The 55,347-nt window shown below is 69.2% G+C and carries 54 protein-coding genes (2 of these 54 running past the window's edge); 34 read left to right on the top strand and 20 right to left on the bottom strand.

Going from position 1 to position 55,347, the window contains the following annotated elements; all coding sequences use genetic code 11:
- Nucleotides 1-462: the 3' portion of a hypothetical protein gene (locus AB0B61_RS41750; RefSeq protein WP_358444559.1), read on the top strand. 63 nt of this gene lie to the left of the window's left edge; 462 of the gene's 525 nt are visible here — the last part of the coding sequence; its start codon lies beyond the left edge, outside the window; it ends in the stop codon at nucleotides 460-462.
- Here AB0B61_RS41750 and AB0B61_RS41745 read toward each other — a convergent pair.
- Entirely contained in the window at nucleotides 446-1,903 is a 1,458-nt protein-coding gene (locus tag AB0B61_RS41745) for an MFS transporter (RefSeq protein WP_358444556.1), read from the bottom strand. The genes AB0B61_RS41750 and AB0B61_RS41745 overlap by 17 nt on opposite strands.
- A gap of 91 nt (nucleotides 1,904-1,994) precedes the next feature.
- Between AB0B61_RS41745 and AB0B61_RS41740 the strand changes: the two genes are divergently transcribed.
- Complete coding sequence (locus tag AB0B61_RS41740) at nucleotides 1,995-2,435, top strand: MarR family winged helix-turn-helix transcriptional regulator (protein WP_358179136.1); 441 nt, start codon at nucleotides 1,995-1,997, stop codon at nucleotides 2,433-2,435.
- A gap of 209 nt (nucleotides 2,436-2,644) precedes the next feature.
- On the opposite strand, the gene AB0B61_RS41735 is transcribed toward AB0B61_RS41740, so the two are convergent.
- Complete coding sequence (locus AB0B61_RS41735; RefSeq protein WP_358444554.1) at nucleotides 2,645-4,141, bottom strand: serine/threonine-protein kinase; 1,497 nt, start codon at nucleotides 4,139-4,141, stop codon at nucleotides 2,645-2,647.
- A gap of 161 nt (nucleotides 4,142-4,302) precedes the next feature.
- Here AB0B61_RS41735 and AB0B61_RS41730 point away from each other — a divergent pair, with 161 nt between their 5' ends.
- Nucleotides 4,303-5,463 (top strand): SMI1/KNR4 family protein, encoded by a 1,161-nt coding sequence (locus AB0B61_RS41730; RefSeq protein WP_358444551.1) that lies wholly within the window; start codon nucleotides 4,303-4,305, stop codon nucleotides 5,461-5,463.
- Between the two features lie 67 nt (nucleotides 5,464-5,530).
- Entirely contained in the window at nucleotides 5,531-5,923 is a 393-nt protein-coding gene (locus AB0B61_RS41725) for a hypothetical protein (RefSeq protein WP_358444549.1), read from the top strand.
- Here the strand turns inward: AB0B61_RS41725 and AB0B61_RS41720 are convergent.
- Complete coding sequence (locus tag AB0B61_RS41720; RefSeq protein WP_358444546.1) at nucleotides 5,889-6,725, bottom strand: hypothetical protein; 837 nt, start codon at nucleotides 6,723-6,725, stop codon at nucleotides 5,889-5,891. The two genes, AB0B61_RS41725 and AB0B61_RS41720, sit on opposite strands and share 35 nt — an antisense overlap.
- Before the next feature lie 134 nt (nucleotides 6,726-6,859).
- Here AB0B61_RS41720 and AB0B61_RS41715 point away from each other — a divergent pair, with 134 nt between their 5' ends.
- The 13 genes from AB0B61_RS41715 (at nucleotide 6,860) to AB0B61_RS41655 (ending at nucleotide 14,178) form a co-directional block, all read left to right on the top strand.
- Nucleotides 6,860-7,243 (top strand): hypothetical protein, encoded by a 384-nt coding sequence (locus AB0B61_RS41715; RefSeq protein ID WP_358444543.1) that lies wholly within the window; start codon nucleotides 6,860-6,862, stop codon nucleotides 7,241-7,243.
- Between the two features lie 120 nt (nucleotides 7,244-7,363).
- Nucleotides 7,364-7,972: a dihydrofolate reductase family protein gene (locus AB0B61_RS41710; protein ID WP_358444540.1), complete on the top strand. Its 609-nt coding sequence runs from the start codon at nucleotides 7,364-7,366 to the stop codon at nucleotides 7,970-7,972.
- Nucleotides 7,973-8,179: 207 nt separating this feature from the next.
- Nucleotides 8,180-8,695 carry a hypothetical protein gene (locus tag AB0B61_RS41705; RefSeq protein WP_358444538.1) on the top strand — a complete coding sequence of 172 codons (516 nt, stop codon included), beginning with the start codon at nucleotides 8,180-8,182 and terminating at the stop codon, nucleotides 8,693-8,695.
- A 213-nt stretch (nucleotides 8,696-8,908) separates the two neighbouring features.
- Complete coding sequence (locus tag AB0B61_RS41700) at nucleotides 8,909-9,388, top strand: hypothetical protein (protein WP_358444535.1); 480 nt, start codon at nucleotides 8,909-8,911, stop codon at nucleotides 9,386-9,388.
- Complete coding sequence (locus tag AB0B61_RS41695) at nucleotides 9,388-10,533, top strand: SRPBCC family protein (RefSeq protein ID WP_358444532.1); 1,146 nt, start codon at nucleotides 9,388-9,390, stop codon at nucleotides 10,531-10,533. Before AB0B61_RS41700 ends, AB0B61_RS41695 begins: the two co-directional genes overlap by 1 nt.
- 59 nt (nucleotides 10,534-10,592) lie before the next feature.
- The gene (gene gvpJ / locus AB0B61_RS41690) at nucleotides 10,593-10,997 is read left to right on the top strand and encodes a gas vesicle protein GvpJ (protein ID WP_358444529.1); all 405 of its coding nucleotides are present in this window, start codon (nucleotides 10,593-10,595) and stop codon (nucleotides 10,995-10,997) included.
- A gap of 1 nt (nucleotide 10,998) precedes the next feature.
- On the top strand, nucleotides 10,999-11,808 hold the full coding sequence (locus AB0B61_RS41685; protein ID WP_358444526.1) for a GvpL/GvpF family gas vesicle protein: 810 nt from the start codon (nucleotides 10,999-11,001) through the stop codon (nucleotides 11,806-11,808).
- 6 nt (nucleotides 11,809-11,814) lie between these two features.
- Nucleotides 11,815-12,087: a gas vesicle protein GvpG gene (locus AB0B61_RS41680; RefSeq protein WP_358444524.1), complete on the top strand. Its 273-nt coding sequence runs from the start codon at nucleotides 11,815-11,817 to the stop codon at nucleotides 12,085-12,087.
- Between the two features lie 4 nt (nucleotides 12,088-12,091).
- Nucleotides 12,092-12,481 carry a gas vesicle protein GvpO gene (gvpO, locus tag AB0B61_RS41675; RefSeq protein WP_358444521.1) on the top strand — a complete coding sequence of 130 codons (390 nt, stop codon included), beginning with the start codon at nucleotides 12,092-12,094 and terminating at the stop codon, nucleotides 12,479-12,481.
- A 17-nt stretch (nucleotides 12,482-12,498) separates the two neighbouring features.
- The gene (gene gvpJ, locus AB0B61_RS41670) at nucleotides 12,499-12,876 is read left to right on the top strand and encodes a gas vesicle protein GvpJ (protein WP_358444694.1); all 378 of its coding nucleotides are present in this window, start codon (nucleotides 12,499-12,501) and stop codon (nucleotides 12,874-12,876) included.
- Nucleotides 12,866-13,666 carry a GvpL/GvpF family gas vesicle protein gene (locus AB0B61_RS41665; RefSeq protein WP_358444518.1) on the top strand — a complete coding sequence of 267 codons (801 nt, stop codon included), beginning with the start codon at nucleotides 12,866-12,868 and terminating at the stop codon, nucleotides 13,664-13,666. Before gvpJ (AB0B61_RS41670) ends, AB0B61_RS41665 begins: the two co-directional genes overlap by 11 nt.
- Nucleotides 13,656-13,865 carry a gas vesicle protein gene (locus AB0B61_RS41660; RefSeq protein WP_225296244.1) on the top strand — a complete coding sequence of 70 codons (210 nt, stop codon included), beginning with the start codon at nucleotides 13,656-13,658 and terminating at the stop codon, nucleotides 13,863-13,865. Before AB0B61_RS41665 ends, AB0B61_RS41660 begins: the two co-directional genes overlap by 11 nt.
- A 19-nt stretch (nucleotides 13,866-13,884) precedes the next feature.
- Nucleotides 13,885-14,178, top strand: a complete 294-nt coding sequence (locus AB0B61_RS41655) for a gas vesicle protein K (RefSeq protein ID WP_358444515.1) — start codon at nucleotides 13,885-13,887, stop codon at nucleotides 14,176-14,178.
- Here AB0B61_RS41655 and AB0B61_RS41650 read toward each other — a convergent pair.
- From AB0B61_RS41650 to AB0B61_RS41635, 4 genes are all read right to left on the bottom strand, one after another.
- Entirely contained in the window at nucleotides 14,175-14,810 is a 636-nt protein-coding gene (locus AB0B61_RS41650) for an aminoglycoside phosphotransferase family protein (protein WP_358444513.1), read from the bottom strand. The genes AB0B61_RS41655 and AB0B61_RS41650 overlap by 4 nt on opposite strands.
- Nucleotides 14,811-15,165: 355 nt before the next feature.
- The gene (locus AB0B61_RS41645; RefSeq protein WP_358444510.1) at nucleotides 15,166-16,623 is read right to left on the bottom strand and encodes a DHA2 family efflux MFS transporter permease subunit; all 1,458 of its coding nucleotides are present in this window, start codon (nucleotides 16,621-16,623) and stop codon (nucleotides 15,166-15,168) included.
- 78 nt (nucleotides 16,624-16,701) lie between these two features.
- A complete protein-coding gene (locus AB0B61_RS41640) occupies nucleotides 16,702-17,187 on the bottom strand; it encodes a MarR family winged helix-turn-helix transcriptional regulator (RefSeq protein WP_358444508.1) in 486 nt (161 codons plus the stop codon).
- Between the two features lie 26 nt (nucleotides 17,188-17,213).
- The gene (locus tag AB0B61_RS41635) at nucleotides 17,214-18,017 is read right to left on the bottom strand and encodes an AfsR/SARP family transcriptional regulator (RefSeq protein WP_358444505.1); all 804 of its coding nucleotides are present in this window, start codon (nucleotides 18,015-18,017) and stop codon (nucleotides 17,214-17,216) included.
- 231 nt (nucleotides 18,018-18,248) lie between these two features.
- Between AB0B61_RS41635 and AB0B61_RS41630 the strand changes: the two genes are divergently transcribed.
- A complete protein-coding gene (locus tag AB0B61_RS41630) occupies nucleotides 18,249-18,464 on the top strand; it encodes a DUF397 domain-containing protein (RefSeq protein ID WP_358444502.1) in 216 nt (71 codons plus the stop codon).
- 103 nt (nucleotides 18,465-18,567) lie between these two features.
- Here the strand turns inward: AB0B61_RS41630 and AB0B61_RS41625 are convergent, their stop codons facing one another.
- Entirely contained in the window at nucleotides 18,568-19,440 is an 873-nt protein-coding gene (locus tag AB0B61_RS41625) for a helix-turn-helix transcriptional regulator (RefSeq protein WP_358444499.1), read from the bottom strand.
- 372 nt (nucleotides 19,441-19,812) lie between these two features.
- The gene (locus AB0B61_RS41620) at nucleotides 19,813-20,601 is read right to left on the bottom strand and encodes an MBL fold metallo-hydrolase (protein ID WP_358444496.1); all 789 of its coding nucleotides are present in this window, start codon (nucleotides 20,599-20,601) and stop codon (nucleotides 19,813-19,815) included.
- A 53-nt stretch (nucleotides 20,602-20,654) separates the two neighbouring features.
- On the opposite strand from AB0B61_RS41620, the gene AB0B61_RS41615 reads away from it, so the two are divergent.
- Nucleotides 20,655-21,053: a MerR family transcriptional regulator gene (locus AB0B61_RS41615; protein ID WP_357653741.1), complete on the top strand. Its 399-nt coding sequence runs from the start codon at nucleotides 20,655-20,657 to the stop codon at nucleotides 21,051-21,053.
- A gap of 93 nt (nucleotides 21,054-21,146) precedes the next feature.
- Here the strand turns inward: AB0B61_RS41615 and AB0B61_RS41610 are convergent, their stop codons facing one another.
- Together AB0B61_RS41610 and AB0B61_RS41605 are read right to left on the bottom strand one after the other, a co-directional pair.
- Nucleotides 21,147-22,331, bottom strand: a complete 1,185-nt coding sequence (locus AB0B61_RS41610; protein WP_358444493.1) for a hypothetical protein — start codon at nucleotides 22,329-22,331, stop codon at nucleotides 21,147-21,149.
- Nucleotides 22,332-22,444: 113 nt separating this feature from the next.
- Nucleotides 22,445-23,980 carry a phospholipid carrier-dependent glycosyltransferase gene (locus tag AB0B61_RS41605; protein ID WP_358444490.1) on the bottom strand — a complete coding sequence of 512 codons (1,536 nt, stop codon included), beginning with the start codon at nucleotides 23,978-23,980 and terminating at the stop codon, nucleotides 22,445-22,447.
- 189 nt (nucleotides 23,981-24,169) lie between these two features.
- Between AB0B61_RS41605 and rsmI the strand changes: the two genes are divergently transcribed.
- Both rsmI and AB0B61_RS41595 read left to right on the top strand, forming a co-directional pair.
- The gene (gene rsmI / locus AB0B61_RS41600; RefSeq protein WP_358444487.1) at nucleotides 24,170-25,018 is read left to right on the top strand and encodes a 16S rRNA (cytidine(1402)-2'-O)-methyltransferase; all 849 of its coding nucleotides are present in this window, start codon (nucleotides 24,170-24,172) and stop codon (nucleotides 25,016-25,018) included.
- A 10-nt stretch (nucleotides 25,019-25,028) separates the two neighbouring features.
- Nucleotides 25,029-26,615: a phospholipid carrier-dependent glycosyltransferase gene (locus tag AB0B61_RS41595; RefSeq protein ID WP_358444484.1), complete on the top strand. Its 1,587-nt coding sequence runs from the start codon at nucleotides 25,029-25,031 to the stop codon at nucleotides 26,613-26,615.
- On the opposite strand, the gene AB0B61_RS41590 is transcribed toward AB0B61_RS41595, so the two are convergent.
- Nucleotides 26,551-28,095, bottom strand: coding sequence for a hypothetical protein (locus AB0B61_RS41590; RefSeq protein WP_358444481.1), 1,545 nt, complete (start codon nucleotides 28,093-28,095; stop codon nucleotides 26,551-26,553). The two genes, AB0B61_RS41595 and AB0B61_RS41590, sit on opposite strands and share 65 nt — an antisense overlap.
- Nucleotides 28,096-28,194: 99 nt before the next feature.
- On the opposite strand from AB0B61_RS41590, the gene AB0B61_RS41585 reads away from it, so the two are divergent.
- Both AB0B61_RS41585 and metG read left to right on the top strand, forming a co-directional pair.
- On the top strand, nucleotides 28,195-29,418 hold the full coding sequence (locus AB0B61_RS41585; protein WP_358444478.1) for a glycosyltransferase family 2 protein: 1,224 nt from the start codon (nucleotides 28,195-28,197) through the stop codon (nucleotides 29,416-29,418).
- Nucleotides 29,419-29,480: 62 nt separating this feature from the next.
- On the top strand, nucleotides 29,481-31,262 hold the full coding sequence (gene metG, locus AB0B61_RS41580; protein ID WP_358444476.1) for a methionine--tRNA ligase: 1,782 nt from the start codon (nucleotides 29,481-29,483) through the stop codon (nucleotides 31,260-31,262).
- Here the strand turns inward: metG and AB0B61_RS41575 are convergent.
- The gene (locus AB0B61_RS41575) at nucleotides 31,207-32,430 is read right to left on the bottom strand and encodes an FAD-dependent monooxygenase (protein ID WP_358444473.1); all 1,224 of its coding nucleotides are present in this window, start codon (nucleotides 32,428-32,430) and stop codon (nucleotides 31,207-31,209) included. The genes metG and AB0B61_RS41575 overlap by 56 nt on opposite strands.
- A gap of 24 nt (nucleotides 32,431-32,454) precedes the next feature.
- Nucleotides 32,455-35,817, bottom strand: a complete 3,363-nt coding sequence (locus tag AB0B61_RS41570; RefSeq protein ID WP_358444470.1) for a BTAD domain-containing putative transcriptional regulator — start codon at nucleotides 35,815-35,817, stop codon at nucleotides 32,455-32,457.
- A 19-nt stretch (nucleotides 35,818-35,836) separates the two neighbouring features.
- Between AB0B61_RS41570 and AB0B61_RS41565 the strand changes: the two genes are divergently transcribed.
- Together AB0B61_RS41565 and AB0B61_RS41560 are read left to right on the top strand one after the other, a co-directional pair.
- On the top strand, nucleotides 35,837-36,691 hold the full coding sequence (locus AB0B61_RS41565) for a TatD family hydrolase (RefSeq protein WP_358444467.1): 855 nt from the start codon (nucleotides 35,837-35,839) through the stop codon (nucleotides 36,689-36,691).
- A 142-nt stretch (nucleotides 36,692-36,833) separates the two neighbouring features.
- Entirely contained in the window at nucleotides 36,834-37,691 is an 858-nt protein-coding gene (locus AB0B61_RS41560; RefSeq protein ID WP_358444464.1) for a ubiquitin-like domain-containing protein, read from the top strand.
- A gap of 19 nt (nucleotides 37,692-37,710) precedes the next feature.
- On the opposite strand, the gene AB0B61_RS41555 is transcribed toward AB0B61_RS41560, so the two are convergent.
- Both AB0B61_RS41555 and AB0B61_RS41550 read right to left on the bottom strand, forming a co-directional pair.
- A complete protein-coding gene (locus AB0B61_RS41555) occupies nucleotides 37,711-38,910 on the bottom strand; it encodes a hypothetical protein (RefSeq protein WP_358444461.1) in 1,200 nt (399 codons plus the stop codon).
- A complete protein-coding gene (locus AB0B61_RS41550) occupies nucleotides 38,907-40,952 on the bottom strand; it encodes a protein kinase (RefSeq protein WP_358444692.1) in 2,046 nt (681 codons plus the stop codon). The genes AB0B61_RS41555 and AB0B61_RS41550 overlap by 4 nt, the downstream gene beginning before the upstream one ends.
- A 71-nt stretch (nucleotides 40,953-41,023) precedes the next feature.
- On the opposite strand from AB0B61_RS41550, the gene rsmA reads away from it, so the two are divergent.
- Both rsmA and AB0B61_RS41540 read left to right on the top strand, forming a co-directional pair.
- Nucleotides 41,024-41,887, top strand: coding sequence for a 16S rRNA (adenine(1518)-N(6)/adenine(1519)-N(6))-dimethyltransferase RsmA (rsmA, locus tag AB0B61_RS41545; protein WP_358444690.1), 864 nt, complete (start codon nucleotides 41,024-41,026; stop codon nucleotides 41,885-41,887).
- A 969-nt stretch (nucleotides 41,888-42,856) separates the two neighbouring features.
- Complete coding sequence (locus AB0B61_RS41540) at nucleotides 42,857-43,483, top strand: NlpC/P60 family protein (protein ID WP_358444459.1); 627 nt, start codon at nucleotides 42,857-42,859, stop codon at nucleotides 43,481-43,483.
- Between the two features lie 230 nt (nucleotides 43,484-43,713).
- Here the strand turns inward: AB0B61_RS41540 and AB0B61_RS41535 are convergent, their stop codons facing one another.
- The gene (locus tag AB0B61_RS41535) at nucleotides 43,714-44,568 is read right to left on the bottom strand and encodes an arginase family protein (protein ID WP_358444688.1); all 855 of its coding nucleotides are present in this window, start codon (nucleotides 44,566-44,568) and stop codon (nucleotides 43,714-43,716) included.
- A gap of 192 nt (nucleotides 44,569-44,760) precedes the next feature.
- On the opposite strand from AB0B61_RS41535, the gene AB0B61_RS41530 reads away from it, so the two are divergent.
- Nucleotides 44,761-45,078 carry a hypothetical protein gene (locus AB0B61_RS41530; RefSeq protein ID WP_358444456.1) on the top strand — a complete coding sequence of 106 codons (318 nt, stop codon included), beginning with the start codon at nucleotides 44,761-44,763 and terminating at the stop codon, nucleotides 45,076-45,078.
- Nucleotides 45,079-45,195: 117 nt separating this feature from the next.
- On the opposite strand, the gene AB0B61_RS41525 is transcribed toward AB0B61_RS41530, so the two are convergent.
- Complete coding sequence (locus AB0B61_RS41525) at nucleotides 45,196-45,555, bottom strand: hypothetical protein (protein WP_358444453.1); 360 nt, start codon at nucleotides 45,553-45,555, stop codon at nucleotides 45,196-45,198.
- Between the two features lie 624 nt (nucleotides 45,556-46,179).
- Complete coding sequence (locus AB0B61_RS41520) at nucleotides 46,180-47,331, bottom strand: NAD(P)/FAD-dependent oxidoreductase (RefSeq protein ID WP_358444450.1); 1,152 nt, start codon at nucleotides 47,329-47,331, stop codon at nucleotides 46,180-46,182.
- A gap of 622 nt (nucleotides 47,332-47,953) precedes the next feature.
- On the opposite strand from AB0B61_RS41520, the gene AB0B61_RS41515 reads away from it, so the two are divergent.
- Entirely contained in the window at nucleotides 47,954-48,856 is a 903-nt protein-coding gene (locus AB0B61_RS41515) for a 4-(cytidine 5'-diphospho)-2-C-methyl-D-erythritol kinase (RefSeq protein WP_358444447.1), read from the top strand.
- 949 nt (nucleotides 48,857-49,805) lie between these two features.
- Nucleotides 49,806-51,605 (top strand): ABC-F family ATP-binding cassette domain-containing protein, encoded by a 1,800-nt coding sequence (locus tag AB0B61_RS41510; protein WP_358444445.1) that lies wholly within the window; start codon nucleotides 49,806-49,808, stop codon nucleotides 51,603-51,605.
- Between the two features lie 22 nt (nucleotides 51,606-51,627).
- Here AB0B61_RS41510 and AB0B61_RS41505 read toward each other — a convergent pair whose 3' ends face one another.
- Nucleotides 51,628-52,128, bottom strand: a complete 501-nt coding sequence (locus tag AB0B61_RS41505) for a MarR family transcriptional regulator (RefSeq protein WP_358444442.1) — start codon at nucleotides 52,126-52,128, stop codon at nucleotides 51,628-51,630.
- Between the two features lie 108 nt (nucleotides 52,129-52,236).
- Between AB0B61_RS41505 and AB0B61_RS41500 the strand changes: the two genes are divergently transcribed.
- The 4 genes in view from AB0B61_RS41500 to AB0B61_RS41485 are tightly spaced (at most 53 nt apart) and all read left to right on the top strand, a layout consistent with a single transcriptional unit that may run on beyond the window.
- Entirely contained in the window at nucleotides 52,237-53,007 is a 771-nt protein-coding gene (locus AB0B61_RS41500) for a trans-aconitate 2-methyltransferase (RefSeq protein WP_358444439.1), read from the top strand.
- Nucleotides 53,008-53,028: 21 nt separating this feature from the next.
- Nucleotides 53,029-53,364 (top strand): glyoxalase, encoded by a 336-nt coding sequence (locus tag AB0B61_RS41495; protein WP_358444436.1) that lies wholly within the window; start codon nucleotides 53,029-53,031, stop codon nucleotides 53,362-53,364.
- Between the two features lie 53 nt (nucleotides 53,365-53,417).
- Nucleotides 53,418-54,908, top strand: a complete 1,491-nt coding sequence (locus tag AB0B61_RS41490; RefSeq protein WP_358444433.1) for a CYTH and CHAD domain-containing protein — start codon at nucleotides 53,418-53,420, stop codon at nucleotides 54,906-54,908.
- A protein-coding gene (locus tag AB0B61_RS41485) for a cytochrome P450 (protein ID WP_358444430.1) crosses the window boundary here: on the top strand, nucleotides 54,905-55,347 show its start. 733 nt of this gene lie beyond the right edge of the window; only the first 443 of its 1,176 coding nucleotides appear in the window; it begins with the start codon at nucleotides 54,905-54,907; its stop codon lies beyond the right edge, outside the window. The genes AB0B61_RS41490 and AB0B61_RS41485 overlap by 4 nt, the downstream gene beginning before the upstream one ends.

The following is a 55,347-nucleotide window of genomic DNA, read 5'->3' as shown; positions in this document are numbered from 1 at the left end:
CACGTTCCGGCGGGGGCGCCCCTGGGTCTCGACGCGGCCGGGATCGTCCTGGAGGGGCCGCGGACGGCTCCGGCCCCGCGGTCGGGGCCCGCGTCGTGCTCTTCGCGTGGGGCGCCTTCGCGGAACGGGTCGCCGTCGATGTGCCGGCGGTGGCCGAGGTGCCGGACGGTGTCGGGCTCGCCGCCTGGGGGCTCCTCGCTCCCGGGTGGCAGCCTCCAGTCCGTCGGGTGGACCTCGGCGGAGCCGGCCGTCTTTCCGCCGTACGCGACCGTCGGCCCGGCCAAGACGCTCCAACGAGTTCGCCGCCGCCGACGATCTGGCCGAGCTGGTACGGCTGACGGCGCCCTGGTGCCCGAGATCGGCTGGCGCGGCTCCTGGGAGCGCTTCGCCGAGGCGGCCGACGCGTTGCGCAGTCGCCGGGTGCTGGGGAAAGCGGTCTTCGACCTCAAGCCCCACGTGTGAGCCCACGACGATCCTTCCTGCCGGTGATGAGGAAGACCGCCAGCGCGGCCAGGCAGAGGAAGGCGGCGGCCGACAGGCTCGCCACGGTGAACCCGTGCACGATCGCCTCGGCGACGGCGCTGGGATGGGCCGCCAGGTAGCCGGCCGTGGCCGTGCCGGCGATGGTGCTGAGCAGCGCGGTGCCGAGAGAGGCGCCCATCTGCTGGGCGGTCATGACGGCGGCGCCGGCGACGGAGGTGTCGGCGCCCGCGTTGAGGGTGGCGGTGCTGTTGGCGGTGATCAGCACCCAGCCGGTGCCCAGGCCGAGCAGGAAGAGCACCGGCAGTACATGCGGCCAGTAGCCGCTGTCCACCCGCAACAGGCCGAGCAGGCCAAGAGCGGTCGCCAGGGTCAGCAGCCCGGGGGTCAGCAGAGCGCGTAACGGGGCACGGGACACCAGCCGGCCGACCGTCCGCGCGCCGAGCATGAGGCCCGCGGTGAGGGGGAGGAAGGCCAGTCCGGCGCGTACGGGCGGGTAGCCGAGCACGTTCTGCAGGTAGAAGGTGAGAAAGAACAGCGCGGCGAACATCCCCACCGCCAGGCTGAGCACGGCCAGGTAGGAGCCGCCACGGTGGCGGTCGAGGATCACCCGGAGCGGCAGCAGCGGATGGTCGACCCGGTGCTGGACCCACGCGAAGACGGCCAGCAACAGAACTCCCGTGGTCAGCGGGCCGAAGGTGAGGGGCGCGCCCCAGCCGTCGGTCTCGGCCCGCGAGAAGCCGTACACCAGCGCCATCAGGCCGGCGGTGGCCAGCAGGGCGCCCGCCACGTCCACCCGAGGTCTGGGCCCGGCCGGCGCGGGGCGGACAGCGTAGAGCACGCCCCCGCCGGCCGCCAGGGCGATGGGGATGTTCACGTACATGCACCAGCGCCAGTCCAGGTACTCGGTCAGAACCCCGCCCAGGAGTACGCCCAGGCCGGAGGAACTGCCCATCACGGTTCCGTACACGCCGAAAGCCCTGCCCCGCTCGGCGGGCAGCGGGAAGGAGGCGGCCATGGTGCCGAGAACGGCAGGCGTGAGCAGCGCGCCGAAGGCGCCTTGCAGGCCCCGGGCGGCCAGCAGCGTCGCCGGCCCGGTGGCCGCGCCGCCCAGGGCGGAGGCCAGGGCGAAGCCGGCCAGCCCGATCAGCAGGCTGCGGCGGCGGCCGAACAGGTCCGACAGCCGGCCGCCCAGGAGCAGCAGGCCGCCGTAGCACAGGGCGTAGACGGTGATCACCCACTGGCGGGTGGGGTCGGACATGGACAGTGATCGCTGCGCGGAGGGCAGCGCGATGTTCACGATCATCAGGTCGATCCCGACCATGAGCTGGGCCGTGGCGACCGTGGCCAGTGCCCACCAGCGGCGCGGGTCGGGAAGCGGGGGATCGGAGGGGTGCCGGGCGGAGCCGACTGTCGTGGTCATGGCATACCTCGAAACTAGTTGGCCAACCCAACGTTGGCCGGGCCAACGGTAGCACCATAATCGTGGGGCGCGCCAACGGTAGACTCGGTCCATGGAGTCGGCACCCGCCCGCCTGCGCGGCAAGCCCAGCTGGTTGATCAGTAAGACCTCGCTGCACGCGCAGCGACTCATCGGCGAGGTGCTGACGCCCGTCGACGCCCGTGGCTACCACTTCGCGATCCTGGCCGCCCTGGAGGAGTTCGGACCCGCCAGCCAGATCGCCCTCGGCCAGCGCTGCGGCATCGACCGCAGCGACACCCACGCCACCGTGAACGAGCTCGCGGACCAGGGGCTGGTCGAGCGCGCGCCCGACCAGGCCGACCGGCGCCGCAACATCATCACCCTGACCCCGGCCGGGCGGCGGCGGCTCGAGGAGCTCGACTCGATCCTGGCCGGAGTTCAGGAAGAGCTGCTGCGGCCGCTGTCGGAAGCCGAGCGTACGCAGCTACTGGAGCTGCTGAGACGGGTATTCGATCACGTGGTCAGGCGGTAGCCGGGAGCCATGACCGCGTCAGCCGTCGACGAGGACCGGGTGGTGGGGCGGACCGTCGGTGAGAAGGGCGGTCAGCAGGTGCGGTAGCCCGGCGGGTCGCAGGAGGTCGGTGGTCTCGGTCAGCTCTTCGCGCCCGTCAGCCCGGTCTCCTCGGGGTGCAACCTGATCTTCGTCGGGTGAGGCGGGGGACGGGTCTCAGGTGGAGGCGGTCAGCCGAAGCCGTTGGGGCAGAGGAAGGATCTGATGGCGCCCGGTGCGTTCTTGACGAGGGCCGACTGGTTCTCCAGCGAGCAGAAGTCGGTGCCGATCTCGGCGTTGAGGAATCGGCTCGCGTTCCGCTTCGCGATCAGGTCGATGCCGCCGACGCTCGGGGAGTCGAGCTCGGCCGCGACCCAGTAGCCCACGCATCGCTTGCGGGCGACCCTGGCGTCCTGCGGCAGGCCGCCGTTCAGCGTGGCGGCCTGCTGGAGGATCGAGCTCGCGGACGCGCACGGGACGCCGGTGGCCGAGCGGCGTGCGCTGGGGGACGCGCTCGCCTTCTTCTTTGTGTCGGGGGTTTCCGTCTCCTCGGGCGTCTCCCTCGTGCTGGTCGTCTCCTCGGGAGTCGGGGTCGGGGTCGGGGTCTCCGTCGTCTCCTCGGGGGTCGGGGTCGCGCTCGTGTCCGGCGTCAGGTTCTCCGCGGGCGTGGACGCGGGAGGGTCGCTCAAATTCCGGAGTGCCTCCGGTATCCCCTCCGAGCTCACCCAGACCAGCGCGCCGATGGCCACAGCCGTCGCCAGGACGGCGGCGGCCGGCCACAACGGCACGCGATTGGCGGGCGGTGATACCGGCGGCGGCATGGCGATCGTGCCCGACCTGGGTGGCGGCGGCATGGCGATCGTGCCCGATCTGAGTGCGGTGATCTGGGCGAGCAGCTCGTCCGCGCCGGGCCGGGCCGTCCTGTCCTTGGCGAGCGCGCTTCGTACCAGGTCGCGGACCCGCGTGGGCACCCCGGACAGGTCGGGATCGACGCTCATGACGCGGTAGGCGAGGACGTCGGGAGCTCCGGTGCCGAACGGTGGGCGCCCGGTCGAGGCGTAGGCCATCAGCGCGCCCCAGGCGAAGACGTCGGCGGCGGCGTCCGCCTCGTCGCCCCGGTACTGCTCAGGGCTGATCCAGCCGGGCGTCCCGATCAGCGCGCCGGTGCCCGTGAGCCCGCTCTCGTCGAGGGCCCGGGCGATGCCGAAGTCCAGGACCTTCGCGCCGGAGGCGGAGAGGATCACGTTCCCGGGTTTGAGGTCGCGGTGTACGACGCCGGCCCGGTGGATGTCGGTGAGCGCCTCGGCGATGTCCACGCCGAACGAGAGCAGCTCGTCCGGCGGCAGTGGGGCGTTGTCCTGTACGTACGTGCTGACGGTCGGCCCAGGGACGAACTCGGTGGCCAGCCAGGGAGGCATCGCGGCGGTGTCGGAGTCCAGCACCGAGACCGTGCAGCGCCCCCGCACCCGGGACAGGAGATCGACCTCGCGGATGAAGCGGGCGAGAAACTGCGGATCAGCGGCTAATCCCGGATGGATGACCTTGACCGCGACCCGGGCGCCATCGTCCGCGACCCCCGCATAGACCACGCCCATGCCGCCGGCGCCCATCCGGCCCACGATCCGGTACGGACCGATCGCCTCGCGCTCGTCCTTCACCAGGGGGCCGAAGCCGCCGGGGTCACTCATCGAGGCTCCGCTCGCCGGATCATCGCAACGGCAATGATCCTAATGACAGGTGCCCGGGTGTGTGCGCTCGCCGTCGGAGCGTGATCGCCGGCAGGGTGGCCGCGAGCACTTCGGCGCGGAGTTGCCAGCCGTCTAGATCAATTCCGGGTAATCTGCCGGACGTGCGGCGATTGATCACATCTCGCGGGCTATGGCTCGCGCTTTTGGCGGCCTTAGCGGCAGCGACGGTCGTGGTGATCGCTCGCTCTCGACGGCGCCCGGTCCAGCAGGCTTCTGATACCTCTTCTTCGATTCCGGCCCGGACCGAGAATTCGCAGTGGCCGCCGGTTCCGATTCTCGGCACTCCCACTGCTGAGGATCTCCAGCGCTATGGCGCCGAAAAGTCCTCCGTCTTCGACCGCCCCGAGTTCACCAGGTTTTTCGAACGCGGCGAACCGAGGGAGCCGCTGGACGAGGCCACCCGACGCCTCCTGACTCGTTGGGGCATCGCCGGACTCGCGATTCTGGTGCTGGCTCTCGGTACTCAAGCCCTTGAATCCGCGGTCTTCCCCGAGCCCACATCTGAGGTGAGGTGGGGGCCGTGCCTGGAAAACACCTCGGACAGCGATACGGCCTGCTCGTTCGAGGAGGAGGAGTACTCCCTGGACGGCGATTACGTGTCTCAGCAGTCGGCGGAGAGTGAAGAAACGCAGGACCGTCTCGACGCGGACTGCCGGCCCGTGGGTGCCGAACCGCGCGTACGGAAAATCGACGCGAAGGTCAAGCGGGCAGTGGACCGGCAGTGGCAGCGCATCGAGGACTGGCTGAGGACCAACGCCCCCCGGAGTTATCGCACGCTCGGTAAGCCCGGAAACGCGAAGACCATCGCGGCCGCGGAGGCGTATATGGGCTTGCGATTCCCCGACGATCTGCGGGCCTCACTGCTGCGGCATGACGGGGCCGTCTACCTCAAGGACACTTGGCCCTTCGGCTTCCTGGGCAACTCGAACATGAGCGTCCGGGAAATGCGTGACGCGTGGCGAGAGTTGTGCGACATCGACGGTGAGGATAGAGGTGATGGGGAATTCTCCGATCCACGATCGGAATGGTGGGACGGGCGAATGATCCCCGTCGGCGCTGATGGAATGGGCGACCACCTGGTGATCGACTCGGCGCGGAAGGACATCGGCGACACCGATCACGAGGGCACCATGAACTTCACGCCTCGAGGCGTCCGGATCCGCTCGTTCTACGCCCTGTTGAAAACCACTGCGGACACCATGGAGAAAGGCGGCTCCATCGGCTACTGGAAGCCGAAGGTAGCCGACGGAAGGCTCGGCTAGGACGTCCTCTGAGCGCCTGAGGCGATCAATGTGCCCGGTGCGGGCATGATCGGTAGAGTCGCGCACCATGGGTGTTCTCGTCGATTACTTCACGGTGGACTCCGAGCAGTCCGCCCGGCTGGCCCTGTCCGGTGGGCCGGAGGCGTTGAATCTGCCGTACGTGGACTGCAAAGGCTGGCTCGACGATCTCGACACGCTGGCCGCCGAGCTGAGCGGACGTGACCTCAGCGAGTTCGGTGACAGCAAGGTTGTCATCGACGACGGTGAGACGGCGGGCGTGGAATTGGCGGCGCCCGAGACCACTGCCGCGCTCGCCGCCGTGGACGACGCGCGGCTGCGCGAGTACGCCGAGGAGGAGCTGCTCGACGAGTTCGAGATCGAACGCATCACCGGCCTGCGGGACCTGGCTCGCGAGGCGGTACGGCTCAACCAGGGGATATATCGCTGGTCGTGCCTCTGAGCGCCTCGAACAGCTCCTCGCGGAGCGCGGGCGGCAGTTTCCGGCCCAGCCTCGAAGGGCTCACCAGCGCGTGGTCGTCGTTGTCCGTGAGAGCCCGCTCCATGAGGAACTCCAGGCTGAAGCGGGCCTGTTTCCGGTGATGTGGGTCCGGCCAGCGTTCCACCAAGGGCAGCGCCGCCGCCGCCCGCGCGCTGATCCGGTCGAGGAGCGCGTAGCCGGGCAGGCCGGGAAAGCGCTGGGCCCGCAGGTCGATGTGCCGGAAGGCGACGCCGTCGAGCTCCGCGCCGGTGAAGTCGTTGCCGGTGAAGTCATTGCGGTCCCTGCCCAGTGCCGCCTGGTCGCGGGTCGGACGGCCCCAGAAGGTGACATCCCGCACGCGGCCGAGGAAGACGCAGTCGACGAACTCGGCGTCGGACGTGGACGTCTGGTCCCTCAGCCGGGACCCGTCGAATACGCACCTCTCAAACCGGACGTTGCCGAAGGAGGTGTACGGCGCGAATCGGGTGCGGCGGAACACGCAGTCGCGGAAGACCGACTGCGGCCAGCTGGCGCGGTTCCACGGCCCGCGTACGCAGGTGGCCCCCATCGACAGCTGCTCGAAGGCGGTGCCGGAGAAGTCGCAGCCTTCGAACCGGCTGCCGTGGACGCTGAAGGAGGCGAAGTGCATCCCGGAGAAGTCCACGCTCGCCAGCAGCGCCTTGTCAAAGGTCACACGGGACACTCCGGCGGAGAGGTCGAAACGCTGCTCGCGAAGTGCTCCCCGGACGAGCAGGGTGTTCTCCGAGAGTTCGTGATCACGCATGCGCGGAGTCTCGCAGCCCGATCCGACAAAACATCCCGCGGCCCGCGAGCGGCCCGCAGTGGACGATCCTGCGGGCGAACACGATCGCTTCCAACGCTCGCGGGTGGGCCGAGCAGATCCGTGGCGCGGGTGTCGTGCGTGGTCCTGACATCGCCGCCACCGCGGTGATCGATCCGCGCGACATCGCCGCCGTGGCGGTACGCGTGCTGATCGAGGACGGGCATGCCGGCGCGACGTACGTGCTGACCGGTCCGCAGGTGGTGAGCAGGACCGAGCAGGTGCACGCCATCGGGGAGGCGATCGGCCGCCCGTTGCGGTTCGAGAAGGTGCCTGTAGAGATCGCCCGGCAGCGGATGCTCGCGGACGGCAGGCCGCCGGCCCTGGTGGAGGCCCTGCTGGCCGGCGCCGAAACGCGACCTCACTCAGCGTTGATCACCTCCACCGTGGAAGAGGTCACCGGAACTCCGGCGCGTACATTCCGAGACTGGGCCATTGACCACGCCGACGACTTCCGCTGAGCTGCCGTCCGTACCCGTAGGGGAGCCTTAAGGATTCTGTAAACGGGTCGCGCCACGCTGAAGGCAGATGAAGACGGCGGGACCGGACGGACCCGCCCAGCCCTCAAAGGAGTGAGACAGATGGCGAGCAGGCTGGTCGTTTCGACGTTCGTGTCGTTGGACGGTGTCATGCAGGGCCCCGGCGGCGCCGGCGAGGACGATTCCCACGGTTTCCCGCACGGCGGATGGCTGCCCCCGCACGTGGACGAGGGGTTCGGCCGCATCATGAACGATCAGCTCGAGCGGGCGGACGGGATGCTGCTGGGCCGCAGGTCGTATGAGATCCTCGCGTCGCACTGGCCCAACGTGCCGGACGAGCAGGGCGGCGCCAAGATCAACAGCATGCCGAAGTACGTCACCACGAGGACCCCGATGACCGCCGGGTGGCGCAACACCCAGGTCCTGGTGGGCGAGGCCGCCCAGACGGTGGCCGACCTCAAGCGGCGCACCGACGGCGAGATCCTCGTGCAGGGCAGCAGCGACCTGATGCGTACGCTGCAGGAGGCCGAGCTGGTCGACGAGTATCGGCTGCTGATCTTCCCCGTCGTCCTCGGCCAGGGCAAGCGGCTCTTCGCCGAGGGCACCGCCCCGGCTGGGCTGAAAGTCACCGGCTCGACCACCACCGACGCCGGAGTCCTGTACGTCACCTACGAGTGGGCGGGCAAGCCCTCCTACGGCTCCATCGCATAGCAGAAGCCAGATCTCCCTCGTCGCGTGCTGTGCTGTGATCTTTCCGTGTCGGCGGATGCGGTCACCGCGGACGAGGAGCCGCCCCGGCCCGCGCTGTGGTGCTTCCTGCGCGGGCTGCGCGGCGAACGGCGTGGATCACGGCAATAGCTCCCATTAGGGTAGGCGACGCACTCCCGTAGTCGATCATGCGGCGTAGGAAGGCGGCCCATGCCCCGGTGGCGTTACTTGCGATGGTGGCTGGCCGCGCTGGTGGCCTGCGTCTTGAGCTTCCTGGTCCTGTGGCTGCCGATGTTCTTCAAGGCCGATGCGGCGATCAGCTGCGTCGGCTACGGCCCTCTCCCGTTCGGCCTGGCCGAGGTGTGGTCCGAGCTCGAATGGATGTGGCTCCACCTCCGTGAGCCCGTGGCGTACTCGTTCGAGGGGGGTCTGCTCCTGAACGGTCTGCCGACGCTGAGCGTCTTGCTGGCGACCGTCGTCTCCGCCTGGGCGGGGCGGCGGCTCGGCGCGGTGGTGGGGGTGCTGGCCGCTCTGGTCGTGGCGGTGGTCGCCCTGGACTGGGCGTTCATGGCGATGTCGTCCGTCATGAGGCTCGGCTGCGCGCGCTCGGAGGGGGCGCTGCCGTGGTTGGTGTGGCAGCTGCTGCCGATGCTCGGGTACGCGAGCGCGGTCGTCATGCTGGTCGCGGGCATGCGCGTCCGGCGGCGAGCGGAGCGGGTTCTCTAGCCGCGCGGGAAGCGCGCAAATCGCCGTAAAAGGCGAACTATTGACTATATCTGTACGAAGTTCACATCGCGCTTCTTGCGCGACCCCTTCGGGCCTCTAGCACCTGATTGCCGTCGCATGTCCGTTTTCTCCGATCATGTGTTTGTTTGTCTTTTTTGTGGGGCAGGTGGAGACCGGTTGTTCAGGCGAGCGGGAGGGCAAGGAGCGCTGGTCATGAAGGACAAAGTTCAGATAGGGCTGGCCATCGCCGCGGGCTACTACCTCGGCCGACGCCACAAGCTGCGGTGGGCGACCACGTTGGCCGTGGCCGGGGTGCTCAGCCGGCTGCGCGGCCAGGGGGGCCTGCTGTCGCAGGGGATCAAGATGCTCGGTTCGTCACCCGAGATGGACAAGCTCACCGGCCGCCTGCGTGGCGAGCTGATGGACGTCGGCAAGGCGGCAGCCGTGGCCATGACGAGCAGGCAGCTCGAATCGCTGACCTCGAGGCTGCACGAGCGGGCCGAGGGTCTGCGCCATCCAGGCGCGCCTGAGGAAGCGGCCGAAGACGAAGAGGACTACGAAGAGGGCTACGAGGAGGAGGAAGAGGAAGAGGCGCCTGAGGAGGAACCGCCCAAGCCGGCACGGAGAAGGAAGCCCAAGGCCGAGCCCGCACGCGCCACGCGGCCGGTCACCAGGACACGGAGGCGAGCTTGATGGCTCAGGTATCGAAGGCTGCTCGGCCCATCAAGAAGGTCACGGACGCCCTGCCGACAGACGTCAAGAAGGTCGCGGAAGCCCTGCCGACCGAGGCGCTCACCCAGGAGCTCAAGAACCTCGCACAGGCCTTCATCGAGCGAGCGCTGCAGTCCGTGAGCGACAAGGTCGAGGACATGGCGGGCCGGCTCGCCGATCCCGCGGCAGGTGGCGGAGTCGGCGGCCTGTTCAGCGCGCTCACCGGATCGGATGATTCCGGCGGCAAGTCCGCCAAGCGTTCGATGCTGGGTGGTGCTGTCAAGGGGGCCGTCAAGGGCCTGTTCGGGGGCATGACCAAGGGGACGAAGAAGCTACGGTTCGTCAACATCGCCGAAACGCTCGATATCGGTGCTCCCGTACGGGTCGTCTACAACCAGTGGACGCAGTTCCAGGACTTCCCGACCTTCATGAAGAAGGTGGAGCACGTCGAGAACGAGAGCGACGAGAAGCTGTCGTGGAAGGCACAGGTCTTCTTGTCCCACCGCAACTGGGAGTCGCACATCGTCGAGCAGGTGCCCGACGAACGGATCATCTGGCGGTCCAAGGGACCCAAGGGCTACGTCGACGGCGCGGTGAGCTTCCACGCCCTGGCGCCCAACCTGACCCGGGTCCTGCTCGTACTCGAATATCACCCGCGCGGACTGGTGGAGCACGTCGGCAATGTCTGGCGGGCGCCGGGCAGGCGGGTACGGCTGGAGTTCAAGCACTTCAGACGGCATGTCATGACGCAGAGCATGCTGCACCCCGACGAGATCGCCTCCGGCGGGTGGCGCGGCGTGATCCACGACGGCGAAGTCGTCAAGGACCACGAGACCGCTGCCCAGGAGGAGAAGGCCGCACACGAAGAGGAAGAGGAACGGCCGGAAGAGGAGCCGGAGGAAGAAGAGGGAGAAGAGGAAGAGGAACTGCCCGAGGACGAGTACGAGGAAGAGGAAGAGGAAGAGCCCGAGGACGAAGAGGAAGAAGAGGAGGAGCCGGAGGAGGAAGAGGAGGAGCCGGAGGAGGAAGAAGAAGAGCCCCCTCGCGCGGCCTCCCGAAGGCGGGGGCGCGACAAGGAGTCACCGGCGCGGCCGGTTCGTCGCAGGGCCGGTTCCCGGAAGACGTGACACGGGGCAGCGTCCGCGAAGACCGGCGGGCGGCGTCCGCGAAGACCGAGGGAGTAGTAATGACCGTGCAACCCGCGACAGGCGGAATAGCCGACCGTCCGTCTCCGTCGGGCCTGGCCGACGTCATCGACACGATCCTCGACAAAGGGCTGGTCATCGACGCCTATGTCCGGGTCTCACTCGTCGGCATCGAGCTTCTGACGATCGACGCGCGCATCGTCGTGGCCAGCGTGGACACCTACTTGCGCTACGCCGAGGCCGTGAACCGGCTGGATCTCGAGGAGTCCGGCGGAGAAGGGCTGCCCGAGATCATGCAGAACATGACACAGAGCAAGGGCAAGAACGTCACCCAAGGGGTCTTGGAAGCGGCAGGGGAGAAGCTGAGCGACTTCGCCGGCGAGCTTGGCGAAAAAGGCGAGAAACAAGAGACGCGCAGCCGGCGGCACGAGCGAGAGGAGCGCTGAAATGGCGCAATCTGCGGAAGCCGCGAATGCCGCCGGTCAGGATGTTCCTGAACAGGTCACCAAGAACGCCGGCGTCTACATCTACGGTCTCGTACCCGAGGACGTCGAGGTGTCCGGCGACGCGCGGGGCATAGGGGATGAAGCTCCAGAGATTCGGCTGATACGGCACGGCGAGATCGCCGCGCTGGTGAGCGACGTCGCGCCCGGCCGCCCGCTTGGCACCCCCGACGACCTGTTCCGGCATGGGGCCTTGCTCGATGCCACCGCAGCCGAGGTGCCCGTCATCCCGCTCCGCTTCGGCTCGGTGATGACGAACGAGAAAGCCGTCGTCGAGGAGTTGCTGACGCCTCACCACGACGAGTTCCGCAGCGCGCTGGACGAGCTGGAGGGACGGGCCGAGTACGTCATCAAGGGACGCTACGTCGATCAAGCGGTGTTCCGCGAGGTGCTGAGCGAGGTTCCGGAGGCCGCGCAGTTGCGTGAGCAGATCCAGGGGCAATCGGAGGATCTGACGCGGAACGCGCGGATCCGGCTCGGGGAGCTGATCAACCAGGCGGTCGTGGCCAAACGCGAAGCCGACACGCAGACGCTGGCCGAGGAGGTGGGCCCGCTCGCCACCCTCACCGTCATCCGGGAGCCGTCTCACGAACAGGACGCCGTCCACGTGGCCGTGCTCATGGAGACGGACCGGCAGGATGAGCTGGAGCGGGTGGTGAACGAGTTCGCCGATCGATGGTCCGGACGGGTGGAGATGCGCGTATTGGGCCCGCTGGCACCGTACGACTTCATCACCGCGCGGACTCAGGAGTGATGACGGGTGGGACTGATCAGCTTCCTCTTCGGCTGGCCGCTCGCGCCGGTCAAAGGGGTGATCCGGCTCGGCGAGCTGATCCAGGAGCAGGTGGAGCGGCAGACGCATGACCCCGCGGTGGTCCGGCGCCGGCTGGAGGAGATCGAGCAGTCCAGGGCCGCCGGCCTGATCTCCGAGGAGGAGGAGGCGCTGGCGATGAAGCAGACGCTCGAATCGATGATCGGCGCGCCTGGCCAGGCTGTCGTGCCGACAGGTGAGGAAGAGGAAGAGGAGGGGTGATCGCATGCCTGTCAGGCGCAGTGTCCGCGAAGAGCGGCCGGCCGGCAGCCAGGCACCAAGGCGCTCAGGGGAGGAATCCGAGGAGAGACGGACGGAACCACGTCAGAAACGCCGCCCACGCGGCCTGTCAGTGGCCGACGTCGGCGAAGCCGGTTTGGATAACATCGCCGATCTGGTCGCGGGCGAGCCGGAAGGCATCACGATGGTGAAGCCGATCGAGCGCGGCTGGGTGGTGAACGTGGAGGTCCTGGAAGATCACCGCATTCCCTCCTCCGGTGACATTCTCGCGCTCTACGAGGCCGAATTGGACCCGGAGGGAAACCTGCTGTCCTACCGGCGGATCCAGCGGTACCGGCGGGGCAGCGGCACCAACGCGGAGGGCGGTTCGCGATGACCGAGCCCGGCTCTGTGATGCGCCAGTCCAACGCCCCCGCCGGGCGGCTGTCCAGCCACGAGCCGGCGAACCTCGGCGACATCCTGGAACGGGTTCTCGACCGAGGCATCGTGATCGCGGGAGACATCCGCGTGAACCTCCTGGACATCGAGCTGCTGACCATCAAGCTCCGGTTGATCATCGCCTCGGTCGACACCGCCAGGGAGATGGGGATCGACTGGTGGGAACACGATCCATGGCTCAAGGGGCAGGATCAGGAGCTGCGCGAGGAGAACCGCAGGCTCCGGCGACGGCTCGCCGCGGCGGAGGAGGGCGCCGCGCTTCCGCGCGGGCCGACCGCGGAGGTCGAGTACGTCGACGAGCCAACGGCTGAAGTGGACGAGCATGATGGATAACGCGGGCACCTACCTGTACGCGGTCACCCGCGACGAGGGCTCCGCACTTCCCGAAGGCCTGAAGGGAGTGGCCGGCGAGGGGGTGCGCGCGATCACGCATGCCGGTCTCGTCGCGTACGTGAGCACGGTCCCGCTGGACCGGTTCGGCGAGGAGCCGCTGCGGCGGTCCATGGAAGACCTGGACTGGCTGGGCGAGACCGCTCGGGCGCACCATCGCGTGGTGGAGGCGGTGGCGCGGACGACGCCGACGGCCCCGGTCCGTCTTGTCACGGTCTACAGCGGCGAGGACCAGATCCGGGAGCTCCTGGACCGGCGACATGACGATTTCGCCGAGACGCTCGGGCGGATCGCCGACCGGCAGGAGTGGGGGGTCAAAGCGTACGTCGATCCGGCCGCGCCGCCGCCCGCAGAAACGGGGGAGGAGAGCGCGAGCAGTCCGGGACTGGCGTACCTCAAGAAACGGCAGGCGAGTCTGCGCAGTCGTGAGGAGAGCTGGCGCCAGGCGGCCGCGAGTGGGGAGCACATCCATGACGTCCTCAAGTCCGTGGCGGTCGCCAGCCAGCGGCATCGCCCCCAGGACCCGCAGCTGTCCGGTCGCGCGGAGTGGATGATTCTCAACGGCGCCTACCTGGTCGATCTCGACCGCGGTGCGGAGTTCGCACGGGTCGTCGACGGGCTGCGGGGCGAGGGAATCGACGTCGAGCTCACCGGTCCGTGGGCGCCGTACTCCTTCGCCGCCTTCGCCGAGACACCGGAAAGGCAGGGAGGGGGGACCGGCGATGACACTTGATGAGCCCCGAGGCGCGGTGCTCGCCCGGGAGGACCGGCTGCCGCCCGAACGCGTGGCACTGGTGGATCTCCTCGACCGGCTGCTGGCGGGCGGGGTCGTCGTGAGCGGGGACCTCGTCCTGTCCATCGCGGACATCGATCTGGTGCGCATCTCCGTACGCGCACTGATCATGTCGGTCCGGAGCACCGATGAGGAATGACCTCGAAAAGGCGTCATCGGTGCGGAAGGTGCCGTCGAGACGGCTGCGCATCGAGACCGACGCCGAGGCGGTGGAGCGCGACCTGTCGCGCCTGGTGCTCACCCTGGTCGAGCTCGTACGCCAGCTGGTGGAGCGTCAGTGTGTGCGCCGGATGGAGCAAGGGGACCTGTCGGACGAACAGATCGAGGCACTGGGCGTGACCTTGATGCGACTGGAAGAGGCGATGACCGAAATGTGCGACAAGTTCGGTCTAACGCCCTCCGACCTCAATATCGACCTCGGACCGCTGGGGACCCTGCTTCCCCGGGACTAGCTGTCGGCGAGGACCTGCGCCAGCGCGTGTGAGGCCTGGCGGATCATGCCGGGGTTGGTCTCCCAGTAGTACGGCAACGCGATCACCGCCTGAGCGAGCGCCCAGCCGCGGCCGCGTACCCAGGACGCGTCGTCGACGCCGAGTTCGCGCCGGAATCGCCGGCGGCTGTCGCCCGCGAACACGTTCCACGCGGGCAGGAGGTCACAGGCGGGGTCGCCCACGTTGAGGCCGCCGAAGTCGATGACCGCCGACAGACGGCCGTCGACGACGAGCAGGTTGCCCGGGAGCAGATCGCCGTGCAGCCAGACCTCCGGGCCGTCCCACGTCGGGGCGTCCAGCGACTCCTGCCATGAGCGGAGCGTGGCGTCGCCGTCTATTCGGTCGCCGAGCCGGGCGATCGACTGACGGACGGACGCGTCGCTCTCCGCGAGCGGGCCGCCTCGGCTGTGCGGGGAGCGGGGGAACGCGCCGGTCGTACCGATCTGACGGAGCGCGGTCACGAACGCCGCGAGATCGACGGCGGCCTGGTCCAGGTCGTCGATCGTGCCGTTGGCGTTCGCGCCGGGCAGCCACTCGTACACCGACCAGTCGTAGGGATAGCCCTCGGCCGGACGCCCCATGACCAGTTGCACGGGAAGCGCGAGGGGGCAGGTGCGGCGCGAGCTTCGGCAGCCACTCCGCCTCCTTCGCCGCCTGCTTGGTGGCCCACTCGATACGCGGGAGCCGAGCGACCAGGTGGTCACCGAGCCGGTAGATGTCGTGATCGGTTCCGTACGAGTCGACTGGAGCGATCGGCAGCTCGGCCCAGCGCGGGAACTGCCCGGCGAGCAGCCGACGCACGAGTGCGACGTCGGTCTCGATCTCGTCGGCGTGCATCTTGGTTGCGCTCATCGCCGTCATTCTTGGTGAACCGCCTTGACCGTCGCAACGGAGTTTCGCCTTGAGCACGCGACAACGGCCGGGACCGGCCCGGCCGTTGTGGTGAAGTCAGGCTGAGGTGAGCACGGCCGGGTCCTGGGCGGTGGCCGTGGCATCCCGTTCGGTCCGGCGCAGCACGGTGAGTGCCACGATGAAGGCGGCCACGAGCAGCGCGGCGGAGATGGTGAAGGCCACGTGATAGCCGCCGGTCAGCGCGACCGCCTGGCTCTGCCCGGCGGACAGCAGATCCTCGGTACGGGAGGCGGCCAGCGTGGACAGCACCGCGACGCCGATCGCCATGCCGACCTGCTGGGTGGTGTTGAACAGCCCGGAGGCCAGGCCCGCGTCGTCGGCCTTGGCGCCGGACATGCCGAGCGTGGTCAGCGCCGGCAGGACCAGGCCGCCGCCCGCGATGAGCAGCATGACCGGGAGCAGGTCGGTGACGTAGTTCGCGGTCACCGGGACGCGGGTGAGCCAGCCCATCGCCGCGAGCAGGAGCGCCAGGCCGACCAGCAGGACGCGGCGGACGCCGAAGCGGGTGTTGAGCCGGGCGGAGACGAACAGCGACACGGCGCCGATGGCCACCGCCGCGGGCAGCATCGCCAGGCCGGTGCCGAGCGCGCTGTAGCCGAGGACCTTCTGCATGAAGAGCGCGACGATGATCTGGAAGGCGAACATGGCCGACAGCGCCAGCATCTGGACCAGGTTGGCACCCGAGACGGTACGCGAACGGAAGATCCGCAGGGGCATCAGCGGGGTTCTGGCGGTCGCCTGGCGGATGACGAAGGCGGCCAGCAGGGCGAGGGACACCGCGCCGAGGCCGAGGGTGTGCGTGGCGAGCCAGCCGTACTCCTCGATCTTGACCACCGTGTAGATGCCCAGCATCAGGCCGCTGGTGACCAGGACGGCGCCGATGACGTCGGCCCCGGCGGCGAGTCCGGCCCCGCGGTCGCCCGGCAGCGCGCGGATCGCCAGCGCGATGGTGGCCAGGCCGATCGGCAGGTTGATGAAGAAGATCCAGTGCCAGCTGAGCGCATCGGTGATGACCCCGCCCAGAACCTGGCCGATCGAGGCGCCGGCGGCGCCGGTGAAGCTGAAGATGCCGATCGCCTTGGCGCGTTCGGCGGTCTCGGTGAACAACGTCACCAGGATGCCGAGCACGACCGCGGAGGCCATCGCGCTGCCCACACCCTGCAGGAACCGGGCGGCGATCAGCAGGCCGGGCCCGGTCGCCGCGCCGGCCAGCAGTGACGCGGCGGTGAAGACCGCGTTTCCGGCCAGGAACATGCTTTTCCGGCCGATGAGGTCGCCCAGCCGGCCGGCCAGGAGCAGCAATCCGCCGAAAGCGATCCCGTACGCGTTGACGATCCAGCTGAGCCCGGCGGGCGAGAAGCCCAGATCCCGCTGCATGGCCGGCATCGCGACGGTCACGATGCTGCCGTCCAGGACCGTCATCAGCATCGCGGCGGACAGCACTATGAGCGCCAGCCAGCGCGATGGTTGGGGGGAAGGTGCGGTATATGACATGGCCATCTCCTGCTCGAAAGGCGAACAAGAGGAACCATAACAGATAGTCCCGTTGCAGACTATATGCCTCGGACCTTTTTAGCCCTTCTGCCGAGCCCTTCGAACCCCTTGCGGCGCCTCGGCGGGGGTGGCCAGATGCCCCGTGGCCAGGCGGTTCATGGCTCGCAGCAGCACCTCGGCCTCGTCCTCGGGCAGCGCGTCCAAGGCCGCCCGGTGTACGCCATCGACGATCGTCTGGCTCTGCTTGGCGACCTCCGCGCCCTTTTCGGTGACGGCGATGATCCGGGCCCGCCGGTCCGTGCTGGACGGGCGGCGCTCGGCGAGGCCCGCCTTCTCCAGGGCGTCGACGGTGACCACCATCGTGGTCTTGTCCATGTCGCCGAGCTCGGCGAGCTGGATCTGCGTGCGCTCCTCTTCCAGGGCGTGCACGAGCACGCAGTGCATCCGCGCCGTCAGCCCGATCTCCGCCAGCGCCGCGGCCATCCGGGTCCGCAGGATGTGGCCGGTGTGGTCCAGCAGGTACGACAGGTCCGGCGCGGTGCGGGAAGGGGCCATGGCAGTCATGTCGTCCAGTTTAGCAATTAGTTCCGTTATGGATTATCCCGATGCTTCGCGTCGCCCTTCCTGGCGGCTTCGGCCACGCGGCGGACGGCGCTCTTGTCGGCCTCGCCGGGCGCTCCGGAGGGCGCGAATCCGGGCGAATCGCCGAGGGCAGGGTCCTGGCTCAGGATGCGCTGATGGAGGCGCTCGATGTCCGGGCCCGGGTCGGCACCGATCTCCTCGGCCAGCCGCTTCCGCAGGGCGGCGAACGCGCCCAGGGCCTCCGCCGGTCGGCCGGCGCGGTGGCAGGCCAGCATGAGCAGGCCGGTCAGCTGCTCGTCGGGCGGCCCGGCGGTGGCCAGGTCCAGGATCTCGGTGACGAGCAGCGCGTGGTGCCCGAGCCGCAGCTCGGCCTCCAGGCAGTCGATCACCGCGGCTCGGTGCTCCGCCAGCAGCTTGGCCCGGGCGTTCGCCGCGGACTGGCCGGTCAGGCCGCTGAGCGGCTCGCCGGGCCGCAGGCCACGGGTGCCCCACTGCCGAAGGGCGTCACGCAGGATCGGTACGGCCTGCGCGTCGTCACGCCCGATCAACGGCCGCGCCTCGTTCACCAGATCGCGGAAGCGGTAGACGTCGACCTGGTTCCGGTCGGCCAGCAGCCGGTAGCCGCCCTGGTACTTGGGCAGCATGTCGCCCAATTTCGGCCCGGTGGAATGTCCCAAATGGGCGCGCAGGTCGCTCGCATAGTGCTGGATGACTTTGCGTGCGCTGCTTATCGGCTCCGCGCCCCAGATCTTGTCGATCAGCTCCTCCATGGTGACCGGCCGGGCCCCGGCGAGCAGCAGCAAAGCCAGCATCAAACGTTGTTTTCGGTCACCGACATAAACCCGCACACCGTCCCGGTAAGCCTCCACGCCGTTCAACAATCGAAACTGCATCGGTCCACTCCTTCGTACTGCGCGTATTGGATATGACTAACGGCGTTCATAGAATTCCTATGGCAGACCAACGGCGCGGCACCGAGCCGATACCCAGGCCGACCAAACAGCGGGCGGCACAAGGCTCCCCGGACGAACAGGAGAGAAATAATGGGTACTGCCAAGGAGAGCCGGTCGCCGCGCGCCGCATGGTTCAAGGCGACCTTCAGTGACAACGGCGGCGGCTGCGTTGAGGTCGCGTTGGGTGAGAACGTGGTCGCGGTTCGCGACTCCAAGGACCCCGAGGGGCCGGTCCTCTACTTCAGCGGTGAAGAGTGGGGCGCGTTTCTCGCCGGGGTGCACGCGGGCGAGTTCGAGCTGAGGTGAGACGGGGTCATACCCGGGAAGGACGTCGGGTCGCCGTGTCCCCGGGGAGTGCGCGAGGTGCCCGCTCTCCGGGGATGGGCGGACGGTCGTGCGCAAGGCGGGGTCACCGATCCGCGGCGCGGACGTCGGCGCTGATCGCGGCGAGGAAGTCCCGCGCCGCGTCGCCGAAGACGGCCATCTGGCTCAGCAGGGACCACTGCCGCTGATAGACCGCGATGTCGTCGGCGTGGCCGGCGGACAGCCTCACATGCGCGACTTCTATCTCCACAAAAGTATCCGCCGCGCTGCCGTCGCTCTCGTAGAGGGTGAAACCGTGCGGGGGGCAGACAAGCGCTTCCGTGTTGTGCGGTATCAAGCCGATGGAGACGTTCTCCAGGGTGCTCAGCGAGGCTATCCGGTCCAATTGGGCGAGCAGGAGTTTGGCCGATCCCGGGCGGCACCTCAGCGCCGCCTCGGTAATGAGGAATTCGAAACGCCGGCTTTCCTCATACAGGGCGAGCTGCCGTTGCAAACGAGCCGCGACGGCCATGGACAGGTTGCTCTCGGTGTACGGCGGGTCGAAAAGCGCGAAGATGCGCCGGGCGTACTCGGCGGTCTGCAACAGCCCCGGGACGACGGTGGGCTGGAATCCCCGCACCAGCTGCGCCTGGTCCTCCTGCTCCCGGATCTCGTCCTGCAGGTGCGCCTGACGCTGGAGCGCGGCCCGCCAGCTGTGCATCTCGGTGAAGGCCGCCTCGGTGAGGTCCGTCAGCCATTCCCGGGTCTGACTCGAGGCCTCCACCGCCTCGCCCCACGCCGTCACCTCTGGCAGTGAGGGGATCACGCTCCCCGACTCGATGCGGGAGACCTTGGACTGGCTGATGCCGACCCGATGGGCCAGGTCGCGCCCGGATATCCCGGCCAGGTCGCGCAGGCGCCGCAGCTCCGTGGCGAGACGCTCACGCTTGGTGCGCTGTTCCGCGCCGTCACCGTTCATCCGCTCCGCACCCTCGACAGCATCCGGCGCACCATTCTCTACGAACCAGTTTGATGCCAATTGATGATGCACTAAATCAGCTAATGTCGCACACGTCAAACTGGTAGGTGGTGCCCGGTCCTGCCATGGTTGGGGGAGAGATGGCTGGTCCACGCGCGGGAGTGCTCACTTCGGCGGGACGGCGGAGTGATTCACGGTGATTCAGAGGGGGCGAGCCCGGCTTCGGCGGGAGCCAGATGGGCTGGGCGCGACGGGCTCGGGGCCCGGCCACCGCGTTCTGCGCGCCGCGGTGGCCGGGCAGCCAGAGGTACGCGCGCGGGCGACAACCGGTTCATGCCCAGTAGAGCGCGCCCTACGACAACTGACCAGACCTCAACTCATGCGGTGCAGCTCCCACGGGTCGTGGGCGGAGAACACCTCCACCCCGTGCACGTTCGCCAGTTCGCGCAGCCGGGCCTGGCTTGTCAGCCGTGACCCCTCGTCCACCTGCGAGTCGAGCTGCACGATGTCCATCAGCGGATGCGTTCGCGGGTCGTCGGCCGACAGCTCGCGGTGGTAGAAGTAGGCGTCCCCGGCGTGCAGCAGCCATCGGTCGCCGTCCCTGACCGCCACACCCGCATGGCCCACTGTGTGCCCGGCGAGCGGCACCATCAGGAAGTCCGGCGAGAACGTCGAAGGCCGCACCCCCTCGACCCCGTTCCAGGTGTCGCCGGTGCCGGGATAGGTGACCCAGCGCGGGCCGTGCGCCCAGTGGCCGGGGCGGTAGCGGCGGTTCGGCGCCTCGGTCAGGGCCGCCTGCAGCTCGGCCGCCATGACGTGCACCTCGGCCTGCGGGAAGTCGGGCAGCCCGCCGCTGTGGTCGACGTCCAGGTGGGTCAGCAGGATGTGCCGTACGTCCGCCGGGTCGTAACCGAGGGCGGCGATCTGCTGGACGGCGGCCTCCGCCGGCCGGAGCTCGGGGCCGACCAGCTCGACCCACTCGGCTTCGAGCAGTTCGCCGGGCCGCGTCACGTCGTCCAGTCCCAGCCCCGCCTCCACCAGGACGAGCCCCGAGTCGGGGGTCTCGACCAGCAGGGCATGGCAGACGGCGGGCGCGGAGGGCAGGGACTCGGTCGAATCGATCTCGCGCATCGAGCCGAGATTCAGGTGATGGATTGTCATGTGTCCTAGACTGCGACTTGAAGCGCGGTTCAAGTCAAGTCAAGGAGCGGGCTGTGGACGAGACGTTGCTCGATATCGGTGAGGTGGCGCGGCGGTCCGGGCTCGCGCCGTCGGCCCTGCGGTTCTACGAGCGCAAGGGGCTCATCACGGCCGACGGGCGTAACGGCCTGCGCCGGACGTACCTGCCCGAGACGCTCGAACGCCTGGCGCTGGTCACCTGCGCGCGTGACGCCGGGTTCACGCTCACCGAGATCGCCGCGTTCCTGCGGGCCGGGCCGTCCGACGCCGTGTTGCGTGAACGGATGGCCGCCAAGGAGCGCGAGGTCGACGAGCGGATCGCGCAACTCACCCGGCTACGGGACAGCCTGCGCCACGCGGCGGTCTGCGACCACGACCCGTTCGTGGAGTGCCCCGACTTCAAGCGGGCCATCCGGCGCGTCAGCGTCCCGTAGCGGGGCCCTGGGGGGTCCGTCACACGACCGCCTCGGTCCCCGTGACGGTCCGTCGTGGCTGGGGTCTCTAGGGAGGGATGCCCCCTCCGGGGGTCAGCCTGCGCTCACGTACTGCCTCGGGCGTAGGGCGTGGGCGCGGAGGGCGGCCAGGGCGGCGAGTTGGCCGGAGCGGGTCACCCGTACGGCGAGGTCGTCGGCGAAGGCCAGGCCGAGCGCCTTGAGTTGGGCGACCAGGTCGGTGACCGGCGTGGCGACGTCCTCAAGGCTCGTCGCGGGATGCCAGCCCTCGCCGCCGACCACCTCGGCCACGCGCTCGCGCAGCTCGGTGGGCGACATCAGGGCGCCGTCGGCGAGCAGCATGAGCGCGGCCTCACGCGCCGAGAGCTCGAACTCGTGCTCGCCCTTCGCCAGGAGCAGCTTGGTGACCGCGTCCCACATGGCCTCGGGGGAGTCGAGCAGCTGCCGGCCGTAGTCGGTGATCGACAGCCGGACGCCGGAGCGGCTGATCGCGCCCAGCTCGCGTTCGGCCAGCTCGCGCAGCCGGAGTGCCTCCGGTGAGGGAGCCAGGCGCATGGGGAGGCTGCCTTCGGAGGCGGCCAGCGACAGCAGGCCGTGCAGCGCGGGCAACTGCTGGACCGAGACGGGAGCGTGCAGCCGCACCTCGAACGGCTGGGCCAGCTCGCGCCGGGCCGGGCCGCGGCCGAGCACCCAGCGGTTGAGCCGTTCGCCGTGCACGCGGTGCAGCCAGCTGTCGCCGCCCAGCTCGGTCCGTGGCGCGGTCAGCCAGCGCTTGGTCAGCGCGCCGGGATCGACGTCGTCGCCCGAGACGATCGCCAGCTCCAGCGCCGCGGAGCAGGCGACGTGCGCGCCCAGCTCCTCGGGGCCCATGATCATGCTCCATTGGAGGTCGGGTACGTCGGGCGGGAGCACGCCGGTGGCCTCGAGCGCCACCTGGTAGGCGCTGGTGCCCGCGTCCTCGCCCTCACGGGCATAGGTGCGCAGAATCTTGGCCGTGATCGCCGATTCGCACAGCCCGGCATAGCGCTCCAGCCCGCCGACCTGCAGCAGCCGCCCGAGCGCGCGGGCCAACCGCTCATGGTCGCCACCGACCTTGAGCGGCAGTGTGTACCAGAGGAACTCGCAGACGTCGAGCTGCGTAACCGTCTCCAGCGGCTCCCCGCCCGTCAACCACTCCACAGCGGTCCTGGCCTCTTCGGCCAGGTCCGGCTCGGAGCGCTCCAACTCGGCGAGCAGGGCGGTGACGTCTGGTGCACTCATGCCTCGAAGTTTGCCGTATCGACCCCGGGCCTGACGATGACCGAAACCGGTGCGTATTGGGTCTTGCACTGCGACTACCCTATGAAATTAGTAAATATGGAACTGTGACCGGGTCAAATCCACCGCTTGTCGAAGAGCATCCGTGCCTTCCACTCGGTGTAGGGGATCAGCTCGGCGGACAAAACCGGATGCAGCCACCAGAAGTTGATCAGTGCCAGTAGTGCGAACGCGCCCACGGCCGCAGCCCCGAGCGTACGTCTCAACGGTACAGCCCCACCCGGTGTCTTCGCTGAGGGGCCTATCAGCAAACCCGCGCACAGCGTGATGGCCAGCACCATGAACGGCACCATCGGCACCGCGTAGAACAGGAACATCGTGCGGTTCTCGGTGATGGCGAAGTAGAACCAGGGCAGCCAGCCCATCGCGTAGGCCAGCAGCACCGCGCCCGCCCGCCAGTCCCGCGTGGCGACGTACCAGGCGATCAGGGCGATCAGCGCGACCAGCGCGCCGAACCAGATCACCGGGGTGCCCACGCCGAGCACGGCCTCGGCGCAGTCCTTCGCGCCGCAGGCGCCGCCCTTGTTGCCCTCGTAGTAGAAGGCGACCGGGCGCAGCAGCAGCGGCCACTGCCACGGATCCGACATGTACGGATGTGAGGTCGCCAGCCCGCTGTGGAAGGAGAAGACCTGCCACTGGTACTGCACCCATGACCGCATCGAGTCGATGACGAAGTAGATCGGGCCCGATGAGGTGGCCTGGTCCCAGTTGCGGCCGTAGCCGGCCGCGCTGACGAACCAGCCGGTCCAGGTGGCCATGTACGTCACGAACGGGGTCAGCGCGAAGGCGACCAGACCGGTCGGCACGTCCTTGGCGAAGGCGCCGGAGTAGGGATTGCGCAGGCCGACGGCCCGCCGCGCGCCGAAGTCCCACAGCAGGCTCATGACCGCGAAGGCGGCCAGGAAGAACACCCCTGACCACTTGACCCCCATGGCGGCACCGAGGCAGAGGCCGGCGGCGATCCGCCACGGCCGCAGCCCCAGCCAGGGCCCCTGCGGCGACAGCGGCGAGGTCTCGTACCAGTCGACCAGCCGCTCCCGCGCCCGGTCGCGGTCGACCACCAGGCAGGCGAACCCGGCCAGCACCCAGAACATCAGGAAGATGTCCAGCAGCGCCGTACGCGACAGCACGAAGTGCAGCCCGTCGAGGGCCAGCAGGAGCCCGGCGAAGCAGCCGAGCAGGGTCGAGCGGGTCATCCGGCGGGCCACGCGGGCCAGGACCAGGATCGACAGCGTCCCGATCACCGCTGCGGCGACCCGCCAGCCGTAGGGGTTCATGCCGAACAGCCACTCGCCCACGCCGATCATCCACTTGCCCAGGGGCGGGTGGACCACGTAGGAGGCGCACTTGTCGAGCGTCGCCTCCGTGCACTTCTGCCAGATGTCGGTGTTGCCGGCGATGAGCGCCTTGTCGGCATCCTTGATCGTGACCCGCTCCACGAGCCACGTGATCAGCGAATAGCCGTCCTTGGCGTAATAGGTCTCGTCGAAGACGACCGCGTTGGGGTGGCCGAGCCCCATGAAGCGCAGCACCCCGCCGAACACGGTGATGAACAGCGGCCCCAACCAGCCCCACAACACGCTGCCGCGCATCGGCGGGACCATCCGATCTCGGATGGATCGCGTCCCGGGACTGCTCTCGTCCGCCGCCGGTTGGCCACTTGACTGGCCAAAGGTTTCGTACGGGAAATCGGTCACCGCCATTCGGACATCGTACGGGCCTCAAGCCAGTGCTTACCCAGGAAACAGGGTCTTATCGGGATGCCCTGCCACAATGGCCGGGTGACAGTAAAGGGCAGGTTGGTGCTGGCAGGGGCCCCCATCGGGCAGGCGGGCGACGTTTCGCCGCGGCTGCGCGAGGTGCTCGAGAACGCCGACGTGGTGGCGGCCGAGGACACCAGGCGCCTGCGCAGGCTGGCCGGCGACCTCGGCGTGGAGATCCGCGGGCGGGTGGTCTCCTACTACGACGCCAACGAGGCCGGACGTGCGGCGGAGCTGGTCGAGACGCTCAAGCAGGGGCAGACGGTGGTGGTCATCACCGACGCGGGCATGCCGGGCGTGTCCGACCCCGGCTACCGCCTGACGCACCTGGCGGTCGAGGAGGGCATCACGGTCACCGCCCTGCCGGGTCCGAGCGCCGTCACCACCGCGCTGGCCGTCTCGGGCCTGGCCAGTGACCGGTTCTGCTTCGAGGGCTTCCCGCCGCGCAAGCCCGGAGAGCGCGCTCGCCGCCTTTCGGCGCTGGCGAAGGAGGAGCGGACGATAGTGTTCTTCGAGGCGCCCCACCGGCTCCAGAGCGCGCTGGAGGCGATGGCGGAGGCCTTCGGTCAGGACCGGAGGGCCGCCGTCTGCCGCGAGCTCACGAAGACCTACGAAGAGGTACGGCGCGGCGGCCTGGGCGAGCTGGCCGCGTGGGCGGCGGCGGGCGTCAAGGGTGAGATCACCGTCGTGGTCGCCGGTCACGTCGCGGCCGACACCGAGCCCGATATCGAGTCATTGGTGGCCGAGGTGGACCGCCGCGTGGCCGAGGGGGAGCAGCGTAAGGCGGCCGTCGCCGACGTGGCCAAGGAGGCGGGTCTGCCCAAGCGGGAGCTCTATGACGCGGTTCACAGGAGATCGTCCACGCCATAGGGTGCGCATCGTGAAGAAATGGGGGATTTCCGCACAGCGGCTGGTCCCGCCGATGCAAGGGGGCGCCCTCTGGGGGTGGCTGGGGCCGATCGCGGTCGCCCTCTTCGGCGGATTATTGAGATTCGTCAGGTTGAGCGAGCCGAGGGCCATCGTCTTCGACGAGACGTACTACCTCAAGGACGCCTACTCGCTGCTCAGGTTCGGTGTCGAGCGGGTCACGCTCGGCGACTCCAAGAACCCGATCGCCGACCGCCGGCTGATGAGCGGCAACCTCGACATCTTCAAGCACTGCCCGAACACGACCGACTGCGCCTCGTTCGTCGCCCACCCGCCGCTGGGCAAGTGGATGATCGGGCTGGGGGAGTGGCTGTTCGGCGTGAACCCTTTCGGCTGGCGGTTCGCCGCGGCCGTGGTCGGGACGCTGTCGATCCTCATCCTGGCCCGGCTGGCGCGGCGGATGACCCGCTCGACGATGCTGGGCTGCCTGGGCGGGCTGCTGCTCTCGCTGGACGGCCTGCACCTGGTGCTGTCGCGTACGGCGCTGCTGGACATCTTCCTGATGTTCTGGGTGCTGGCCGGGTTCGCCTGCCTGGTGGTCGACCGCGACTGGTCACGGCAGCGGCTGGCCGACTGGTACGACAGCTCGCCGCTCACCCCGACCGGGCCGCCGCTCGGCCTGCGGCCATGGCGGATCGCCGCGGGCCTCTGCCTGGGGGCGGCCTGCGCGGTGAAATGGTCAGGGATCTTCTTCTTGATCGCGTTCGCGGTCATGAGCCTGCTGTGGGACATGGGGGCCAGGCGGGCCGTCGGGCTGCGCAGTCCCTACTCCGGCGCCTTGGCCAAGGACATGCCGTCGGGGCTGGCCGCGCTCGGGCTGGTGCCCGCGCTGACCTTCGTGGCCTCGTGGGCGGGCTGGTTCGTCACCGCGGGCGGCTACGGGCGCAATTGGGACCAGGCGACGTCGTCGGGGCCGCTGTTCTTCGTCGTCGACTCGATGCGATCGTGGCTGAAGTACCAGGTGCAGGTGCTCGGCTACCACACCGGGCTGCACGAGTATCACCCGTACATGTCGGATCCGTGGACGTGGCCGGCCTTGTTCCGGCCGGTCTCCTTCTTCTACCCGACGGACCTGCCGCGTTCGGCGTGCGGGGCGGACAAGTGCTCGCAGGCCGTGCTGGGGGTGGGCACGCCCGCCCTCTGGTTCGCCGCCATGCTCGCCCTACTGGGACTCATCGCCTGGTACGTCGCCACGCGCGACTGGCGGGCCGGGGCGGTGCTGCTGACCTTCGCCGCCGGCTGGCTGCCGTGGTTCTACTACGCCATCGCCGACCAGCGGACGATGTACCTCTTCTACATGATCCCCGTGGTGCCGTTCATGGTGCTGGCGCTCGTCCTGGTCGCGGGGCTGGTGATCGGGAAGGAGAGCGCCCCACCCGCGCGCCGGGCGGTGGGGGCCGCGGTCGTGGGGGCGTTCACGCTGATCGTCCTGATCAACTTCTGGTGGCTCTACCCGGTGCTGGTGGCCGAGACGCTCACACAGGCACAGTGGTGGGCTCGGATGCTGACGCGGGCTTGGGTCGTACCCGCGCCCAAGTGACGCCGTGGCGCAGCGTGATCGCCGCCGCGATGCAGGCCAGGGGGACCGCCGGCAGGACGTAGCGGTAGTCGAACTCCGCCGTCGCGGCGGGCGCCAGCAGCAGGCCGAACGCCCCGAGCCAGGGCAGGATCACCGGCCCGCCGAACCGGCGCCAGCGGACCACCGTGCCGTACAGGCCGATCAGCATTACACCGCCCAGCACGATGCCGGGCAGGTAGACCACCTGCTGGTAGCCGCTCATGATCTGCGCGAAGGGCGCGACGATCTTCGTCTCGGGCGGGCCCTGCTCGTAGGTGTAGGCGTCGGTGTCCGTGCGACCCTGATAGGAGGGCCACTGGGGCAGTCGCTTGGGATTGCCGCTGTCATCCAGCTCGTAGAACGGGATGAAGCGATACATGTTGTACGTCTTCTCGTCCGGGAAGCGCGGCCTGCCCCAGTTGAAGGCGCGGAAGAAGTCTCGCGCCACCACCTTCAGGTAGTCGCCGGGCTGCGAGGTGATCGCCCGCGTGGCGAACGCGCTGGCGGCCTCGTTGGTGATGTCGGTGAACTTCTTGCCCGCGCCCCAGCGGTGCAGCACCTCACCCGTGCCCTGGCCGTCGCCGTTGCCCTGGCCCCAGAGGTACCACTGCGCGTAGTCCTTGCGCTGACCGACCGGATCGTTGATGCACAGGAGCAGCATCTGGAGCTCCCGATATTTGTCGATGTGCATCTTGTTGCAATCGGCGAAGATCGCCGTGCGCATGTAAAGGATGAGCCCGTCGCTGTTGGTCATCGCGAATTTACCGAAGTTTGTGGAGAACCACCCCATGTAGGCGACGACCGGGATCGCGCAGGTCATGATCACGGCCACGATCGCCTTCCACCCGGTCCGCTTGATGAGCAGATAGGCGACGACCAGGGCGAGGATGGGCAGGCCGATCGAGCGGGTGAGCGCGGTGAGCGCGAGCAGCAGCCCGACGATCACGCCCAGCTTCCACGACATCCGCCGGTTCCACAGGACGATCGTGATCACGCCCACGACCAGCAGCGTGAACAGCGTGTCGGACATGATGAGCTGTTCGAGCTGGATCTGGTAGGCGTCGAACAGGACCGGGACGGCCGCCAGCGTCGCCCCCCACTTCGGCAGCCCGAACTTCGCGCGCACCAGCGCGTAGATGAGCGCGCCCGTGGCCAGGCCCATCAGGTGCTGGGACATGGTCACCAGGGTGAAACTGTGGAACGGCTTGAGCAGCAGCAGCCAGAATCCGTAACCGTCGGGCCGGATCGGGTGCGGCCTGGGGTGCAGCGCCACGGATACGTACTCGTAGGAGTCGTTGAACCACATCGCCGGGCCGTAGCCGAGCATGGTGATCAGCCGCAGCACCCCGCCCATGGCGAATGCGGCGGCGAACACCCGATGACGGCCGACGAACGCCCATGCGCGCGCTATCCGGCCAGGGGCGGAGGGGTCCACAGGGGTCATCTCCGCAGCGCTCACCATGCTGTAAAGAATGCCAGTCGTTTTTAGGACTTGACCCGACCATCCTCGGGCACAGGGCATGATGGTGGGCTGGAAGAGCCTTAACTGAAGGGTTGAGACGTGGAACTGACGGTGGTCATGCCCTGCCTCAACGAGGCGGAGACCGTGGAAGTCTGTGTACGCAAGGCACTGGCGTGCATGGAAGAGCACGGCATCGAGGGCGAAGTCCTGATCGCCGACAACGGCAGCACGGACGGCTCGCAGCAGCTCGCCCGTGACGCCGGTGCGCGTGTCGTCCACGTCGATGAGAAGGGCTACGGCAACGCCCTCATGGGCGGAATCCGGGCCGCGCGCGGCAAATACGTCATCATGGGCGATGCCGACGACTCCTACGACTTCACCTCGTTGCTCCCATTCGTCGAACAACTGCGCGACGGTGCCGATCTCGTGATGGGCAACCGGTTCAAGGGAGGCATCGCCCCCGGCGCCATGCCCCCGCTCCACCGCTACCTGGGCAACCCGGTGCTGTCGTTCATCGGCCGGCTGTTCTTCCCGTCGGCCATCGGCGACTTCCACTGCGGCCTGCGCGGGTTCAGGCGCGACTCGATCCTGCGGCTCCAGCTGCAGACCGGCGGCATGGAGTTCGCCTCCGAGATGGTCGTCCGCTCCACCCTGTCCGGCCTCGACGTGCGCGAGGTGCCCACCACGCTGTCGCCCGACGGCCGCTCCCGGCCGCCGCACCTGCGCTCCTGGCGTGACGGCTGGCGCCACCTGCGCTTCCTGATGCTGTACAGCCCCAAGTGGCTGTTCTTCTATCCCGGCATCCTGCTGATGATCATCGGGCTGGTCGCGGGCACGGCGCTGACGTTCGGCCCGGTCGAGATCGGCGAGCTGGCCTTCGACGTCGACACCCTGGTCGGCGCGTCGGCGGCGGTGGTGATCGGCTTCCAGGCGGCGTTGTTCGCGCTGTTCACCAAGGTCTACGCGGCCGAGGAGGGCTTCCTGCCCGAATCGCCACGCGTCCGCCGGCTCATCGACATCGTCACCCTGGAGAAGGGCCTGGTGGTCGGCGGGTTGCTGGCAGTGGCCGGTCTCGTCGGTCTGGTGATGTCGCTGGTGCACTGGCAGGTCCGCAGCTTCGGCTCGCTCGACCCGCGCGAGTCGCTGCGCATCGTCGTGCCCTCCGCGACGGCGCTCATCATGAGTTTCCAGACCATCTTCGCGGCGCTGTTCATCAGCATCCTGGGCATCCGCCGCACCCGCGAGAGCTCGATCGACGCCGCCGCCAAGGTGGCAGAGGAGGCGGCCGAGGCCGTGTCCCGCGAGGAGTCCACGACGCGCTGATCATCCGCCTCGTGCCGGTATTCGGTACGAGGCGACCGTGGTCGCACCGTAGGCTTGGGCCTATGTCCCAGCACATCTTGACCGCCGTAGCGTGGCCGTACGCTAACGGCCCTCGCCACATCGGGCACGTATCCGGATTCGGCGTGCCGTCCGACGTCTTCAGCCGCTACCAGCGGATGGCGGGCAACAAGGTGCTGATGGTGTCCGGCACCGACGAGCACGGCACGCCCATCCAGGTGCAGGCCGACAAGGAGGGCGTGACCGCCCGCGAGCTCGCCGACCGCTACAACCGGGTGATCGCCGAAGACCTGACCGGCCTGGGGCTGTCCTACGACCTGTTCACCCGCACGACGACGAAGAATCACTACGCCGTCACGCAGGCGATCTTCAAGGGCCTCTACGACAACGGCTACATCTTCCCCAAGACCACGATGGGCGCGATCTCCCCGTCCACCGGACGCACCCTGCCCGACCGTTACATCGAGGGCACCTGCCCCATCTGCGGCTACGACGGTGCCCGCGGCGACCAGTGCGACAACTGCGGCAACCAGCTCGACCCGATCCAGCTCATCAACCCCAAGAGCCGGATCAACGGCGAGACCCCGATCTTCACCGAGACCGAGCACTTCATGCTCGATCTGCCCGCCTTCGCCGAGGTGCTCGGCTCCTACCTGCAGTCCAAGCAGGGCGAGTGGCGGCCCAACGTGCTCAAGTTCGCCCTCAACCTGCTCGGTGACCTGCAGCCGCGGGCGATCAGCCGCGACCTCGACTGGGGCGTGCCGATTCCGCTCGACGGCTGGCGCGACCAGCCCAACAAGCGGCTCTACGTCTGGTTCGACGCCGTCATCGGCTACCTGTCGGCCTCCATCGAGTGGGCCAAGCGCTCCGGCGACCCCGACGCGTGGCGCCAGTGGTGGCAGAATCCCGACGCCCGTGGCTACTACTTCATGGGCAAGGACAACATCGTCTTCCATGCCGAGATCTGGCCCGCGATGCTGTTCGGCTACAGCGGTCAGGGCGCCAGGGGCGGCTCGCCGGGGGCGCTGGGCGCGCTCAACGTGCCGTCCGAGGTGGTCTCCAGCGAGTTCCTGACCATGGAGGGCAAGAAGTTCTCCTCCTCGCGGCAGGTCGTCATCTACGTCCGCGACTTCCTGGCCCGCTACGACGCCGACGCGCTGCGCTACTACATCGCCGTGGCCGGTCCGGAAAACCAGGACACCGACTTCACCTGGCAGGAGTTCGTCAACCGCAACAACGGCGAGCTCGTCGCGGCCTGGGGCAACCTGGTCAACCGGTCGATCTCCATGGCGGCCAAGAACTTCGGCGCGATCCCCGAGGCCGGTGAGCTGACCGACGCCGACCGGGCGCTGCTGGAGCGCTCGCGCAACGCCTTCGGGCCCGTCGGGGCGGAGCTCAACCGCTCGCGGTTCAAGAACGCCATCACCGAGGCGTTCGACGTGGTCCGCGACGCCAACCGCTACCTGGCCGAACAGGAGCCGTGGAAGCTCAAGGACGACGCGGAGCGGCAGAAGTCGATCCTGCACGTCGCCCTCCAGGTGGTCGACGACGCCAAGACGATGCTCACGCCGTTCCTGCCCGGCTCGTCCAACAAGGTCCACGCGATGCTCGGTGGCGAGGGCGTCTGGTCCGGCATGCCGGAGATGCACGACGTCGACGAGGACGGCGGCACCCCCTACCCGGTGATCACCGGCGACTACCAGGGGGCGGCTCAGTGGGAGCACCGGCAGATCAAGCCGGGCACGCCGCTCGCGCCGCCGGTGCCGCTGTTCAAGAAGCTCGACCCGAAGGTCGTGGACGAGGAGCTGGCCCGGCTGGCCGACTGAGGTCATAGTCCTTGAGCGTGATGGCGCTGGCCGTCTTCCGTGCGGTCCGCGCCATCAGCCCGGTAAAGGGCAGATAGGGCATCAGCTTGTAGTTCTGGTTCATGAACCACCGCATGAACCTGGTCTCCGGCACCATGAACTTGCTGACCCCCTCGCCGGACTTCTGGCAGGTGAGCACGTAGTCGCGCATGGCCGCCTCGTACCCGGCGAAGGCGGTCCGGTGGTCGCGGGCCGCCGCCAGCTCGCCCGCGAGCACGTACGCGCCCACCATGGCGAGCCCGGTGCCCATGCCCGACAGCGGCGAGGGGCACCAGGCGGCGTCGCCGAGCAGCACGATTCGGCCGTGTGACCAGCGGTCCATGCGCACCTGGGCGATGGCGTCGAAGTAGAAGTCGTCGGCTCGCCGCATGTCGCGCAGCAGCCGGGGAGCCTCCCAGCCGACACCCGCCATCGCCTGTTCCAGCAGTTCCTGCTGTCGGCGGGTGTCGTGGCGGTCATAGGTCAGCTCCGGCGAGCCGAACCAGAACATGGCCTTGGCCTCGGCGTTCTGCCTGGAGCTGTAGAGGGCGACCATCTTGCCCGGTGTGTTGTAGGCGTGGCCGCTGTGGTCGAGGCCGAGATAATTCTCCGTCGTGAAGACCGCGCAGTACAGGCCCAGGTACGAGATGAACTCCCGTTCGGGGCCGAAGGCCAGCTCACGCACCTTCGAGTGCAGGCCGTCGGCGCCGACCACCAGGTCGAAACGCCGGCTCGGACCCCGCTCGAACGTGACCGTCACCCCGTCGGCGTCCTCGTCGAGCGCGGCGATGGAGTCGTGGAAGATGTACTCGGTGTGGTCACTGGTGCGCTCATAGAGGATCTTGGCGAGGTCACCGCGCAGGATCTCGACGTCGCCGGCGAACAGGTCGGCCGGCAGGGCGCTCAGCTTCTTGCCCGCCTCGTTGACGTTCCACATGGCGCCCATGTTGGTCTGCTGCCGCTGGACTTCGCCGAGTATGCCCATCTTGCGGAGCACGGTCAGGTGGGCGTCGCCGCGGAAGTCGACGGAGTAGCCGCCCTCACGCAGGGCGGGCGCCCGTTCGACGATCGTGGTGGAGTGTCCGGAGCGGTTCAGCCAGTAGGCCAGAGCGGGGCCGGCGACGCTGGCGCCGGAGATCAGGATGTCCATGCCGACGAGCTTCGCCGGGCGTGCTCACCGCGGGCTCACCCCGAGCTCACCGGGCAGGGTGGCGATCAGTCGCAACGGTGAGGCGGCGATCGCCGCCTCGGACACACCCGCCAGGAGGGCCGCTTGGGCGTGGGTGAGCGTCGCGCCCTCGGTCCAGGCCCGCTCGTACACCTCCTCGCCCAGGACGGCCCGCGCCCGGGCGGAGACGTCCGCGGCGGCGGGGGTCTCGGGATGGGTCCCGCCGAGCATCACGGTGGCGGCCCCCAGCAGCTTGGCGGCCCGCCACGCGCCGCCAGGCGCCGCTCGCGAGTCGCCAGGGCCGGGCCGCCCGTCGCCCGCGCTGAGGTCGGGTGGCCAGTCGCCCGCGCCAAGGTCGGGCCGCCTGTCGCCCGTGCCGAGGTCGGTGAGCGCGAGCCGGGCGAGCGACTCGAACGCGCCGACGCTCTCCGGCGCCGGGCCCGTCGCGACCGCGACCTCCACGGCCTGCCGGTATGAGTCCCTGGCCGCCTCGCGGTCGCCGTTGGCCTCCGCGAGGCGGCCCAGCCCGAGCAGGATCCGGACCCTGTTGCCGGTGCTCCTGAGCCACCCGGGATCCGAGCGCCGCAGCGCCCCCTCGTAGAGCTCCCGGGCCCTGACCAGGTCGCCCTCCTCCAGCGCCAGGTCGCCGAGCCCGCGCAGCGCGGACGCCACGTTCGTCGGCACGCCCACGCGCCGGGCCAGCTCGGCGGCCCGCTCGTAGTCGGCCCTGGCGGCGGCCGGACCGGCGCGCAGGTTGAGGTCTCCCCGGTTGCACAGCAGATCGGCCAGATCCTCGGTCGCGCCCAGCTCCTCGGCCAGCGCGATCGCCTCGTCGGTGTGGGCCAGCGCGACCTCCCGGCTGCCGTGCATGCCCGCCATCATGGCCAGCGCGTCGAGCGAGAGCATCGAGCCCCACCGGTCGCCGAGCGCGCGCAGGTCGTGGAGCGCCGAGACCAGGTCGGCCTGCGCCTGGGCGTGCTCGCCCCGGGCCATCAGCGAATAGGCCCACATGAACCGGGACATCGCGCGTTCCCACGGGTCGGGGCTGTGCGCGGCCCTGGAGATCACCGTGACCGTCGCCTCGGGCGCGTGCATGGCCGACGTGATCATCGGCCACAGGAACGTGAGAATGGGATACTCGCGTGCCCCCTCGCCCGTCGACACGATCGCGTCGGCCACGGCGGAGTGGCGGGTCCACAGCTCGCCGGCCGCCTCGTCGCCGGCCGTGGTCAGCAGGCAGAGCACGTACGCGTCGCCGAGGTCCGGATCCGGCTCCGCCTGGTTGAGCAATTCAATGGCCGGAGCCGTGGCCGTGCCGCGCATCCCACGCATCCACAGGTATGTGGACTGCGCGGCCAGCAGCCGCATGCCGAGCCGCACATCGCCCGCCTCGGCCGCCCAGCTCAGGGCCGTCCGGAGGTTGTCGTGCTCGGCGGACAGCGACTCCAGCCAGTCGAGCTGCTCGGCCGCGCGCAGGTGCGGGTCGGCCCGCTCGGCTAGGGCGAGGAAGTAGCTCGCGTGCGCACGCCGTACGGAAGGTTCACCGGTCAGTTCTTGCGCGCAGAAGGCGCGGATGGTCTCCAGCATGCCGTAGCGGCCGTCCGTGACGGTCACCAGTGACTTGTCGGCGAGCGAGTCGAGCAGGTCCTCGGCGTCGGGCAGGCCGCACACCTCGGCGGCGGCGCCGGCCGTCGCACCGCCCGCGAACACCGTGAGCCGCGCGGCCATCGCGCGTTCGCCCTCGGTGAGCAGTTCCCAGCTCCACGCCACGACCGCGCGCAGCGTCTGGTGCCGGGCGTCGGCGGTGCGGCTGCCGCGCGACAGCAGCTTGAAACGGTCGGTGCCGAGGCGTTGGGCCAGCTCGCGGGTCTCATGCGTGCGTACGCGGGCGGCGGCCAGCTCGATGGCCAGCGGCAGGCCGTCGACCGCCGCGCAGATCTCGCCGACCGCCTCGTCAGCCACGAAATCCGGTCGAACCGCCTTCGCCCGGTCGGTGAACAGCCGGACAGCGTCCGCCTCGGCCAGCGGGCGGATCGGCCAAAGGTGCTCGGCCGTGATGCCCAGCGGCTCGCGGCTGGTCGCCAGAACGCGCAGGTGGGGACAGGCTTCGAGCAGCCGTTCGGCCAGCGCGGCGGTGTCCGCGATCAGGTGCTCGCAGTTGTCCAGGACCAGCAGCAACGGCCGGTCGGCCAGCACGGTGACCAGCCGGGTGAAGAAGCTGTCGGAGGCGGTGGACCGGGGGCCGAGCAGCCCGCCTTCGCGGATGCCCAGCGCCGCGAGCAGCGCGTGCGGGAGGTCGGCGCCGTCGGTGAGGGCGGCCAGCTCGGCGAGGCAGGCGTCGGGGCGCTGCCCGGCGACCTCGACCGCCAGCCGCGTCTTGCCCGCGCCGCCCGGCCCCAGCAGCGTCACGAGGCGGGCCGAGTCGAGCAGCGCATCGACCGCGGCCAGGTCGTAGGCCCGGCCGACCAACGTGGTGAGCCGGGCCGGTATCCCCGACCTGCCGTTTTGTTCGGGCGACCCCTGTCCGGCTGACCCCTGTCCGGCCGGTCCCTGTTCGGTCAGCCGCTGTTCGGCTGGCCTCTGTACGGCCGGCCGCTGCTCGGTTGGCCGGGCGGTGGTCGGTGCGGGTGCGGTCTGCGCGCTGGGTGGGGCCAGGTGGGCGAGTTCGCCGCGTAGCAGGCGCTGGTGCAGGCCGGACAGCTCGGGCGAGGGGTCGGCGCCCAGCTCGTCGGCCAGCAGCCGCCTGGCCTGCTCGTAGGCGATCAATGCCTCGGCCGGGCGGCCGTCCGCGCTGAGCGCCCGCATGAGCTGGCCGCGTAGCCGCTCGCGCAGGGGGTGGCGTTCGATCAGCTCGCCGAGCTCCGGGATCGCCGCCCGCTGCGCGCCGCGCCGCAGGTCGGCCTCGATCCGGTCCTCCTGGGCGGCCAGGTGCCGCTCTTCGAGGGGTACGGCGTGCGTCGCGTCGAGGTCGGAGAGCGCGGGGCCGCGCCACAGGGACAGCGCCTCGCCCAGCAACGCGGCGGCCTGGCCGGGATCGGCGTCGAGCGCCTGCCGCCCCTCCTCGGCCAGCCGCAGGAACCGGTGCGCGTCGACGTCGCCGGGATCGACGGCCAGCCGGTAGCCCGTGGCCGCCCGCTCGACCATGATGCCGTCGCCGCGCAGCCTCGACACCTGGGAGTGCAGGGCGTGCTGGGCGTTCTTGGGCGGCTGCTCGCCGTACAGGACGTCGATGAGCCGGTCGTGGGGGACGACCTCGCCGGGCCGGATGAGCAGCAGGGCCAGCAGGGCCCGCCGGGACCGGCCGCCGAGTGGCACCTCGGCGCCGTCCGCGCGCCAGGCACGGGTGCTGCCGAGAATGCCGAAGCGCATGGACGTTACTTTAGAGGGCGTGAGCAAGATTCCCAGCCCGCCCGAGCCGCTGTCCGCACCGGTGTTCGACAGTCACTGCCACCTCGACATCATGGTCGGCAACCGGCAGGCGTCCTCGGGTGATCCCGTGGCGCAGGCGGCGCAGGCGGCTTCGGCGAGCGTATGGAGCATCCTCGACGACTCGCGGGCCGTCGGTGTGACCCGGCTCGTCACGATCGGCTACGATCTGCCGTCCTCCCGCTGGAACGCCGAGGCGGCGGCGGAGCACGAGGGGATCTACGCCGGCGTCGCCATCCACCCCAACGAGGCGCACGCGGCCACGCCCGAGACGCTGGCCGAGATCGAGGCGCTGGCCGGGCGCGACGAGGTGCGGGCGGTGGGGGAGACCGGGCTCGACTACTACCGCGACTGGGCGGCCAAAGAGGACCAGCACGCGAGCTTCCGGGCGCACATCGAGATCGCCAAGCGCACCGGCAAGGCGCTGGTCATCCACGACCGTGAGGCGCACGACGACGTGCTGAGGGTGCTGGCCGAGGTGGGCGCGCCGCCGGTGGTGGTGTTCCACAGCTTCTCGGGCGACCCCGAAATGGCGAAAAAGTGCGCCGAAGCCGGATATTTCATGTCTTTTTCGGGGCCGGTTACCTACAAGAACGCCTCCTACCTGCGCGAGGCGGCTCGGGTGGCGCCGACGGAGCTCATGCTGGTCGAGACCGACGCGCCCTACCTGCCGCCGGTGCCCTACCGGGGCAAGCCCAACGCGCCCTACCTCATCCCCCTCACTCTGCGCTGTCTCGCGGAGGTCAAGGGGGTCCATCCGGATGAGCTGTGCGAGGCCATCAGCGTCAATGGAGTCACGGTCTTCGGAGAGTGGTGACCATCTTTCCGTGAACCGGTAGAGGCGGCGGCGCGGGCGCCACTAACGTCGTGCCGCCCGAAGCCACTACCGGAGGTAGTCCGTGCGCGGAAAGAGGCGCGCCCCGCGCCCTCGTATTGCCTGGCGATCACCGTGGACACCGGTGGTCTGCCTGCTCGCGGTCGTGGCCGTGGGCGGCATCGGGACCGTCGCGACGCTGGTCAAGAGCGTGGTGCTGGTCGTCGACGGCAAGCCGATGGCGCTGCGCAGCTTCGCCGGCTCGGTGCGGGAGCTCCTCGGTGAGGCCGGGGTCTCTGTGGGATCCGGCGACTCCGTACGCCCGGCCGCGCAGGAGGAGATCGCCGACGGGACGCGGATCGTGGTACGCCACGCCCGCCCGATCACGCTGACCCTCGACGGGCGTACCACCCGCCGCCTGGTGACCGCCACGAACGTGGGCGACGCGCTGGCCGAGCTCGACATCAGCCCGGCGGCCGGCCGGCTGTCGGCCCCGCCGACCAAGCACGTGCCGCTGTCCGGGATGTCGCTCTCGGTGTACACGCGGCGTGAGGTGTACGTCGAGGCGGACGGCCTGCGGATGGCCACCACGACCACCGGCCGGACCGTCCGCGAGGTGCTCAGGCAACGCCGCATCCCGCTGCGACCCGGCTACCGGGTGCGACCGCCGCTCGACAGCTTCCCGGCGCAGGGGACCGTCATCAGGGTCAGCCCGCCCGCGCCGCCGCACACCGCGGTCGTGCCGGCGGCCGTGGCGGCGCTCGACTGGCCGGCGCTGGCCCAGTGCATGTCGAACGGCGATCCGCTGGCGATGAACCCCGCCGGGCCCTATTACGGGATGTACGGGTTCAGCCAGGCCATGTGGACGGCCGTCGGCGGCACCGGGCTACCGCACACCTGGCCGCCGGAGGAGCAGACCTATCGGGCCCAGCTGCTCTACCAGCTGGTCGGCGGGCGGTGGCAGGGGCAGTGGCGGGAGTGCGGGGCCCGGCTGTTCGGCTGACCGCTTCCCGCTGGGAGGGTCAACCGGCGATCGATGTGCCGAAGTCGGCCCCCTTGGGCGGTTGGAGCGGCCGCAGCTCATCGGAGTTGCGCGCCAGCACCAGGACCTTGCCGGCCGGGACGGCGTCGGGCTGGCCGATGTAGAGCTTGTTGCCGCTGTAGGCCAGCGACCAGCCGAACAGGCTGTCGGCCGTCGGAAGCCTCTTGTCCTCGGCCTCGTTCTTGAACGACAGCACCCGTACGGCTCCCTCATAGGGCGAGCCGACGGCCACCCGGCCCTCCGGCGAGGCGGCCAGCGAGAAGCCGAACCCGGCGCCCTGCCCCACCCGCCTCGTCGGCCGCATGGCCTGGTCGTAGAGCTGGACGTAGCCGTGGCCCGGCGCGGTCACTGCGAACCCGGCCCCCTCGGCGTACGCCACCGCGTAGCCGTACCTGTCTCCGGCCTCCTTGGTGGGCGAGTCGAGCTTGACCCCCGAGAGCCTCGGCGCCAGCGCGTTGTCGATGCGGACCGCGGCCCCCGAGTCGGACTTGCCCTGGTCGACCTGGCGGCCGGCGCCGTCGTCGTTCTCGTACGGGACGCCGACGAGCAGGCTGTTGCCCGGCCCGACCGCCACCGACCAGCCGAACTGGTCGCCCACCTCACCGTTGCCCGGCACCTCCACCGAGTCCTGATTTATCCGGATCAACCGCCCCAGACCCTGGCGTACGTAGACGGAGCCCGCGTCGGCGATCTGGGCCTGGTCCTCGTACGGCGCGCCGATCGCCACCAGGTCGCCCCGGGCGGCCAAGGACCAGCCGAAGTGGGCGTTGCGCTGCGGTTCGGAAGCCGTCAGGCGTTCCGGAGCCTTGCTGTTCCCGCCGTACACGACATAGACCGCACCCGCGTCCCTGACACCGTCCACATCGGCGTAGGGCGTGCCCACCACCAGGTCGGCGCAGGCGTTGCCGGGGTCGATCTTGGCCAGCGTCACCGACCAGCCGAGCGCGTCGCCCTCGACGGCGGGTACCGGCACGGGGATCACCTTGTCCCCGGAGAGGATGTACACCGCGCCCTTGCCGTCGTCGGCGAACGGATCGCCGACCGCCACGTCGTCCAGACCGTCGCCGTCGAAGTCGCTCGTACCCGAGCACGCGGCCTTCTTGGCAGCGGCCGTCGCCGCGGTGCTCATGCCGCCGATGAGAAGGGCCAGCGCCAGGAGCGCCGCACCGATCGTCTTCACAACCGGACCTCGATCTGGTTACCGTTTTTGAGCCTGGTCGCGGTGAGTTGTACCGGTTTGCGGTACAGCGGCAGGTCGAACACGAACGCGTTGTCGATGCGGTCACCCGCGGTGATCGCCGCCGGGAACGCGGCCTCCACCGGGTCGTGGCGCCCGCCCTTGTCGTCGAGCAGCGAGACGATCGGGTCGCCGATCTCCTGGCGCTCGCCTCCGGGGTTCAGCATCGTCCAGCGGACCACGCACAGCTGGCCCAGAGTCTGCGTCTTGCCCTCGTACTCCTTCAGGCCGCACTGCGGGGCCGCGGCGATGATGAGCTGCGGATCGTCGAAGGACTTGCCGAGGGCGAACCGGTGACCGAGGTCGTTGGGCCGCGCCGAGGCGGACGCCGCCTGGGTCGGCGACTGGGCGGGCGGCGTGCTGTTGCGGCTGGAGGTCACGATGAGGACGGCGAAGGTGACGGCGATGGCCGCCACGGCCGCGGCGGCCGCGATGAGCCAGCGGGTGCTCAGGGACCGCCCGGGGGCGGGGGCCTGGGTGTCGTCCGTGGACAGCACCTCTGCCTGGAGCCCCGGGTTCGTCTGGAGAGCCTGGATGTTCGGCTCGTCCTGACGGACCTGGACCTGGGCCACGGCCTGGGCCTGGGCCTGGTCCGGCTGGTCCGCTTGCTCGGCTAAGCGGGCTTGCTCCTTTTTGGCGCTCGGCTTCTTGAGCGTCGGCTTCTTGAGCGTGGCTTTCTTGGCGGTCGGCTGCTGAGGGGTGGGCACCTCCCAGCGCGCCAGCTCCTCGCGAGCCGCCTGCTCCTCTCGGCGAGCCAGCTCCTGCAGATCGGGCTGTACCTGACCTGGCGAGGACTGCTCCCGGAACGCCTGCTGCGGCTGAGGCGCCTGCTGCCTCTGTGACCCAGGCTGTGACCCAGGCTGCGACGCCGACTGTGATCCCGGCTGTGGCCCCGACTGGGACGCTGGCTGTGGCCCCGACTGGGACGCCGGTCGAGATCCCGGCTGGGACTCCGGCCGAGATTTCGCCCGGGACGGGTCGGTGGCCACGGCCGGTCCCTTGGCCGTCGCGTCGCTGGGCGGCGGCGTGGCGAACGTAGCGGTGATATCGGGCTCGTTCACCACATTCTGCGGCGGCTCCCAGTCATCGAGCAGCCCAGGAGCCACCAGGGTCGGCGGATCGACCGCCGCCGTCGCCGATGCCGCCGCCGCGGGTGCGGGCGCGGCGCCTCCGACCAGGGCGATCAGCAGGTCCTGGGCCGTGGGCCGCTGAGCCGGATCCATGTCGGTAGCCCGCCGGACCAGCTCATCGAGCGGCGCGGGCAGAGCGCCCAGGTCCGGCGGCGTGTTCAGTACGCGCGTCGCGAGCGTGATGGGGTCGCCGCGCCCGAACGGGTGGCGCCCATTACCGGCGTACGCGATCAGGCAGCCCCAGGCGAAGATGTCGACGGCGGGAGTGACCGCTTCCCCCCGCACCTGCTCGGGCGCCCACCAGCCCGGACTGCCCAGCAGCTCACCGGACATGGTGAACCCGGTCTCTCTGTCGAGCGCCCTGGCGATGCCGAAGTCGATCACTCGCGGCCCGGACAGCGACAAGATGACATTGGCCGGTTTGAGATCCCTGTGCACCAGCCCGGCGACGTGGATCGCCGCCAGCGCCGCCGCGACTCCCAGCGCGACGCCGTGCAGCGGCCCCGGGTCCAGCGCGCCGTACTTGGCGATCTGGTCCGACAACGGGGTGCCGCCGATGTACTCGGTCACCATGTACGGGCGGCTGTCACCGGTGTTGCCGTTGTCCAGCACCTGAGCCGTACAGAACGATGCCACCCGTCGCGCGTTCTCCACCTCGGCATGAAAGCGGTCCGCGAACCCTTGCTGGTTGGCGAACTCCGCCTTCACCACCTTGACCGCGACAAACCGCCCCGTCGGTGCCCTGGCCAGGAACACCGTACCCATGCCGCCCTCGCCGAGTCGGCCGAGCAGCCGGTACGGGCCGATTTCCCGCAGATCCGTCGGGCGGAGCGGCGCGGCGCCCGTTGGCTCCATCAAGGACGTCCCTTCTTGTTCCACGCCCATCCTCCCCTGTGGTGCCCCCATCCGCCATCGCAGGTTCTTCGATGCGGGAGACTGGTTGGATGATGAGCCTGTTGGGCCCTGCAGAAATACGTATTTTGGCGGATAAGCTAAATCTTCGTCCGACGAAAAAGCTAGGCCAAAACTTCGTGATCGACGCGGGAACCGTGCGGCGCATCGTCAGAGTGGCCTCACTGGCCCCAGATGACGTGGTCATAGAGGTGGGCCCCGGCCTCGGCTCACTCACTCTCGCGCTGCTCCCCGAGGCCCAGCACGTGGTGGCCGTCGAGATCGACCCCGTACTCGCGAGCCAGCTCCCGTTGACCGTCGCGGGCCGCGGCCTCAGCGACAAGCTCACGGTCGTGGAGGCCGACGCCATGCGCATCACCTCCACCGACCTGCTGGGCCACACGCCCACCGCCCTGGTCGCGAACCTCCCGTACAACGTCGCGGTGCCGGTCGTCCTGCACCTTCTGCAGGTGCTGCCGTCACTGCGCAAGGGCCTCGTGATGGTCCAATCGGAAGTGGCCGACCGCCTCGCGGCCGGCCCCGGCTCGAAGGTGTACGGAGTGCCGTCGGTGAAGGCCGCCTGGTACGCGGACGTACGGCGAGCAGGCCCGGTAGGGCGGACGGTGTTCTGGCCCGCGCCAAACGTTGATTCCGGCCTCGTCTCCATGGCCCGCCGAGACCCACCCGAGACCTCCGCCACGCGCGAGGAGGTGTTCGCGGTGATCGACGCCGCATTCGCACAGCGCCGCAAGACGTTGCGCGCCGCGCTGGCATCCTGGGCCGGCAGCCCCGCCCAGGCCGAAGCCGCCTTGCGGGCAGCCGGGGTGGATCCGTCGGCGCGAGGCGAGCAACTCGACGTGACAGCCTTCGCCCGAATCGCCGAGGCCAAGCCCTCGTAGACCGAGCGCGCATGGCCCGCAAGCCTCAGGCGATTGGCGGGCTTGAGGGGATCCGCGCTTGAGGGGGTCCGCGCTTGAGGGGGTCCGCGCCCGAGGGGACCCGGGCCCGAGGGGGTCCGCGCCCGAGGAGACCTGTGCCCGAGTGGATCCGCATGCTTAGGGGATCGGGCTTCGGGGCCTGGAAGCCACGAAAGCCATCCCCGGCAACCCCGGTTATCCACAGAGGGCCGCCTCCGCAACTCCGGATATCCACAGAACCCCGCTCGGCTCCCCGCCTCCCCGCCCGACCGCAAGATCCTGGGGCCTCCGTTCCGCACACCGCAGGAGGCCCACATGACCCCCCGTTCCGCCCCGACCCCCCGCTTCGGCCTGACCCCCCGCTTCGCCTTGTCTCCCCGCTCTGTCCTGTCTCCCCGCTCTGTCCTGTCTCCCCGCTCTGTCCTGTCTCCCCGCTCTGGCCTGGGCACTCGCTTCAGCCTGGCCACGCGCCCCGCTGTGAACCCTCGCCCCGCCCTGAGCTCTCGCCAGGGCCTGAACATCCGCTCCAGCCCGGCCACCCGTCCCGCCCTGAACCCTCGCCCCGCCCTTACCGTCCGCCCTGCTCTTACGGGGCTCGCGGTCGGAGGAGGCACCCTCGCAGCCCTCCTCGCATTCCCCAACACGGTTGCAGCCGCGAGCGCCAGCGCGACCTCACTCAAGCCACCGACCACCCAGTGCTTCCACCTGATCGCCCTACCCACCAAACCCGTGAGCGGCGTACGCGAGACGAGCTCCGTGAGCGATGGACGCGAGACAAGCCCCGTGAGCGATGGACGCGAGGCAAGTTCCGTGTTCGGGGGAAGCGAGACGAGCCCCGTGTATGGCGTACGCGAGACAAGCTCCATGAGCGACGGACACGAGACAAGCCCCGTGAGCGACGGACGCAAGACGAGGCTCCCCCAAGACATCCCGCCAGGAACGCTCTTGACCATGCCTCCTGATGGCGCGGCCCATTCCGGTGGCACGGACCAGCAGCCCATCTACGTCCTCATCCCCCTGCCCCCAGAAGCCTGCCCCGCCCCCAATCCCCCGACCAAGACCCCCCGAGACTCCCGAGACCCCGAAGAGCCCGGAGACCCTGGAGACTCCCACGACCCTGGAGACTCCCGAGACACTCCGCCCAAGCCAAGACCCACCAACCCCCGGACCAAGGGCGACATCGCGGCGGAAGCGGCGATCGACCAGTTGGGCACCCGGTTCTCGTGGGGCGGCGGTACGCCGTCAGGCCCCACCACAGGCGTAGGCAGGGGAGCCCACACCAAGGGCTTCGACTGCAGCGGCCTGACCCTCTACGCCTGGTCCAAAGCTGGCATAAGGCTCGGCCACTACACAGGCACCCAGTTCCGCCAGGGCCGCAGAGTCACAATCGGCGAGCTGCGCAAGGGCGACCTGGTCTTCTTCGGCGGCGGCACCGGCGACCCCACCCACGTCGGCCTCAACCTCGGCGGCGGCGTAATGATCCACGCCCCCAAAACCGGCGACGTGGTCAGAAGAACCCCGTTCCTAACCTCCACCTACTATCGCCCCCTCTACCGAGGCGCCGTACGCCCAGGCTGACCCCGCCAGCCGCCAGCCGCCAGCCGCCAGCCGCCAGCCGAGCGCCAAGGGCTGAGAGCTGAGAGCTGAGAGCCGACAGCACCCCAAGCCACCCAGGCTCTCACCACCTCACGAGGGCCCTCACATCACGAGGCTCACCACCTCACGGGGGCCCTCACCACCTCACAAGGACCAGCCCTCATTCCCGGGCCGTATCCCATCCCCCCATTCACCGGGTGCGGCCCGGCTCCTCAAGCGCGAGCGCAGACTTTGACCAACCTCTCGACCAGAGGCGCGAGCAACTCTTGATCCTCCGGCCTGCCCGGCTCATACTCCACGATCCCCAGCCCCACTACGTCGAACCGCTCCGCCACCGCGCTGACCAGTCCAAGCAACCCATCAGGTCGCATCCCACCCGGGGCCGGCGTCCCCACGCTCGCGAACACCTCCGGATCCAGCACATCAAGATCGATATGTAGGTAGACGACCTTCTCCTCGAGTCCGCGCTCCTTCGGAAAACCACCCAACCCCCGATCGAAACCACTCGGAAAGCCGCCCCGCCCTCGATCGAAACCAGCTGAAGCGATCGCATCGACCAGCGTCGCGGAGTTAGGCATGCCCAGGTGACACACCCCGCTCGCCTCAACGAACGCACCCTCGGCCGGATCGAGATCCCGCACTCCGGCGAGCACGATCTGCCATGGGCGGACCAGTTCCTCGGGCACCAGCCCCGCCGGCCCTTCACCGGTGAGGGCCCGCAGCACCATCCCGTGAAACGCTCCAGACGGTGAGTCAGCCGGCGTATTGAGATCCCCGTGAGCATCGAACCAGACGACCACCAGCCGATCCCCGTACTTCCGCCGAGCCGCCGCCACCGGCTCCAACTCGACCCCGCAATCACCTCCAGCGGTGACCATGAGCCCCTCGCCCACCTGCGACATCACCGCCCGCACCCGAGAAGCCGTGATAACCAGATCATCATCGACTTGAACACGCAGCCGCCGTCTCGCAGGCACCATCCCGGCCACCAACCGGGCCCCCTCCCGAAGCCGCTCGGCCGTAGCAGACCCCGACCCCCGCCACTGCGGCACCTCAACAACCGTCACTTCCGACAAAACGCCCTCTTTCTCTCAAAGAGCTGTATTTTCCCCTGATGCAGCGCATCGTCCAAGTCGAGCCACTAGCCTGATCGCCGTGCTGTCGGTAGGTGGGGCCGAGGCGATCGCGTCACGCGGGAAGGGCCCCGACCACGACGAGCTGCTCGACCACGCCGACATGGAGTTTGGGACCGACTGACGATGAGCGCCGAAGAGGATTTCAAGCAGGTCGGCGCCGAACTGGCCGACCTGGGTGTGCAGATCTCCAGGATGATGGGGAGTCCCGCGCTCAAAGATCAGGCGGGGAAGGTGTTCGCGAGCCTGCAGCGCGACGGCGCGATGGTGTTCCGGCTGGTCAGGGACACCCCCGAACACGCAGCCGCGCTCCAGCTGGCCGGGGCGTCCCTGTTCGACCCCTCGGGGCAGGGCAGGGCGATGAAGGACTGGGTGGTCGTGCCCCACTCCTCGGCCGAGAAATGGACGGATCTGGCCGAGGCCGCCCTCAGCCGCCCGCGCTGATCAGTAGGCCACGTCGACGGTGCGGCGGTGGGTGCCTGAGTCGGGCAGGACGCGGAGCACGGCGTCGGCGAGGTTGGCTTGCCTCCAGACCGCTGACTTTTCGCACGCCCTGCTCGGCTAGCGCAGCCACCGCAGAGCTGCGTCGGCGCAGTCCTCGGGGCTGCTGTTGAAGGCGATGGCTGCGTCGGGCGCGTGCTGCCGGACCAGGTTGATCGCCTTCTCGAAGAATTCGAGCAACGGCTCGTGCTTGCGGATGCCGCCTCCGATCACCACGCAGACGTAGTCTTTGCGGGTCAGCGCCTCCACGATCGCTCCTTCGGGGTTGTCGTCAAGTGCCAACAGGCACCAGTCGGCCTCGATATCGAGCTCGTCGAAACGGGCCTGACCGCGCGCCAACGCGGCCTGGACCGGCTCCGGGTCCCAGCCCTGGATCTTGGCGGGATCGAGACCGACCACCAGAACTCGTGCCACTGCCACGCGTCCTCCTTCTCAAAGAACGTTTCCGCCAGCGCCATGATTGAAGGTGGTGTCTGGGCGCACCGACAATGTCGATCTCCTCCAGAGGGCGCCACGTTAACCCGATCTTGCCACGCGCGCTTCGCGACGTGCTCTCGTCACAGACGTGCTCCCGTCAGAGACGTGCTCTCGCCAGAGTGGCAGGACGTCGCCGCGCCAGTGCGGGGTCCACGAACGTTCGCCGAGTATCTGTTCTTCCTCTCCCCCATAGGGGGGTGTCCCTCCACAGAAACTCCTGCTACGGCGGATGGTGTCTTCTGTCTTGCCCGTTGGGCGGGTCTCTTTGAGATGGCCTCTGCTACGGCGGATGGTGTCCTCCCCGTCGCCCATTGGGCGGGTCTCTTCGAGAGGGCCTCTGCCAGGACGGATCGTGTCTTCTCTCTTGCCCGATGGGCGGATCTCTCCGATTGGTCCCCTGCCACGATGGGCCGTTTTCTTCCTCTCCCGAAGAAGGCATGCCTCCGAAAGGACCCCAGCCACCACGGACCGTTACAAAGATCGAGACGGTCGTGTGACGAAACACTCGGCGGACCCTCGTGATCACCGCACTAGTCGAGGCCGAGAACCGGGCGATCGCGGCGTCTCTCAGGCCGTCGTCAGGCCGGCTTGCTTGGCGGCGGCGGCCACGGCCTCAAAGCCGTACTGGAGCATCTCCGCCTCGTAGGCGTGTACGGCCTCCACGAGCGGCAGCCCGCGGTCGCGGGCATCGGTGAGTCGGCGGGTGAGCAGGGCGGCGTCGCGCAGGGCCACCGCAGCGCCGATCCCGGCCGGCACCATGCAGTGGATGGCGTCCCCGACCAGCGTCACCGGGCCGCTCGGCCACGGCTTCACCGGCTCCGACGTCCGCATGGACGCGGTGCGGACCGTGGCTGGGTCCGCACGCCGGATGATTTCCCCGAGGTGGGGGTGCCAGTCGGCGACGCGTTCGCGGGCGGCGTCACGCAAGCCGGCGCCGTCCAGCGCCGACACGTCGTCGGGTGTGCCGAGCACCCACATCACGTAGTCGCGGGTGTCGGTGAACTCCAGGCCGGACCGGACTTCAGCGGCGGCCTCGCGTGGGTCGCGCCGAAACTGGTGCCCGGCCAGGGGCATGAACCGGCCGCCGGAGCCGACGACGGTGGAAAACCCGTCCAGGGACTCGGCAGGGGTGATCGCCGCCACCTCGCCGGTCAGCGGGGTCTTGCCGAAGATCAGCCGCATGCCGAGGTCCACGACCCGGGCGTGCGGGAGCAGCTGGCGCCGGACCCGCGACATGGACCCGTCGGCGGCGACCAGCAGGTCAGCCTCCTGTACGGCGCCGTCTGCGAAGCGCGCCCTGACCCGGTCGCCGGGAAGCACCTCAAACCCGGTGAACTCGCTCCCGAACCGGGTCACCTTCTCCAGCTCGGCTAACAGGATCGTGCGCAAGGTGAGCCGGTCGACGCTGATGCCGCTGTCCGGAGTGAGCTCGGCCGCCGGGTCGTTGACCACGAACCTGTTGATGACAGTGAGATCGCCGGCGAAGATCGTCACGCCCGACCCGGGTGTTCCCGCCGTGGCCAGCACCAGGCGGTGAAGGTGCTCAGGCAGGCAGTCGTGGAGGGCGCGGTTGCCCTCCGATGCGATGTGGATGCGATAGCCCTGCCCTCTGGCCGGCTCCGGGTCGCGCTCATGCAAGGTCACCTGGAATCCGGCCCGTTGCAACCCGTGGGCCAGGCATGGCCCCGCGAGACCGCCTCCAATGATCGCGACATGCATTGACGCCTCCTAAGAACTCGTCGACCTAGTCGAGATATTACTTGTCTTCACGATCGCGTCAAGATATATCGCGTAATCCGACGTCCATGCCGATTGCTCTTGATCACATGCTTCGAAGATGAAAAGTCCGCATTGGGTAGGGGCTGGCGTCCACTGATCTACTCGAACGCCATCGCGTATTCCTGGCGATAGCCTCCTGCCGGCGCCCTCGAATCATCGCCGGCGCCTGCACTGCCCTATGCGATCGATGCCTGCACCGCCCTATGCGATCGATGGCCGCAGCAAGATCAGACGGCACGCGGATGTCTCAGATGGGCGAGCCTGCTGCCTCAACCGCGACGAGACGGGGCAGGGCGGGGTAGGGGCGGCCTGCGGGGCAGAGCGGGGCAGGGCGGGGGAGGGCGGGGCAAGTAAATGACACCCGAGCGCCCAACCAGTAAAAGTGCAGATAGGCATGCGTCACCGCCCCTCGGGTACGCGTGTTGGATCGGTCCCGTACAGGCGCCACCACTTCTGCGGAGAATCACGTGACCTGGAAGCGAGCCACTATAGGCTCGAGAGTCCTCAACAAGCTCGAGAACAGTCCGCAACCCCGCCAACCGACGAAAGTGACAGAAGATCGATGAGTTCGGTTACCGTACGGGTGCCCGCGAAGGTCAACGTGCAGCTATCCGTCGGACCGCTTCGGGAAGACGGCTATCACGACCTGGTCAACGTCTTCCACGCCGTATCGATCTTCGACGAAGTGGTCGCCAACGAGTCCGAGTCGATCACCGTCACGGTGGGGGGCACCTGGGCGGACCGGGTCCCGATCGATAACGAGAACCTGGCGATCCAGGCCGCGAGAGCCCTGGCCAAGCACGCGGGCCGCACCTATGGCGCGGCGCTGGTGATCCACAAGGCCATTCCCGTGGCCGGTGGCATGGCCGGGGGGAGTGCGGACGCGGCGGGAGCTCTGGTGGCGTGCAACGAGTTGTGGGGGCTTGGCCTGCCGTTCGACGACCTCATGGAGATCGCCGGCGACCTGGGTAGTGACGTGCCCTTCTCCCTGCTCGGGGGTACGGCGGTGGGGATCGGGCGGGGTGAGCAGCTCAGCGAGCTGCCGACCGGCGGCCGGTTTCACTGGGTGTTCGCGGTGGCGGAGGGTGGGCTGTCGACGGCCGCCGTCTACGCCGAGTGCGACCGGCTCCGTGCCGCGACCGGTGCGGAGATCCCCTGGCCGCAGCTGAGCGACCCGCTGCTGGAGGCACTCCGCGCCGGGGACGCCCGCAAGCTGGGCGCGTACCTCACCAACGACCTCCAGCCCGCCGCCCTGACACTCCGCCCTCAGCTGGCCGGCACCCTCGAAGCCGGTCGCCAGCACGGCGCGCTCGGCGCGATCGTCTCCGGCTCCGGTCCGACCTGCGCCTTCCTCGCGACCGACGCCGCCCACGCCGACCGCATGGCCGCCGCCCTCACCACGTCCGGCATCACCCGCACCGCCATCCCCGCTCACGGCTCAGTCCCAGGCGCCGTGGTGGTCTGACGCCATCCCCGCGTGCGCGGGGAGCACAGGCGGTGAGTGGCCACGGCGACGGGCCATCGTTGGGCCGGGCGGTTCGTTGATCAGCTCGATCTCGATGGCCAGGACGCTCAGAGCTTCCTCCTCCAGCCCCTAGGTGCGGCGGGTGTAGGTCCGCTGCTGGTCACGGGGCTGGTCACGGGCTGGTGGGATTGACCTTCTGAGGTCGGGAGCCAAAGGCGAGAGTGGCTGCCTGCGCCGCGCGGCGCCAGATGGCGTCTCGCAGAACGGTGTAGTTTCTCTGCCGCTCGGCCCTGGCCATCCCTCGTAGCGGCCATTGATGCCTCCTGACAGCCTGCTCGGCCCAAGTGCGCCGGGCCGAACGCGCCAGCGGTACGAAGACGCGCTCGCCGACGACCAGCAGGTCGTTGGCGAGCAGGGTGTAGCGCTCGAATATCCGGATCCCCGGACCCCGCTATCGGGATCCCCGGACCCCGCGTCCTGCGCGGGCGCGGCGACGACTTGATGTGGGGGCGCGTTGAGGGGCTTTGTGGCCGGTTGCGGTTTTCGGCAGCCAACGCGATGAGCGCTCCTGGCGACGTTCGGTCAGCCGACCAAGAAAGTCAGCTGATCAGGAGAGTCGACCGATCAGGAGAGTCAGCTGATCAGGAGAGCCGATCGATCAGCGGCACTGTTGTGTTCAAGGGTGTGCCGAACCAGCCGGAGAGCGCCTCTCGCAGCCCGAGCACGGCGGTGCCGGTGGGTACGGGCCTCTGCGACAGCGCAACCGCGATCTGAGACGGCATCTCGGCTGTTGACCTGAGCGCCGCGTTATCGGTGCGTGCGTCGGGCCGGTCTCGGGCGGGCACGGCGAAATCAGCGCGATAGGGATGGTTTCGGGTGCTGCGCCGGACTGGCGGTGGGCCTGGTGTCGTCACCACAGCGCCTTTGAGGCCGATACCCTGGTAGGGCCATGAATCTGGTAAATCTCGAGTCTGTTTCCCATGCCTACGGGCCCAAACCGCTGCTCAACGACGTCTCCCTCGGGGTCGAGGTCGGCGAGCGCATAGGTGTCGTCGGACGTAACGGCGGCGGCAAGACCACACTGCTGTCGGTGATCGCGGCAGAGGTACGCCCGGACAGCGGCCGGGTCACCCATACCCGGGGGCTGCGGGTGGGCGTGCTGTCGCAGCATGACGCGCTCGACCCGGCGATGCCCATCCGGGAGATCGTGCTGGGTGAGAAGGCTGAGCACGAGTGGGCGGGGGATCAGGGCGTCCGCGAGATTCTCGGCAATCTCATCGGCGATCTCGATCTCGACGCCAAGGCGGGGGATCTGTCCGGTGGCGAGCGGCGGCGCACCGCGCTGGCCCAGTTGCTCATCGACGAGCACGATCTGATCATGCTCGACGAGCCGACGAACCATCTCGACATCGAGGCCATCGCCTGGCTGGCCGGGCATCTGGCCGGACGCAAGAGCGCGCTGGTGGTCGTGACGCACGACCGGTGGTTCCTCGACGCGGTCTCCACCAGGACCTGGGAGGTCGTGGACGGGCGGGTCGAGCGGTATGAGGGCGGTTACGCCGCGTACGTGCTCGCGAAGGCGGAGCGGGCGCGCATCGCCCAGGCCGCCGAGGAACGCCGCCAGAACCTGATGCGCAAGGAGATCGCCTGGCTGCGGCGCGGCCCACCCGCCCGCACATCGAAGCCGAAGTTCCGGATCGAGGCCGCGCAGGCGCTGATCGCCGACGAGCCGCCGGCGCGGGAGAGCGTGGAGCTGCTGAGGTTCGCGGCGGTCCGGCTCGGTAAGACCGTCTACGACCTCGAAGACGTCACCCTGCACGCCGGTGGCCCCGGTAGCGGGCCGCTGGTGCTCGACGACTGCACCTGGCAGTTCGGGCCGGGCGACCGGGTCGGGCTGATCGGCGTCAACGGCTCGGGCAAGTCGTCCGTGCTCCGGCTGCTCGCCGACACGGTCCAGCAGGACTCGGGCCGGATGATCAGGGGCAAGACGGTCCGCCTGGCGCACCTGTCGCAGGAGCTGGCCGAGCTCGACCCCACCCGCCGGGTGCTGGAGACGGTCGAGGAGATCCGCAAGTACATCCAGGTCGGCAAGAAGGAGTGGTCCGCCTCCCAGCTGCTCGAACGGCTGGGCTTCAAGGGCGAGGCGCAGTGGAAGGTCGTCGGCGACCTGTCGGGTGGCGAGCGGCGGCGGCTGCAACTGCTCAGGCTCCTCATGGACGACCCCAACGTGCTGCTGCTCGACGAGCCGACCAACGATCTCGACATCGAGACGCTGAACGAGCTCGAAGACCTTCTCGACGGCTGGCCCGGCACCCTCATCCTGGTGAGCCACGACCGCTACTTCCTCGAACGCGTCACGGACAAGTGTGTGGCGCTCTTGGGCAACGGCAAGTTCTCCTTCCTTCCGGGAGGGGTGGACGAATACCTGGCCCGCCGGGCTCAAGGCACCGCCCTGACCGCCCGAACGACCTCACCCCAGTCGTCGGCTCCCGCGCCGGTCCAGCCCGCAGCCCCTCAGGAGGGCATGTCGGCCAAGGAAGAACGCGAGCTGCGCAAGGAGCTCAATCGCCTCGAACGCCAGCTCGACCGGCTGGGCGACCAGGAGGCCAAGCTCCACGCCGCGATGGCGGACGCGGCCAGCGACTACGCCAAACTGGGCTCCCTGGACACCCAGCTCAGGGACATCCTCGACCAGAAGGACACAGTCGAGGCCGAATGGCTCGAACTCGCCGACCGCCTGAGCGACTGACCGCCTGACTCAGAAGCCGGGGTCAGGAGTCGAACGGGGCGAGGAGGGTGCGGAGCAGGGCGGAGAGGGTGCGTTGGTTGGTCAGGGGCAGGCCGGCGAGGAGGTCGTGCTCGCGCCGCAGCAGCCCGGCGAACGCCGCGTCCACCCGCGCCAGCCCGCTCTCCGTCAGCGACACCAGCACCCCGCGCCGATCCTCCGGATCCGGCCGGCGTCGCACCAGGCCCGCCTGGGCGAGCCGGTCGATGCGGTTCGTCATCGTGCCCGACGTGACCAGGGTGGCCCGGATCAGGGCTCCCGGACTCAGCTCGTACGGCTTGCCCGCGCGCCGCAGCGCCGTCAGCACGTCGAACTCCCAGGGCTCGAGAGCGTGCTCGGCGAACGCCGCCCGCCTGGCCCGGTCGAGATGCTTGGCCAGCCGCGACACCCGCGACAGCACCTGAAGGGGCTCGACGTCGAGGTCCGGACGCTCTGACCGCCAGGCCGCCACCAGCCGGTCGACCTCGTCCTGCGGCTCCTCGTTCATGCCACCGCCTTGCCACGAGATCGCCAGGTCGGGGGGAGCGCATCCTGCGTCATGGTCAGATTGTACTGTCTTGACATCGAGATACATATCTCGATATCAATTATCTCTATGTCGAGAGATATCTGGGATCCCACCATATACGCCAGGTACGCCGACGAGCGAGCACGCCCGTTCTTCGAGCTGACCGCCAGAATCGGTGCCGACAGCCCTGATTATGTCGTGGACGCCGGCTGTGGCACCGGCGAACTCACCCTCGAACTCGCCCGCCGCTGGCCCCAGGCTACCGTGGAGGGCTTCGACGCCTCCCCGGCCATGATCACCAAGGCTCGCCAGCACCAGCAGCAGCGGTTCACGGTCGCCGATGTCACGACGTGGCGGCCCGACCGGCCGGTGGACGTCCTGGTCTCCAACGCCGTCCTGCAATGGGTGCCCGCGCACCGTGACGTGCTGGAGCACTGGATCGACGCGCTGAGCCCCGGCGGGTGGCTGGCCTTCCAGGTGCCCGGCAACTTCAGCGCACCCAGCCACGTGGCGATCCGCGAACTCTGCGCCGCGCCCGAGTGGTCCGATCGGCTCGGTGACCTCAACCGGGGCCTTCCGGTGGACGACCCCATCGACTACGTCGACTTCCTGAGCGGCTGCCGGGTCGACGCCTGGGAGACGACGTACGTCCATCTCCTCCAGAGCGACAACGGCGACAACGCGGTACTGAACTGGATCTCCGGCACCGCCCTGCGCCCGGTCTTCGACCGGCTGGACCCCGACGAGCAGAAGAAGTTCACGGCCGAGCTGGGGCGGCGGCTCGACGAGGTCTATCCGGCCAGGCCGTACGGCACGCCGTTCCCGTTCCGGCGCGTCTTCGTGGTGGCCCAGAAGTGATCACCTAGGTAGGGGTACGGAATGATCATCGGCCTGCATCACGTCCAGCTCGCGGCGCCCGCGGGGAGCGAGCCGCTGCTGAGGGAGTTCTACGGCGGCGTCCTCGGGCTCCAAGAGGTGTCAAAGCCGCCTGAGCTGGACAAACGTGGTGGTGTCTGGTTTCGTGGCCGGGGCGTGGAGGTGCATCTCGGCATCGAGGACGACTTTCGGCCCGCCAGGAAGGCGCACCCGGCGTTCCTGGTGGACGACCTCGGCGCCTTCAGCACAGAACCACCCGAAGATCTCCTCCCCGGCTACCGCCGGATCTACCTCATGGACCCCGTGGGGAACAGAATCGAGCTCCTCCAAGGCGTGTGAAGTTCGTCCAGCGGTGGCATGATTGTCCAAATCGGCCAAGGCTGTGAGGTGCTGTGGGCATCGAAATCGAGGACAAGTTCGACGTTCCCTCCGACTATGCGATACCCGACCTGAGCAAGCTGGCAGAGATCTCGGGCCCGAAGAGTTACCAGCTCGTGGCGCTCTACTACGACACGCCCGATCTGCGGCTGGCCACCCGGGGCATCACGCTCCGGCGAAGACGCGGCGGTGACGACGCCGGCTGGCATCTGAAGCTGCCCAAGGCCAAGGGCGTACGCCAGGAGATCACCCATCCGCTCACCCGGAGCACGAAGATGGTGCCCGCCGAGCTGGCCGAGCTCGTCCGCGCCTACACCCGCGGCGCGGAGCTCCAGGTGGTGGCCGAGCTCGACACCCGCCGGACCGTCACGCTGCTGCACGACGGCCCGACCGGGCTCGTCGAGGTCGCCGACGACCGCGTCAAGGGCACGGTCTTCGATGCCGAAGAATCAGAAGGCGGGCCGCGGGTCGTGCGGTGGCGCGAGGTCGAGGCGGAGTTGCTGGAAGGCGACCAAGCCCTGCTCGCCAAGGTCGGCAAACGGCTCAGAAAGGCCGGCGCCACCCCGTCGGAGTCGGCCAGCAAGCTCGCCAGGCTCCTCGAACCACCACCTCTCGCCCAGGCTCCCACGAAGGACGGCTCCGCCGGCCAGACCGTCATGGACTACCTGGCAGGCCAGGTGACGGCCCTCCTCTCACAAGATCCCCGCGTACGGCGAGCGGAACATGACGCCGTCCACCAGATGCGCGTCGCCTCCCGGCGGTTGCGGAGCGCGCTGAGGGCGTTCGGCGGCATCATCACCGGCACGAAGCGGATCCAGGACGAGTTGCGCTGGCTGGCCACCGTGCTCGGCGAGGCGCGTGACCTGGAGGTGATCAGGGCCAGGTTCGCCCGCGAGCTGGCGGCGCTGGCCCCCGAGCTGGTCACCGGCCGCATCCTGGCCAGGCTCGGCGACGACCTGCACGCCCGCGAGCTGGAGGCGTACGAGCACATCAAGGACACCCTCAGCGGCGAGCGCTACTACGCGCTGCTCAACGCCCTCGACACGTTGACGGCCAACCCGAAGCTGACCAAGGCCGCGGCGGAGCCGGCGCACGACAAGCTCAGTGACGTGGCCGCCGAGAACTGGGACCGGGTGGCCAAGATCTACGACACCGCCCAGGCGATCTCGGATCTCGAACGCCGCGAGCTCGCCATGCACGACGTCCGCAAGGCGGCCAAACGCGCCCGTTACACCGCCGAGGCCCTCCAGCCCACGCTCGGCAAGAGCATGGTCAAGCTGGCCAAGCACGCCGCGGCCGTACAGGAGGTGCTCGGCACCCATCAGGACGGCGTGGTGGCGCAGGAGACGCTGGCCAAGGAGGCGGAGGCCGCGCGGCAGGCGGGTGAGGACACCTTCACGTACGGCCTGCTCATCGGCCTCGAGCGGGGCACGGCGGAGCGAGCGCACGCGGACTTCCCCAAGGTCTGGGCCGAGACGGCGCGAGCCATTAGGAAACTACTATGAGTGACTTACCTGTCATACCTTTCGCACGACAGGACGCCTTAGAGGTCCCCGCGGCCTATCGAGAGCTGCGGGCCGACAAGGGCATCACCCGGGTGCGGACCCGGGTGGGTGACGAGATCTGGCTGGTCAGCGGCTACGAGGATGCCCGCAAGCTGTTCGCCGACTCTCGGCTCGGGCGCTCGCATCCGGAGCCGGAGAAGGCGGCCCGCGTCTCCGGTTCCGCGCTGCTCGGCGGTCCCCAGGGCGACAGCGCGACCGAGAAGGCCGACAACGAGCGGATGCGCCGGCTGTTCATGCCGTCGTTCTCCGCCCGCCGGATGAAGGCGCTCAGCGACCACGTGGGCACCCTGGTGGACGAGCGGCTGGACCATTTGGCGACTCTGACGCCGCCCGCCGACCTGCACGCCGAGCTGTCCTTCCCGCTGCCCGTGCTGGTCAT

It is taken from the genome of Nonomuraea sp. NPDC049158, assembly GCF_040648335.1.
Taxonomy (GTDB): Bacteria; Actinomycetota; Actinomycetes; order Streptosporangiales; family Streptosporangiaceae; genus Nonomuraea.
Note: the sequence above shows the minus strand (reverse complement) of the source record. Positions and strands in the feature narration are given on the sequence as shown.

Bases quoted from the DNA above. Each gene is read 5' to 3' on its own strand.
- AB0B61_RS41550 (WP_358444692.1), bottom strand. From the start codon at position 40,952: ATGGAGCCAACGGGCGCCGCGCCGCTCCGCCCGACGGATCTGCGGGAA.
- AB0B61_RS41665 (WP_358444518.1), top strand. From the start codon at position 12,866: ATGATGGATAACGCGGGCACCTACCTGTACGCGGTCACCCGCGACGAG.
- AB0B61_RS41570 (WP_358444470.1), bottom strand. From the start codon at position 35,817: ATGCGCTTCGGCATTCTCGGCAGCACCCGTGCCTGGCGCGCGGACGGC.
- AB0B61_RS41500 (WP_358444439.1), top strand. From the start codon at position 52,237: ATGTCGAGAGATATCTGGGATCCCACCATATACGCCAGGTACGCCGAC.
- AB0B61_RS41605 (WP_358444490.1), bottom strand. From the start codon at position 23,980: ATGCGCGGCAGCGTGTTGTGGGGCTGGTTGGGGCCGCTGTTCATCACC.
- AB0B61_RS41515 (WP_358444447.1), top strand. From the start codon at position 47,954: ATGAGTTCGGTTACCGTACGGGTGCCCGCGAAGGTCAACGTGCAGCTA.
- AB0B61_RS41540 (WP_358444459.1), top strand. From the start codon at position 42,857: ATGCCTCCTGATGGCGCGGCCCATTCCGGTGGCACGGACCAGCAGCCC.
- AB0B61_RS41735 (WP_358444554.1), bottom strand. From the start codon at position 4,141: ATGAGTGACCCCGGCGGCTTCGGCCCCCTGGTGAAGGACGAGCGCGAG.
- metG (WP_358444476.1), top strand. From the start codon at position 29,481: ATGTCCCAGCACATCTTGACCGCCGTAGCGTGGCCGTACGCTAACGGC.
- AB0B61_RS41695 (WP_358444532.1), top strand. From the start codon at position 9,388: ATGGCTCAGGTATCGAAGGCTGCTCGGCCCATCAAGAAGGTCACGGAC.
- gvpO (WP_358444521.1), top strand. From the start codon at position 12,092: ATGCCTGTCAGGCGCAGTGTCCGCGAAGAGCGGCCGGCCGGCAGCCAG.
- gvpJ (WP_358444694.1), top strand. From the start codon at position 12,499: ATGCGCCAGTCCAACGCCCCCGCCGGGCGGCTGTCCAGCCACGAGCCG.
- AB0B61_RS41630 (WP_358444502.1), top strand. From the start codon at position 18,249: ATGGGTACTGCCAAGGAGAGCCGGTCGCCGCGCGCCGCATGGTTCAAG.
- AB0B61_RS41520 (WP_358444450.1), bottom strand. From the start codon at position 47,331: ATGCATGTCGCGATCATTGGAGGCGGTCTCGCGGGGCCATGCCTGGCC.
- AB0B61_RS41645 (WP_358444510.1), bottom strand. From the start codon at position 16,623: ATGTCATATACCGCACCTTCCCCCCAACCATCGCGCTGGCTGGCGCTC.
- AB0B61_RS41685 (WP_358444526.1), top strand. From the start codon at position 10,999: ATGGCGCAATCTGCGGAAGCCGCGAATGCCGCCGGTCAGGATGTTCCT.
- AB0B61_RS41705 (WP_358444538.1), top strand. From the start codon at position 8,180: ATGCCCCGGTGGCGTTACTTGCGATGGTGGCTGGCCGCGCTGGTGGCC.
- AB0B61_RS41510 (WP_358444445.1), top strand. From the start codon at position 49,806: ATGAATCTGGTAAATCTCGAGTCTGTTTCCCATGCCTACGGGCCCAAA.
- AB0B61_RS41575 (WP_358444473.1), bottom strand. From the start codon at position 32,430: ATGGACATCCTGATCTCCGGCGCCAGCGTCGCCGGCCCCGCTCTGGCC.
- AB0B61_RS41745 (WP_358444556.1), bottom strand. From the start codon at position 1,903: ATGACCACGACAGTCGGCTCCGCCCGGCACCCCTCCGATCCCCCGCTT.
- AB0B61_RS41740 (WP_358179136.1), top strand. From the start codon at position 1,995: ATGGAGTCGGCACCCGCCCGCCTGCGCGGCAAGCCCAGCTGGTTGATC.
- AB0B61_RS41700 (WP_358444535.1), top strand. From the start codon at position 8,909: ATGAAGGACAAAGTTCAGATAGGGCTGGCCATCGCCGCGGGCTACTAC.
- AB0B61_RS41590 (WP_358444481.1), bottom strand. From the start codon at position 28,095: ATGGTGAGCGCTGCGGAGATGACCCCTGTGGACCCCTCCGCCCCTGGC.
- gvpJ (WP_358444529.1), top strand. From the start codon at position 10,593: ATGACCGTGCAACCCGCGACAGGCGGAATAGCCGACCGTCCGTCTCCG.
- AB0B61_RS41725 (WP_358444549.1), top strand. From the start codon at position 5,531: ATGGGTGTTCTCGTCGATTACTTCACGGTGGACTCCGAGCAGTCCGCC.
- AB0B61_RS41610 (WP_358444493.1), bottom strand. From the start codon at position 22,331: ATGAGTGCACCAGACGTCACCGCCCTGCTCGCCGAGTTGGAGCGCTCC.
- AB0B61_RS41720 (WP_358444546.1), bottom strand. From the start codon at position 6,725: ATGCGTGATCACGAACTCTCGGAGAACACCCTGCTCGTCCGGGGAGCA.
- AB0B61_RS41710 (WP_358444540.1), top strand. From the start codon at position 7,364: ATGGCGAGCAGGCTGGTCGTTTCGACGTTCGTGTCGTTGGACGGTGTC.
- AB0B61_RS41635 (WP_358444505.1), bottom strand. From the start codon at position 18,017: ATGCTGGCTTTGCTGCTGCTCGCCGGGGCCCGGCCGGTCACCATGGAG.
- AB0B61_RS41505 (WP_358444442.1), bottom strand. From the start codon at position 52,128: ATGAACGAGGAGCCGCAGGACGAGGTCGACCGGCTGGTGGCGGCCTGG.
- AB0B61_RS41620 (WP_358444496.1), bottom strand. From the start codon at position 20,601: ATGACAATCCATCACCTGAATCTCGGCTCGATGCGCGAGATCGATTCG.
- AB0B61_RS41660 (WP_225296244.1), top strand. From the start codon at position 13,656: ATGACACTTGATGAGCCCCGAGGCGCGGTGCTCGCCCGGGAGGACCGG.
- AB0B61_RS41640 (WP_358444508.1), bottom strand. From the start codon at position 17,187: ATGACTGCCATGGCCCCTTCCCGCACCGCGCCGGACCTGTCGTACCTG.
- AB0B61_RS41625 (WP_358444499.1), bottom strand. From the start codon at position 19,440: ATGAACGGTGACGGCGCGGAACAGCGCACCAAGCGTGAGCGTCTCGCC.
- AB0B61_RS41530 (WP_358444456.1), top strand. From the start codon at position 44,761: ATGAGCGCCGAAGAGGATTTCAAGCAGGTCGGCGCCGAACTGGCCGAC.
- AB0B61_RS41495 (WP_358444436.1), top strand. From the start codon at position 53,029: ATGATCATCGGCCTGCATCACGTCCAGCTCGCGGCGCCCGCGGGGAGC.
- rsmA (WP_358444690.1), top strand. From the start codon at position 41,024: ATGCGGGAGACTGGTTGGATGATGAGCCTGTTGGGCCCTGCAGAAATA.